The sequence below is a fragment of the Kitasatospora sp. NPDC093550 genome (genome assembly GCF_044764985.1).
Taxonomy (GTDB): Bacteria; Actinomycetota; Actinomycetes; order Streptomycetales; family Streptomycetaceae; genus Kitasatospora.
On record NZ_JBIWJF010000006.1, the window covers coordinates 1 to 54642 of the forward strand.

Here is a 54642-nt window from a genome sequence, read left to right on the forward strand (position 1 = left end):
GGGGGGGGGGGGGGGGGGGGGGGGGGGGGGGGGGGGGGCGGGCGGGGGGGGGGGGGGGGGGGGGGGGGGGGGGGGGGGGGGGGGGGGGGGGGGGGGGGGGGCCCCCCCGCCGGGGGGGGCGGGCGGCGGGCCGTGGTGGTGCGGGCCGTTTCCCTGGGGTGGTGTTGTCCCCCCGTTGCGGCGTGTTGCTGGCGGGGACGGGTCGGGTGCCGGGTGCCGGGGTGTCCCGTGGTGCGGGGTCCGGGTTCTGGCGTCCCCTCGCGCCCCCTGGCGTCCCCTCGTGTTCCCGGGTGTTCCCGGGTGTTCCCTGGTGTTTCCTGGTTGTGGGGGGCGGGCTCTGGGTGTGGTGGCCCTGGTGTCTCCGGGCTGTGCCGGGTGCCGGGTGCCGGGTGGCGGGCCGGGTGGCGGGTGCCGGGGGGTGTCGCGTGGGTGCGCCGGGTGGGGGGTGTTAGGGGGTGGTGGTGGTGTGGTTGGTGTGGGTGGCGGTTTGGTAGTTGGTGATGTCGAGGTGGCGGGTTTGGCGGCGGAAGGTCCAGGTGTAGGTGGGCCAGATGCTGGGGTTGTTGCCTTGGGTGTCGGTGTACCAGCTGGTGCAGCCGCCTTGGTTCCAGACGGTGTTCTTGAGGCGGGTCTGGATGGTGTGGTTGTAGGTTTTCTGGGCTTCTTCGCGGACTTCGAGGGTGGTGAGGTGGTGGGTGTGGAGGGTTTTGAGGGCGGCGAGGATGTAGGTGATCTGGGCTTCGATCATGACGGTCTGGGAGGAGTGGCCGAGGGTGGTGTTGGGGCCGAGGATCATGAAGAGGTTGGGGAAGCCGTGGATGGTGGTGCCGCGGTGGGCGGTCATGCCGGTGGTGTTCCAGGCGGTGGCGAGGGTGGTGCCGCGGGCGTGGATGCGGTGGGCGATGGGGCGGTTGGTGGCGGTGAAGCCGGTGGCGAGGATGATGGTGTCGATGTCGCGTCGGGTGCCGTCGGCGGTGGTGATGTGGGTGGGGCCGATGTGGGTGATGGTGTCGGAGACGATGTCGACGTTGGGTTGCTGGATGGCGGGGTACCAGGTGTTGGAGAACAGGAGGCGTTTGCAGCCGACGGTGTAGTCGGGGGTGAGGCGTGCGCGTAGGGCGGGGTCTTTGACGCTCTTTTTGAGGTGGCCGGCGGCCATGTTCTTCATGCCGGTGGTGCGGGTGGGGCGGGACATGAAGAACGCGACGATTTCGCGGCCGTGTTTGTTGAAGTTGCGGCGGAAGCGCTGGTAGCCGGGGAGGTGGCGCAGCATCCAGGTGTGGCGGGGGGTGTTGGGTTTGTCGGGTTTGGCGGCGACCCATGGGGGGGTGCGCTGGTAGAGGTCGAGGCGGGCGACGTGGGGCTGGATCTCGGGGACGAACTGGATGGCGGAGGCGCCGGTGCCGATGACGGCGACGTTGCGGCCGGTGAGGTCGTGGTCGTGGTTCCAGCGGGAGGAGTGGAAGACGGTGCCGGTGAAGGTGTCGAGGCCGGGCAGGTCGGGGACGGCGGGGTCGGAGAGGTAGCCGGTGCCGGTGACGAGGATCTGGGCGGTGTAGCGGCCCTGGCTGGTGGTGAGGTTCCAGTGGTGGTGGGTGTCGTCCCAGCGGGCTTCGAGGAGTTCGTGGCGGTAGCGCAGGTGGGCGTCGACGCCGTAGCGGGTGGCGGTCTGGCGCAGGTAGGCGTGGACTTCGGCCTGGGTGGCGAAGGTGGATTTCCACTCGGGGTTGCGGGCGAAGGAGAAGGAGTAGAGGTGGGCCTGGACGTCGCAGGCGCAGCCGGGGTAGGTGTTGTCGCGCCAGGTGCCGCCGAGGTCGTCGGCGCGTTCGAAGACGAGGAAGTCGTTCTCGCCAGCGCGTAGGAGGCCGATGGCGGTGCCGAGGCCGGAGATGCCGGCGCCGATGACGGCGACTTTGAGGTGGCGTACGGCGAGGTCGCCGGTGGGGTGGGGGGTGTCGTGGGCGGCGGGGGTGGCCGCCGCGTCGGCGGTGGCGGTGGGGCCGGCGGGCGGGGCGGCCGTGGTGGTGGCGGTGCCGGTGGGGGTGGCGGTGCCGGTGGGGGTGGCCCCCGCCGCCGGGGCGGGGGCGGTGGGGGCCGTGGCACCGGCCGTGGCACCGGTGGCCGGGGTGGCCGGGGTGCCGGTGGTGCCGGTGGTGGTGTGGGTGGTGCGGTCGGGGGCGGGGGTGGTGGTCATGGCGTCGGTGTCCTCTTCTGCGGTGGCTGAGGTGCCGTCAAGGTGGCCTGAGGGGTCAGGCGCGGCGGGTGAGGGTGACGCGGAAGTTGTTGAAGATGTGGTCTTCGAGGGTGTAGGCGAAGATGTCGAGGTAGCGCTCGAAGCGGGCGACGGTGGTCTCGTCGGTCATGGCGACGGCTTCGTCGCGGCGGGCGGCCAGGAGCTGGAGCCAGGCGCGGCAGGCGCGGGCGAAGGACTCGGGCTCGTTGCGGATCTCGGTGACCTCGAAGAGGCCGTCGAGGCCGGCGGCGAGTTCGGGCAGGCGCGGGATGTGGCAGCCCTCGAACTCCTCGCGCTGGAGGAACTTCAGGTCGTCCAGGAGCTGGCGGCGCAGCGGGGGGTTCTCGACGGTCATGGTGTGCAGGACGAAGCGGGCGCCGGGCTTGAGGAGGGAGTGGATCTGCTTGAAGAAGACGCGGTAGCGCTGGGTGCGCTCCTTGGGGGTGAGGGAGGAGAGCACGAAGTGTTCGAGGGCGTTGATGCAGAACGCGGCGTCGTAGGCGTCCTCGCCCTCGGCGAGGCGGTGGTCCTCCCAGCTTTCGACGCGGGCCTCGATGGCGGGGTTGCCCAGGGCGTCGACGAAGTCGGCCTGGGTGCGGGAGAGGGTGACGCCGACGGCGCGCTTGACGCCGTGGACGGTGGTGAGGCGGTTGAGCATGGTGCCCCAGCCGCAGCCGACGTCCAGGACCTTGTTGGTGTGGGCGGCGCGGGCGAGGTCGGTGAAGGCGTCGAGCTTGCGTTCCTGGGCCTCGTCGAGGACGGCGACGAGGTCCTCGCCGTCCTCCCAGTAGCCGCCGGAGTACATCATGGTCGGGCCCAGGATGAGGCGGTAGAGCTCGTTGGGGACCTCGTAGTGGTGGCGGATGGCCTCGACGTCGGGGTTGATGGAACGGGCTTCGACGGTGGTCATGGGATGGGGCCCCTCGGTTGATGGGTTCGCGGGAACGGACGGACGTGCGGTGGGCCGGCTGACCGGCGTGCGGCCGGCGGCCGGTGGCCGGTGACGGCCGGTGGTGCTCTGCCGCGCCGGCGTGCGGCCGGTGGTGCGGCGGGTGCCTGGTCCTGCTCTGCCGGCTGGCGTGCGGACTCGGGCGGGCCGGCGGGTGCCGGTGGGCACTGCCGTGCGGGGTGACGCTGCGGTGGCCGGTGGCCGGGTGGTGCCGTGCGGGGTGGTGCTGCGGTGGCCGTCCTGGCGGACGGCCGGGTGGTGCTGTCTGAACCGGTGTGCGGGTACGGGGTGTTGGTGCCTGCCGTGCCGTGCCGTGCGGTTCGGGTTCGTGCGGGCCTGGTCCTGCTTTGCCGGCTGGCGTGCGGACTCGGGCGGGCCGGCGGGTGCCCGTGGGCACTGCCGTGCGGGGTGACGCTGTGGTGGCCGTGGCCGGTGGCCGGTGGCCGGGTGGTGCCGTGCGGGGTGGTGCTGCGGTGGCCGTCCTGGCGGACGGCCGGGTGGTGCTGTGCTGAACCGGTGTGCGGGTACGGGGTGTTGGTGCCTGCCGTGCCGTGCCGTGCGGTTCGGGTTCGTGCGGGCCTGGTCCTGCTCTGCTGGCTGGCGTGCGGACTCGGGCGGGCCGGCGGGTGCCCGTGGGCACTGCCGTGCGGGGTGACGCTGTGGTGGCCGTGGCCGTGGCCGGTGGCCGGTGGCCGGTGGCCGGGTGGTGCCGTGCGGGGTGGTGCTGCGGTGGCCGTCCTGGCGGACGGCCGGGTGGTGCTGTGCTGAACCGGTGCGCGGGCGTGGGCTGTTGGTGCCTGCCGTGCCGTGCCGTGCGGTTCGGGTTCGTGCGGGCCTGGTCCTGCTCTGCTGGCTGGCGTGCGGACTCGGGCGGGCCGGCGGGTGCCCGTGGGCACTGCCGTACCGGGTGGCGCTGTCGTGACCTACGGCCTACGGCCGGTGGCCGGGTGGTGCCGTGCGGGGTGGTGCTGTGCCGAACCGGCATTCGGGCGCGGGCTGTTGACGTGTTCCCGTGCCGTTCCGGTTCGCGTGCGCCGGCCCGGCCCGGCCCGGTTGGGCTGGGGCTTGTGGGCCGTGGTGCCGTGCGGTGCGTGCCGGGCCGGGTGGTGCTGTGGTGGCCTGGGTGGTGCGGCGGGTGCCTGGTCCTGCTCTGCTGGCTGGCGTGCGGACTCGGGCGGGCCGGCGGGTGCCGGTGGGCACTGCCGTACCGGGTGGTGCTGCCGTACCGGGTGACGCTGCCGGTGGCCGGTGGCCGGTGGCCGGGTGGTGCGGTGCTGAACCGGTGTGCGGGCGTGGGCTGTTGGTGCCTGCCGTGCCGTGTGCTTCGGGTTCGTGCGGTGCCTGGTCCTGCTCTGCCGGCTGGCGTGCGGACGCGGGCGGGCCGGCGGGTGCCCGGGGGCTTGTGCCGTGCGGGGTGGTGCTGTGGTGGCCGGTCGCCCGGTGGGCCGGTTGCCCGGTTGCCCGGTTGCCCGGTTGCCCGGTTGCCCGGTTGCCCGGTTGCCCGGTGGGCTGGTTGCCCGGTTGCCCGGTTGCCCGGTGGGCCGGTGGGCCGTGGGCCGTGGGCTGGTGGGTGGTCGGTGTGTCGGTCTGGTGGTGGTGGGCGTGCGGGTGCGGTGTGTTGTGGGTCAGGTAAGCGTGTGTCTCGCAAGGGGGGCGCAAGGGGGTCGGGGGGTGGGGGGTTGCGGGGCGTTTGCGCGGGCGGGGGTTTCATGCGGTTTCGACAAGACACGCGGCCCCCACGGCCGGGTCGCCTTCCGTCCGGTTCTTTCCTGCTGGTGTGGCCGGGGGTGCTTGTCCGGGTCTGTTCGCCGGTCCTTCGTGTGTGTCGTCCGGGTGTTGCCGGGTGGCGGGCAGGGGGGGGTGGCGGGCGGGTTGCGGGCGTGGCGCTTCCTGTAGTCGGGCCGCGGCCGGCAGGGGCTCGCGGGCGGGTGGCGGTCCTCGGGTGTTGTCCCGGTTCCCCCCCTTTTTTGTCCGTGTGTTGTGCCGGCCGTCTGCGGTGTGCGTGGCGGCCGGGGCGGGCCGGGGGGCCGGTTCCCGGCAGATCTTCTGTGTTCCCCCCTTTATTCGACGCGTTGACAGCCGCCCGTGTCCCGGTGAGCCGGGGCGGGGCGAGGAGAGGAAACGATCACCCATGTCGCAGATCCCCACCATCGAGGACCTGGCGCAGCAGCTGCAGGCGGTGTCCGGTGCGCGTGAGATCGACGCGGACGCGGCGTTGCAGCACATCGCGGACGTGGACTCGCTGGACCTGATGGAGTGGCTGTACGGGTTCCAGAACCAGTACCCGCACATTCCGGCCGACGAGTCGCTGTTCGCGGACATCGACGACACGACGACGCTGCGGGTGGTGCACGAGCGGATCCTGGCGCTCGTTCCCGCCGAGGGCAACTGAGGCCCCGGGGGCGGGGAGAGAGGGGTCGGGTGAGATGAGCGGTTTCGACGTCGCCGGCTGGGGGATGTGGGTCCCGGAGACGGTGGTGACCAGCGAGGAGCTCGCCGAGCGGTTCGGGGTGGACGAGCACTGGATCGTCTCCCGGTGCGGGATCCGTGAGCGCCGGGCGGTGGGTCCGGGCCAGACCACGGCGTCGATGGCGGTCGAGGCCGGGCGCCGGGCGCTGGAGCGGGCGGGGCTGACGGGTGCGGACATCGCGCACCTGATCGTGGCCACGGCCACCCCGGAGCAGCCCTCGCCGGCGACGTCGGCGTTCGTCCACGACGAGCTGGGGATCGCGGGCAGCGCGCACGACGTGAACTCGGAGTGTGCGGGGTTCGTGTACGCGCTGGTGACGGCGGTGGGCCTGATGCGGATGGATCCGCGGCCGGTGCTGGTGATCGGTTCGGACACGCACACGCAGACCGCGAACCCGGCGGACCGGGACCTGTCGATCCTGGTGGGTGACGGGGCGGGCGCGGTGGTGCTGACGCCGGGTGCGGTGGACCGGATCCGGGCGTGGAACCTGGGCGCGGACGGCTCGTGCAAGAACAGCCTGAAGGTCCTGGCGGGCGGTTCGAGGATGCCGACCACCGCGCAGACCGTCGCGCAGGGGCTGCACTACGCGCAGATCAACGGCAACGAGATCTACCTGAACGCGGTGCGGTACACGGTGCGCACGATCCGGGAGACGCTGGAGCAGGCGAAGATCACCGCGGCCGAGGTGGACCACGTGGTGCCGCACCAGGCGAACATCCGGATCATCAACTCGGTGCTCTCGCACACCGGGATCCCGCAGGACAGGCTGGTGACGAACCTGGAGCGGTACGGCAACACCGCGTCGGGCTCGATCCCGATCGCGTTGGCGGAGGCGCTGGACGCCGGGCGGATCAAGGACGGTGACACGGTCCTGCTGGCCGGGTTCGGCGCCGGGATGACCTGGGGTTCGATCCTGCTGACCTGGGGAGGCGCCCGGTGAGCGCGTCCGCGGCGTTCGGGCCGCGTCCCGCCGCGCCGGTGGCGCTGGTCACCGGCGCCTCCGGGGGGCTGGGCAGTGAGCTGGCGGTGGCGCTGGACGCGGCGGGGTGCCGGGTCGCGGTCCACTACAACAGCTCGCGCGCGGGGGCGGAGAAGACCGCGGCGCGGCTGTCCAACGCGCACGTGCTGGTGACCGGGTCGGTCGCGGACTTCGACGCGGTGAGCGCGATGTACGAGGAGATCCGGGCGGCGCTGGGGCCGGTGGACGTGCTGGTCAACAACGGCGCGATCCGCAAGGACGCGCTGATGGCGATGCAGAACCCCGCCGAGTGGCGCCAGGTGATCGACACCAACCTGATCGGCTCGTTCCACACCGCCAGGGTGTGCGTGCCGGCGATGCTGCGCGCGCGGTGGGGGCGGATCGTCAACATCGTGTCGCCGTCGGGCCTGATCGCCACCGCCGGGCAGACGGCGTACTCGGCGTCGAAGGCGGGGCTGATCGGCCTGACCCGCACGCTGGCCGCGGAGTGCGGGCGGCGCGGGGTGACGGTCAACGCCCTGTCACCCGGTTTCATGATCACCGGGATGACGGACACCCTGCCCGAGCACGTCAAGACCGCGATGCTGGAGAAGGTCCCGGTGCCGCGGTTCGTCACCCCGGCCGAGGTCGCGGCGTCCATCGGCCTGTTCCTGGACCAGGACTGCATGACCGGGCAGGTCATCAGCATCGACTCCGGGGCCTCCATCACCTGAGCCCCCGCCCGCCCCTAGCGGCCCGCCCCCGCCCCCGCGCCCGTCCGGGCGCGGGGGCGGGGGCGGCCTGTGACGGGCCGCACGGGGCCGTAGGGGCGGTGCGGCCGGGCCGCCTGGCCGGCCTGGACGGGCCGCGTGGACGGCGCGTCGGTCGGCCGGTGCGTCCCGTGCGCCCGTCCGTTCGCGGGTCGGTGGGCGGTGTCCCCTCTCCGCCACCGACCCGCCCCCTGCGGGGGGCCTCGCCCGCGCCCGCGCCCGTTCCCGCGCCCGCATCCTCCTTCCCGCGCCCGCATCCTCCTTCCCGCGCCCGCATCCTCGTTCCCGCGCCCGTGCCCGCGCCCGCATCCTCGTTCCCGCGCCCGTGCCCGCGCCCGCATCCTCGTTCCCGCGCCCGTGCCCGCGCCCGCATCCTCGTTCCCGCGCCCGCGCCCGCGTCCCCGCGTCCCCGCGTCCCCGTTCCCGCGTTCCCGCGCCCGCGTCCCTGTTCGCGTGCCCCTGGGCCCGGGGCGGGGGCGCACGCGTTGTCCGGGGCCGGCGTGGGGCGGGCGGTGTGGCGCGGGGGCGGGAGGCCGGGGGTGCCGGGTGTCGCGCCCCCGGCGGGCGGGGGCGTGCCGCGGGGCCTGTGCCGCGGGCGGCCTGCCGGGCCGGGGGTGTGGTGCCGGGGCCGGGTGGGTCAGTTCTCGGGGCTGTGGGTGGACTGCCGGGTGTAGGGGGCGGTGGTGCCGGCGGGGCGAAGCCGGGGGTGGCTCTGTCCGCGAGCACCGGCAGCGGACGGTCCACCCTTTCGGGGGTCCTTGCGATCGGCGGCTGTTCGATGGCCTTCTTCCGCTGTGTCGGCCCGAGACGTAGGTGTGCCGGACCGGGCGGCAGTTGCTGACGTCGAGCCGTGACTTCGGGCGTGATGTCCCGGAATCCGTCACGGGAGCACCAGGGGCATGGCACTGTGTCATCGGTTGATCACGCCATGTCCTGGAGGAGTCCTGCCGTGTCGCATGTCCCTGCTGAGCTCAAGTACACCGACGAGCACGAATGGGTGCGCGTCGAAGCCGACGGAACGCTGACGGTGGGCATCACGGATCATGCCCAGAACACGCTCGGGGACATCGTGTTCCTGGAGCTGCCCGCGGTGGGCAAGCAGGTCAAGGCCGGTGACGCCATCGGTGTCGTGGAGTCGGTCAAGGCCGCCAGCGACTTCTACAGTCCGGTGACCGGCGAGGTCGTCGCCGTCAACGCCGACGCCGTCGACACTCCCGAGGAAGTGAACTCCGACGCCTATGACACCTGGCTGTTCAAGATCAAGCTGGCGGACGGCGCCTCTACCGACAATCTGCTCGACGCCGCCGCCTACGCGAAGTTGATCGGCTGACGCCGCGTCGGCGCGGCGCCGCTCGGCACCGCGCCGATTCGCCGAGCTGCTCGCGCAGCGGTGGACGTCTGCTGTCCGTTCTCGGGTTCTGGCCCGACTTCCGTGACCGATGGCGCTGGGTTGTTCGGTGAGAGGTCGAAGACCGGGTCTTGCCGAAGCTCAGGCTCGGGTGTGCGGGGCGATGGCGGCGGTGCGGTCACCGGCTGCGGCGGCGTGCGCTTCGAGCCGGATGCGGGACCGGGCGGAACCTGTCGAAGCGATCAAGGCAGGTGATCGCGTCGAGCCGAGGACGTGCCGATCCCTGCGGATCGGTGAACCAGCGCAGAGGGGGAGGCTTGAGTCTCCCGTAGGGGGAGGCGCGAGAGTGAGGGCATGGACGGCGACACGCTTTTCACGATCGGTGACCTGGCCCGGCGGACCGGGCTGACGGTCAAGACCATCCGGTTCTACTCCGACACCGGGATCGTGCCGCCGACAGAGCGCAGCCCGGCCGGCTACCGGCTCTACGACATCGGCGCGCTGACGCGTCTGGATCTGGTGCGCACCCTGCGTGACCTGGGACTCGACCTTGCCGTCATCCGGCAGGTGCTGGACCGGGAGGTCTCGGTGCCCGAGGTCGCGGCCGCACACGCCGATGCCCTGGAGGTGCGGATCCGCACGCTGCGCCTGCGGCGCGCTGTGTTGCGCGCGGTGGCCGAACGCGGCTCCGGCCCCGAGGAGATGGACCTCATGCACAAGCTCGCCAGGCTTTCCGACGACGAACGCCGGCGCCTGATCACCGATTTCATCGACGATGCGTTCGGCGGACTCGACGCCAACGCCGACTTCGTGGACATGATGCGCTCGGCCGTGCCGGAACTGCCGGACGACCCCGAACCCGAGCAGGTCGACGCCTGGGCGGAACTCGCCGAGCTCACCCGGGATCCCGACTTCCGCGCGGCCGTGCGCCGCATGGCGCGGTACCAGGCCGGCGAGCGCGCCCAGGGCGACCGCACCGGCTTGCACCACGACCTCACCGAGGCCGTCCGGGACAGCGTCGGCCGCGCGATCGATGCCGGCATCGCCCCGGCCTGCGCCGAGGCCGCACCCGTCGTCGACGCTCTCACCGCCCGCTATGCGCAGACCTTCGGCCGTGCCGACGACGCCGACCTGCGCCACTGGCTGCTGAGGCGCCTGGAAATCGCCGGCGACCCTCGTGCGGAACGCTACTGGCACCTGCTCGCGGTGATCAACGGATGGCCCGTCCCGCCCAGCCTGACTCCGGTGTTCGCGTGGTTCACGCAAGCCTTGCGCGCCAGTACCGGGCAGCCGTCCCGCGCGCAGTAGTCCCGCGCGCAGTAGTCCCGCGCCTGGCGCCCGGCCCGTTCCTCGCGGCTTCGACCGGGCCGCGAGGGCCTCGGGGCGTTCGACGAGGCGGCCGCCCTCGAAGCGGGCTCCGGCGCGGACGGGGGCGACGGGGCGGGGCGCGTCCACGGCCCGCCACCGCTGCCCGGCGGACTCGACGAGCGCGAAGACCACGGCCGGGGCGGCGATGCGGGAGCCGGTACCGAAGGTGGCCTTGGTCCGCGGCCGGACGGCGGAGAAGGTCGACTCGACGGGGTGCGTGCGGCAGCCCCGCCGACCGGGGCACCCGGACCATCCACGGTCCCGCGCTGTCAGCCACCACGGCCGGCCGCCGGCGACTGCCGGGCGACCTCCCGCCGCCGGCCGCACCTGCACACCCTCACTCACCGTGCCCAGGTCACGGACGTCGGGCCGGAACCCGTGCTCGTGAACAGTGCCATCGCGGGCCCGGGTGGAGGGAGCCGAAGGCCGTGCCCCGCACGGACGGCCGGGCGCCGCGGAGGCCGGAGGCGACGGTGCGGGCGAGAGGCCCGGCCTCGGGTGTCCGGGCCGCCGGGTTCGGACTCCTCCGCGAGCCGGTTCTCCCCGCTCCGTCAGGTGATCGCCGCACCTGGCCCGCACTCTACGATCGGGGGCGTGACGATCGACGACGAGTGGCGGGGCGACTTCGACGACACCGACCTCGACGCGCTGCACGCCGACGGCTTCGGCCACCCGGTCACCCGGACCCCCTGGCGGGAACGGCTTGAACGCCACAGCCTCGGCTGGCTCTGCGCTCGGGAGGACGGCTCACTGGTCGGCTTCGTCAACGTGGTCTGGGACGGCGCGGTCCACGCCTTCGTCCTGGACACGGTGGTCGCCCGGCATCGCGAGCGCAGCGGCGTCGGGGCCGCGCTGGTCGCAACCGCCGCGCGCGAAGCCCGTGCCGCGAAGTGCGAGTGGCTCCACGTCGACTTCGAGGAGCACCTTCGTCCGTTCTACGTCGGTGCCTGCGGTTTCAAGGAGACGGCGGCCGGACTGCTCGCCCTGTAGCGCGGCGGACCGGGCCCGGGCCCGGTCCCGGGATGCTGGCCAGGGCCGGCAGCGGTAGCGGCACGCCCTCGCCGGGGCCCTGACCCGGTCTCGGACGTCACGGGGACGTCGGGGTGCCCGCGCCGCCCGCGGTCCGTCCGTCCGCTCGTCCGGCCGCGCGGCGCGGGCGGGCCCGGAGTGTGCCCGGCACCCCCGGGCGCCGTGCGGGGCCGGGGACGGCCGGGGTGCCGGGGACGGCCGGGGGGGTGGGGTGGGGGAACGGCGGCGGGGCCCCCGCCCCCCCGCCCCCCCCCGGGGGGGGGGGGGGGGGGGGGGCCGGGGGGGGGGGGGGGGCCGGGGGGGGGGGGGGGGGGGGGGCAACGGCGGCGGCCCGCCGGCCCCTGCTCCCGGCCGTGGTGGCGGGGAGTCGGGGCGGCGGGCCGCCGTTGCGTGCGCTGCGCGTCCGCGCCCGCGTCCGCGCGGGATCGGGGGCGCTGAGGGTGGGTCAGTTCAGGACGGCGAGCGCGGCGTCGTAGTTCGGCTCGTCGGCGATCTCGGCGACCAGCTCGGTGTGCAGGACGGTGTCGTTCTCGTCCAGGACGACCACGGCGCGCGCGGTCAGGCCGGCCAGCGGGCCGGAGTTGATGGCCACGCCGTAGGCGTCGTGGAAGTCGCGTCCGCGCACGGTGGACAGGGTCTTGACGTTGTCCAGGCCCTCGGCGCCGCAGAACCGGGCCTGCGCGAACGGCAGGTCCGCGGAGATGCACAGCACCACGGTGTTGTCGAGGGCGCCGGCCTGGGCGTTGAAGGTGCGCACCGACGTCGCGCAGGTCGGGGTGTCGATGCTGGGGAAGATGTTGAGGACCTTGCGGGCGCCCGCGAAGTCCTTCAGCGAGGTGTCCGCGAGCCCCGCGCCGACCAGCGTGAACGCCGGAGCCTGGCTGCCGGCGGCGGGCAGCGCGCCGCCGACCTCGACCGGGTTCCCCTTCAGCGTGACCTGAGCCATGAAAAGCCTCCTACCAGCGGTGTACGGGTGTGCAACGCCGCCGATCCTACTGCCCGCCCGCGCCCCGCCCACCCCCCGACCACCGACTGGACACCCCGCCCCGCACCGCCCGCACCCCCTCCCGCACCCGCCCCGCACCGGCCTCCGCGCCCGGCCCGTGCGGGGGCCGGCGGGACGGCTGGGCGGCGATGGCGGCGGTGGTGGGGGCCCGGTGCGGCGGGACGGGGAACCGCTCACCGGGCGCTCCCTTCCCGCCCATCCCGCATCGGCCCCCGCACCCCCTCTCGCATCGGCCTCCGCGCCCGGCCCGTGCGGGGGCCGGCGGGCCGGCGATGGCGGTGGTGGTGGGGGCCCGGTGCGGCGGGACGGGGAACCGCACACCGGGCGCTCCCTTCCCGCCCCAGCCCTGCTGCGCCGCGTGCGGGGCCGGGACGGTGTGGGCCGTGGGCGCGAGGGCTCCTGCCCGCGGACGTCCCGTCCGGCGGTGGGGCGCGGGGGGTTCAGAGTGCGGCGGGAGCGGGGCAGTCGCGCGTCGGACGGTTCGTCCGGCCCGCCTGGGCTGCGCCGTCCCCGCCCCGTCCCCGTCCCCGTTCCCGTTCCCGGCCGCGGCCCCGGTTCTGTCCGTGCGGGGGCGGGGCGGTGGGTCCGTCCGTGGGAAGGGGGGAAGCCGTGCGTCGGCCGGTTCTTGCGGCCTGGCGCCTCAGCCCTGGTCCCGCCTCGGCTCCGTGCCGTGCGAAGGCCGGGGTGGTGGGGGCGCTCGCAGGCGGAGGTTCTGCCGGGCCCGGCTCTGGCCTGCGGCCCGGCGCCGGTGGTGGGGCAGGGGGGCGGCGGGGCGGGTGAGAGGGGGGTCGCGCGCCCGCATGTTCTTGTGGCCTGCCCCGTACCCGGCCCGACTCTGCCCCGTGCGGGGGTTCGCGTGGACGGGAGGGCACCCGCCGGATTCGTACGCGGCCCCGGGCGTGCGGGTGGGGTGGTGCGCAGCGGGGCAGTCGCGCGCCGGTCGGTTCTTCCGCCCCGTCTCGTCGGGGTCCTGGCGCCGTCTCGGCTGCGTTGCGTGCGGGGGCCGGTGTGGTGGGGGAGTCCGTCGGGGACTGCCGCCGGGCCCGGACCCGGTCCCGTGCGCGGGTGTGCGGGCACGGGTGGGGTGGGGGCTGGGTGCGGCGGGGCGGGGGAGCGGTGCGTCGGTCGGTCTTTCGGCCGGGCCCGGCCGCGGCCCGGGCGGAGGCCGGGGTCGTGGGTGCCGGGGTGTGTTCGTGGGCGGGAGGGGCACCGGCCACGTGCTCGTCCCGGGCCCGCCGGCCGGGCGTGCGGGCGCAGCGGTGGGGGCGGGGGGCGGCGGGGCGGGTGAGGGGGCAGTCGCGCGCCGGTCGGTTCTTCCGCCCCGTCTCGTCCGGGTCCTGGCGCCGTCCCGGCTGCGTTGCGTGCGGGGGCCGGTGTGGTGGGGGTGTCCGTGGGCGGGAGGGCTGGCGCCGTCCCCGGTCCCGGCCCGGGGCCCGGGCATAGGGGGTGTGGTGGGGGAGGTGCACGGCGGGCGGTTCTTCCGGCCGGCTCCGTCCCGGTCCGGGCTCGGCTGTGCGCGGACGGCGGCGGAGGTTCCCGTCGGGCCCGGGGGGCCGGGCCCGGGTGTGCGGGCGTGGCGGTGATGGGGCGGGGGCCCGTCCAGGGGGCGGTCCTTTCGGCCGCGTCCGGCTGCGCCCCGTGCGGGTGGGGGCGGTGGTGGTCCGTGGGCGGGGGCCGGCGGGGTGGCGGGGGGTCAGGGGGTGGCGGGCAGGGGGAAGGGGACGCCGGTGAGGTCTTCGGACAGGGCCCACAGGCGGGTGGCGGCCTCGGCGTCCCTGGCGCGGGGGCGAGGGGCACGCGGACGGGGGCGCCGCGCAGTTCGCCGGGGCCGCCGGGGCCGTAGAGCTCGCCGCCGAGGGCGTGGGGGTCGGTGGCCGCGTACAGCTGGGGCAGCGCGCCGCGTTCGGGGCTCTGGGCCAGGGGGCGCAGCAGGCGGCCGTAGAGCAGGCGGACGGCGGGGACGGGAGCGCCGTGCTGCAGGCCGGTGGCGGTGTAGCCGGGGTGGGCGAGGACGCTGCGCACGGGGTGGGCGGCGCGGGTGAGGCGGCGGCGCAGTTCGTGGCCGAAGAGGGCGTTGGCGAGTTTGGACTGGTTGTAGCGGTCCATGGGGGAGTAGGCGCGTGCGGCGGCGGGGTCGTCGAAGTCGATGCGGGCGCGGCGGTGGTTGGCGGAGGTGACGGTGACCACGCGCGGGTCGCGGCCGAGGGCGAGGAGGCCGATGAGGCGGGCGGTGAGGGCGAAGCGGCCGAGGTGGTTGGCGGCGAGCTGCAGTTCGTGGCCGTGGGGGGTGAGGGTGCGCGGCGGGGCGAGGACGCCGGCGTTGTCGACCAGGACGTCGGGGTGCGGGCCGTGTTCGTGCAGGCGGTCGGCGAAGGCGCGGACGCAGGCGGGGTCGCCCAGGTCCAGGCGGTGGACCTGCGGGGCCGGGGCGTCGGGGTGACGCCGGGTCAGTTCGGCGGCGGCGTGCCGTCCGCGGTCCTCGTCGCGCACGGCGAGGACGACGAGGGCGCCCTTGGCGGCGAGGGCGAGGGCGAGGGCGAGGGCGAGGGCGTGGGCGCAGGCCAGGCCCAGGCCGCCGGTGGCGCCGGTGACGACGAACACGCGGCCCCGCTGGGCGGGGACGCGGTCGGTGGTCCAGTCGCTCCGGGGCATGCGGCTCACGGTGCCCCACATGTCACCATGTGTCAAGTCTGACGGGTCGTGACATGCGTGGCGCGGGGTCTAGGATGGGCCGGTGACCTCCCCCGCCCCCGCCGCCGTGTCCCTGGCCCAGCGCAAGCGCCAGCTCGTCGCCGACGAACTCACCCGCTCGGCGCTGGAACTGCTGGCCGGCCAGGGCTTCGACGCCGTCACGGTGGACGAGATCGCCGCGGCCGCGGGCGTGTCCAAGCGGACCTTCTTCCGCTACTTCGCCTCCAAGGAGGACGTGGTCGTCCGCTTCCTGGCCGGTCTGGGCGCCGCCATGCGCGAGGAACTGGCCCGCCGCCCGGCGGGCGAGGCGCCCTCGGTGGCGCTGCGGCACGCGGTGGGGTGCTCCCTCGACGCGTGCGCCGGCCACGCCGAGCGCGCCCGGCGCGTGGTGCGGCTGATCCTCACCACGCCCGCCCTGCTCGCCCGCTTCCTGGAACGCCAGGCCCAGTGGCGCGACGCGCTCGCCGCGGAACTGGCCGCCCGCCTGGACCTCGACCCGGACACCGAGCTCTACCCGCAGCTGGCCGCGGACATGGCCCTCGCGGCCTTCCACGCGGTGCTCCAGCGCTGGAGCGGCGCCGACGGCGGGAGCGCCGACGGCGGCGGTGGCGGTGGCGGCGGTGGTGTGGTGGACGCGGCGGTGCTGACCGACCGGTCCTTCGCCGTCATCGCGCCCGCCCTGGACGCCGTCGTGCGCACCGGCGCCCCGCGCCGCGGCCCCGCGACCGCCTGACCCCCGCCCGCCCGCGCCCGCCCGTGCGGGGCCGGCCGCGCCCCAGTGCGCGCGGCCGGCCCCGGCGTGTCCTTCCACGGCCTGACGGGCCGGCTCCCGCGTAGCGGGCGGCCGGCGCGTGGCGCCGTCGTGCCCGGAGGGTGGGGAGGGGGCGCGGCCCCGGGGGCCGGCCGGGCGAAGGCCGCGCCCCGCGGCGCCGCGGGCGAGCGCCGGCTTTCACGGGGCCTTCGCCCCCGGGACGGGCCGCGGTGCTCGGCTGAGGACCGCGCCGCCGGTGCGTACCGGCGGCGCTCTGCTGCGGCCGGGGCCGGTCCCGAAGGCCACCGCGCCGCCGCCCGCTCGGCCGTCCGCTGCTCCGCCGCCCTGCCGCCCGCTGTCCGCTCGGTCGTCCGCTGCTCCGCCGCCCTGCCGCCCGCTGTCCGCTCGGCCGTCCGCTGCCCGGCCGCCTGTCCCGCCGTCCGGGGCCCGGTTTGATAGGCAAGCCACGGCTTGCCTATGGTGGGGTGGTGACGGACGATGTCCTGTGGAAGGCGCTGGCGGACCCCACCCGTCGCCTCATCCTCGACGAACTCGCGCAGCGCGACGGCCAGTCCCTGTTCGAGATCTGCGCCCGCCTGGCCACCCGGCACGCCCTGGGCCTGTCGAGGCAGGCGGTCAGCCAGCACCTGGCGGTCCTGGAACAGGCCCACCTGGTGCGCACGCGCCGCGAGGGCCGCTACAAGTTCCACGACCTGAACACCGGACCGCTCGAGCGCATCGCCACCCGGTGGCTCGGGCCCCGCACGCCCGAGGAGGCCCCGTGAGGATCAACCTGGCCAGCGTCTTCGTCGACGACCAGGACAAGGCCCTGCGCTTCTACACCGAGGTGCTGGGCTTCGTGAAGAAGACCGAGGTCCCCCTCGGCGGGCACAGCTGGCTCACCGTGGTCTCGCCCGAACAGCCCGACGGCACCGAACTGGTCCTGGAACCCGACCAGCACCCCGCCGCCAAGGCCTACGTCGCGGCGCTCGCCGCCGACGGCATCCCGGCGACCTCCTTCGCCGTGGACGACGTGCACGCCGAGTACGAACGGCTGCGCGCCCTGGGGGTGCGCTTCACCCAGGCACCGCTGGACCTCGGGCCGGTGACCACCGCCGTGCTGGACGACACCTGCGGCAACCTCCTGCAGATCGCCCAGTACCACTGACCGTCCGGCAGCCGGGCACCCGGCACCGCCGGGCACCACTGGCCGTCCGGCACCGCCGGGCACCACTGGCCGTCCGGCACCGCCGGGCCCCACTGACCGTCCGGCGCCGTGGGGCGGGTGGCGGCGCGGACGGGCCCGCCGGTGCCGGCGGCGGGGTGTCCGGGGCCGGGACGGGCAGTGGCGCCCCGCCGCCGCACGGACGCCATCCGCTCCGCGCGGGGTGCGGGGCCGACGGCCGGCGGTCCTCGCCGTTCAGGGAAGCGGGGCCGCGGGGCGGCCGGGGCGGCTCACCCGTCCCGGCCGCCGGTGCGGGATGCGGGCAGGGGACAGCGGCCGGTGGGGCAGGAGGTGCCCGTGCGGCCGCGGGTGAGGACGCGCAGCAGTGCCGCGGTCCAGCACAGCGGGCAGCCGCGCAGCGCGTACAGGCCCGCCGGTGCCAGCAGCAGGGCGCCCGCCCCCAGGACCGGCAGCAGCGCCACCGAGGCGGCCAGCGCGCCGAACCCGGCCGCGCCGCGCGCCAGATGACGGGGCAGGGACGGCGTCCCGGCCTCCTGCTCCTGCGCCCGCTTCACCGCGCGTTTCACCGCGACCGCCCCTCCGCCGCGACCGCGACCGTGACCGCGGCCGGGCCGGGGCCGGGGGTTGGGGCGGGGGCGGGGGTGGGGCGCAGGGTGTGGCGCAGGGCGGCGCGGGCGCGGTGCAGGCGGGACTTCATCGCGGCCTGCCCGATCCCGAGTTCCTCGGCCACCGCCCGCCCGCTGCGTCCCTGCACGTCGCGCAGCACCAGCACCCGGCGCTGGTCGGGCGGCAGCGCGGCCACCGCGGCCGCGATCCGGCGCGCCTCCAGGCGCCGCAGCGCCTCCTCCTCCGCCGACGCCAGGCCCGCCCGTCCGCCGCCCCCGCCGACCCCGCCGCCCCCGCCGACCCCGCCGACCCCGCCCCCGCCGCTGCCGCTGCCGGTGGCGGTGGCGTCGTCCGCGGACGCGGCCGGGTGGTGGCGCAGCGCGGCCCGGGCGCGGCGCAGGCACTCGTTGCGCACGATCCGGAACATCCACGACGCCAGCGCCGTGGAGGCCCGCAGCATGCCGACCCTGCGGTACAGCACGATCAGCGCCTCCTGCGCGGCGTCCTCGGCGTCCTCCCGGCTCGCGCACAACGAGCCGGCGAAACGCCGTACATGGGGATGCGAGGCCGTCACCAGCGCGGCCAGCGCCTCGGCGTCCCCGCGCTGCGCGGCCGCCACCAGCACCTCACCGGGCCACCCCGCGCCCTCCACCAGGCCCTCCACCGCGCCCTCAGCCACGCCCGCCACCACGCCCGCGCCGCACGGCGAAGACGCAGGCGCACAGCAGCACCCCGCCCACGAGCACACCGACACCGACCACCACGACGACCTCCCGCAAACGCTTCCGTCACCGGGCCCCCACGGGCCCGCGACCAGGGCCCGCGGTCCGGGCCCGCCCATAAGAGGCACCCGGAGGGCAAAAGGATTCACCCCCGCCCCCGGTGCCGTGAGAGCATCGCCCGGTGCGCCGACTGACAGTCCTGGGAACCAGTGCCGCCCACCCCGAAGCCGGCCGCGCCGCCAGCGGCTTCCTCCTCGAACACGACGGCTACCGCCTCGCCCTCGACCTCGGCTACGCCACCTTCCCCCGCCTGCTCCACCACACCCCCGCCACCGGCCTCGACGCCGTCGTCATCACCCACGAACACCCCGACCACTGCGCCGACCTCAGCGCCCTCGCCCGCGCCCGCTACTTCACCACCCCCCGCCCGGTGCGCCTGCCCCTGTACTGCCCTGCGGGCGTCGTGCGACGCGTCCAGGCGATGGAACCCAGCGAAGACCTCCACGACGTCTTCGACATCCACCCCCTGCCCGCCCACGCCACCGTCCACCGCCTGGGCCCGCTGCGCCTGGAGAGCGCCGCGCTGCCCCACCACGTCCCCCACGCGGGCGTGCGTCTGAGCGCCCCGGGCCTGACCCTCGCCTACAGCGGCGACGCGGGACCGGGCCCCGCCCTCACCCGCCTCGCCGCCGGCGCCGACCTGCTCATCGCCGGCGCCACCCTGTGCGGCACCCAGGCGCACGACCCCCGCCTGCTCAGCGCCGCCCAGGCCGGCACCACCGCCCGCGACGCCGGCGCCGCCCGCCTGCTGCTCACCCACTTCTGGCCCGGCACCGACCGCTCCCTGCCCCTCGCCGAGGCCCGCCGCACCTACGGAGGCGACGTCACCGCCGCCGAGGAGGACATGCACCTGCCCCTGTGACCCCCACCGGCCCCGCCCCGGAGGCCGGGAAAGCCGGCCCGGACGCCCCGCCGCCCGGAGGCCGGGAGGCTGCCCGGGGTACGGGAAGCCGGCCCGGACGCCCCGCCGGCGGGGCAGACGTCCCGCGCAGGGCCGGGCCGAGGAGCCGGGCAGGGCGGGCCGGGGGCAGGGCGGGGCGGGTCGCCGGAGCGGAGGGGATGCCCGCGGCCCGGCCGCGCCGGGGCCGGAACACCGGGCCGGCACACCGGCCGGAGCAGCGGCTCCCCGTGTCGGGCCGGGGCGGCGATACGGGTCCGCCAGGGAGCCGAGCGCGCCGTCCCCGCCACGGCCCCGCTGCCGGGCCGGGGTGGGGGTGGTGGTTCGAGGGGCCGGGGGCGGGACCGTCGTGGTCGTGGGTGTTGTCGGCCTGTGCCGGGCCGGTGGTGGGTGGTCTGGGCCGACACAGGGACGGCGGGCTCGACTTCCGGCGCGGGTGGGGCCCGGGCCGAGCTGGGGGGTGACGGGCCGTGGGCGGTGCTGGTGGTGGGTGCCCCGTGCCGGGCCGGTGGCTGGTGGCGTGGCCCGTGCGGGGTGCGGGGTGCGGGAAGTCGGTGGGGCCGACTTCCTGTACGGGCAGGGGAGTGGGTTCGGGTGCTGGGGTGCCTGGTGGGGTGGAGTCGGGGCTCCGGCTCGTGGGTGGCGGGCCGGTGGTGGGTGGGGAAGCCGGCGGGGCCGGGCTTCCCGGGCTGACGGCGGCCACCGGGGACCACCGCGGACGGCCCGGTTGTGGCGCCGAGTGACGGCCGACGCCCGGCGGGACGGCGGGCCCGAAGCGTGGTCGGGCGCTGCGCCCGTGGTGCAGGGGCCGGTCGACGGTCGCGGTGGCGGGGGTCTTGGGCATGATCTCCTTCGCCCCGGTCCCACCGCGGCCACATCGCCGGCTCGGGTATCCACGGCCGGAAGACCCTGCGGCCCCGGCCCGGGAGAACTCCTTCGCCGCGGCGACGGCCCGGCGGGTGGGCGGTCGGTGCCGGTGAAGCCCGTCGCGGCGATCTTCTTGTGAACAGCGTCGGCGCCGACCCGGCCGCAGGACCGCTCGGCCGGTTCCGCCCGGGGAGATCAGCTGTCCCCCCCCGGGCGGAACAGACGCGCACGGGGGTTGTCTCTCCGACGGGCCGCACCTGGCCCCCGGGGGGGCGGACGGGGCGCCGCGCCCCCGAGCCGCGCGCCGGCGCGGGATCCGCGGGCGGGGCCGCCGTCACGGGTGTGCCGCCGGCGGCCGGATGACTGCCCGTCGGCCGGCCGTGAGCCGGGGGACGCGAACCGGCCGCCGGCCCGGCGCGGCGCACGGGTGCGGGCCGGGTGCGGGGCTCGGCCCGTACGGGGCCGGCCGGGGTGTCAGCGGGGGCGGGTGGCGGGCTGGAGGCGGAAGGAGAGGGCTTCCAGCAGGCGGCGGTGGCGGGTCTTGTGGACCGCGGCGATGCGCCACCGGCCGTCCGCCTCGCGCACCAGGGTGTAGGTGGCGACCTTGCCCAGCCGCCGGGGGCGGCCCTTGTGGACCTCGCCGCGGGCCACCGCCACCGCCGTGTCCGGCCCCGGGAACCGCAGGTCCGTCACCTCGGTGGTGAGCCCGGTGCCCTTGAGGAACCCGTCGAACAGGGCCTGGTGCGCGCGCCCGATCTCCGCTGCGCCCCGGTAGAGGGTGCCGGCGAAGGTGACGTCGGTGGCGTCCGCGGTGAACTGCGCGCCGTACGCGGCGCCGTCGCCGCGCCCCCAGGCCTCGGCGCTGCGCGCCAGCAGGGCGTGGATCGCGGCGGTGTCGGCCTGCCGGGAGGTGCCGGCGACGGCGGGGCGGGAGGTGTCGGGCGCGGGCATGGAGGCCCCCTTCATGGTAGCTTCGTCAGAGAAGAAGCTTCATTGAGGATTTCTCTTCCTTGAGGAAGAGATTAGGGAGGAGGGGGTTCGCGTGTCAACGCCCGAGACGCCGGAGGGCGCCAGTGAGGTCTACCGGCGGTACGTGAGCGCGGTCCTGTTCCACGGCCACGCCGCGGCGCGGGCCTGCGGCCTGGGCGCCACCGACCTGTACGCGCTGAACATCCTGCGGCTGGCCGGTGCCATGACCCCCGGTGAGCTGGCCGCCCGCACCGGGCTGACCACCGGTCCCACCACGCGCCTGATCGACCGTCTGGAACGGGCGGGCCACGTGCGCCGCACCCCCGACGCCTCGGACCGGCGCAAGGTCCTCGTCGAGCCGCTGGCCGTCCCCGCCGCCCTCGACGAGGCGCTGGAGCCGGCCCGCCGCGGTGTCGGCGAGATCATCGCCGACTGCACCCCCGAGGAGCGCGAGGTTCTCTTCGGCTACTTCGCCCGCGCCGCCGACGCCTACCAGCGCGCCGCCGAGCAGCTGCGCGGTGGCGGCGCCTGAACGGACCACGGACCACGGACCGTGGACCGTGGACCGTGGGCCCGGGCCACGGGCCCACGGGGGTGCGGCGGCGGGCCGCGGTCCGCGGGTCAGTCGAGGGCGAGGCGCTTGTTGAGGGCCTCGCCCGAGGGCAGGGGGTCGATGAAGCGGTGGAGGAGGGTGAGCGCCGCGTCGGTGTCCAGGCCCTCGCAGGCGGCGTCCGTCGCGGCGTAGAGGAACTCCTCGATCGCGGCGACCTCGCTGGCCAGGCGTTCGCCCTCGGGGGTGAGGCTGAGCCGCAGGTAGCGGCGGTCGGCCGCGTCGGTACGGCGCTCGACCAGCCCGGCCGCCACGACGCGTTCCACCAGCCGGCTCGGGTTGGTGCCGCTCTCGCACACCAGCAGCTGGCCGAGCCCGCTCAGGCTCAGGGTGCCGTGCTGCTGGAGCAGGCGCAGCACCTCGGCCTGGGAGGGGGTGATGCCGTGGGGCTTGAGGGCCTGGATCAGCAGCCGGTTGCCCTCGCGCTGGGCCGCCAGGATCGCGAACCGCAGGTGTTCGGCCTTACGCACCGGCGGCCTGCCCGGTGGCCTGCCCGGCGGCGGGGAGGGCGGCGAGGAAGTCGGTGACCGCGGCGGCGTAGGCGCCGGGGTGGGAGAAGCGGAACATGTGGCCGGTGCGCGCGAGCACGACCTCCCGGGCGTCGGGGATGCCCGCGAGCATGACCTTGGAGGCCTTCTCGCCGATCAGCACGTCGTGCGCGGGGGTCAGGATCAGGGTCGGGACCCGGACGCGGCCCAGCGCGCCGGTGTAGTCGGCGCCGAGAACGGCCCGCACCCGGGCGTCGAAGGACGCGGCCGGGGTGTTGGCCAGGAACAGCTCGCGGCTGCGCGCCTCGTTCCAGGGCACCTGCCCCTCGCCGTCGAACGGGGAGGCGAGGCGGCGGGCGTGCACGCGCAGCGTCAGCTGCCGGTAGAGCGGGCCGCGGGCCTTTCCGGCCGCCCGCATCAGGGCCTTCCACGCCTTCGAGTCGACCGGGTCGGCCGCGAACCCGCCGGACAGGACCAGGGCGCGCAGGCCGGGCGGGCGGCGGGTGGCGAGCGCGAGCGCGATGTTCGCGCCGAACGAGTCGCCGACCAGCACGTAGTCCTCCAGGTCCGCGACCGCGTCCCGGACGTGGTCGGCGTAGCCCTCGATGTCGCCGACCCCCTCGGGCAGGCGCAGCGTGCGCCGGGGTGCCTGCCCGTAGGGGGCGAGCTGCTCGGCGCTCCACGGGGCGCCCGACAGGCACGGGACGAAGACGAGGGTCGGATTCTTCTCTGAGGTGCTCATAACGGACACGTTACACGACACATGTGTTGTGTCATATGTAGGCGGATGGGGGTCCACACCCGGGTAGGGGCGGGGAGGGGTGATCGGGGGCGCCGGAGGGAGCTGGGGCGGCTGGTGGAGGCGGTTGGTGGAGGTGGCGCGGGCGCAGGCACCCCGGCGCGACGCGGCCTGCCCGGACGGGGCCGGCGCCGGACCTGCGCGGGCGTCCCCGTCCAGGCCGACGGGAGGGCCGCCGCCCGGCGTCGGGTGGCGGCCGGGGCCCCGGGGCCGGTGGCGGGGTCCCGAGGGGAGGGCCGGGGGCGGCCCGGGGCGGTCAGGCGTAGCGGTCGAACAGGGCCTGCAGGTAGTCCTCCAGACGGTCGGTCAGGACGGCCGGGGTCAGGTCGGTGCGGCCCAGCTCGCGCCAGGGGACGGCGACCTTCTCGGCGTCCGGGGCGAAGGCGAGGGCGTCCAGCAGCCGCCAGTACAGGTGGTCGCGGCCCTCGGCGAGGGTGCCGCCGGCCTCCCGGTAGCGGTCGGCGAAGGCCAGGCCGGCGGCGGGGCCGTGGAGCAGGGCCAGGGCGGTCGAGCAGTGGGCGACGTCCAGGTCGGCCGGGCCCCAGGAGGTCTCCACCCAGTCGACCACCCCGCTGACCGCCAGGTCCGCGCCGCTGCCGGTGAACAGCACGTTGCCGGGGTGGAAGTCGCGGTGCAGGAAGCACGGGCGCAGCGCCGGCGCCTCGCGGTCGATCTCCGCCACCGCCCGCGCCCACAGGGCCGGGCGGGCCGTGGCCCCGGGCACGCGCACGAGGCCGGGGGCCGTCCACGCCTGCCAGGCGCGCGGGCGCTGCTGCTCGCCGACGCTGAGCGCGTGGACGGCGGCGAGCTGGGCGGCCAGCAGGCCCGCGCGCCGCCCGGTGTCCGCGTCCTGTTCCAGGCGCACCCGCCCGGGCAGGTGCGTCATCACCAGCGACGGGTGGTCGCAGGCCGCGCCCCGCCCGTCCAGCGCGCGCAGCCGCGCCGCCGGGACGGCCCCCGTCTCCAGCAGGCGCAGCACCCCGGCCTCGCGCTCCAGCAGGCCCGGGGCGTGCCGGCGGTAGAACGGCTTGACGAAGGACCGCAGCACCAGCGCGTGCCCGCCGCCCCCGCCGGGGCCCTCGACGTCCAGACGGCGCATCCGCGAGGTCCACCCGCCCTTGAGCTCCGCCACCCCCGTGATCCGCTCACCGGGCCGCAGCGCGCCCTGCGCCCACCGCAGGGTGTCCGCGAAGGTCCGCCCCCCGGCCGCGCCGCCGCCGTCACCGTCACCGTCGCCGTCACCGTTTCCGATCATGGACCGGCAGCCTACGCCCCGCCCGGCGCCCCACGCCGGACCGGGGGCGGGTAGGGGGAGAGGCCCAACTGCCCTCTCAGGACGGCGCGGTGTCCCGCACCTCCGCGTCCGCGGCCGCCACCACCGCCGACAGCAGGCCCGGGAAACGGCGCTCCAGCTCCTCGCTGCGCAGCGCGTTCATCTTGGTCGTGCCCACGTAGTACTGGCGCAGCAGTCCCGCCTCGCGCAGCACGCTGAAGTGGTGGCTGGAGGTCGAACGCCCCACCGGCAGCTCGAAGGAACCGCAGCTGAGATCGGCCCCCGAATGCGCGAGCGTGCGCACCACCGACCTGCGGGCCGGATCAGCGAGCGCCTCCAGCACCTGCTGGACGCTCACGTCCTCCACACCAGGGTGCACGATCACCCGCGCCACGACGCGTGCCCGTCCCACACCCACCACCCCTTCCCACCGCTCGACCCCCGTCCGTCCCATGGTCAAAAACCGCGCCGTGCGCGCGACTTCACGCCCAGACGCTACTACGCCCGGTCCATCTGCCACGCCCACCGCAACACCTCCGCAACACGTCCGGCCAAGCCCGGACCCGGACCTGAGAGGGAGGGGGAGCGGCGGGCGGGCCGTGGGCAACGGGCCTGGGTGGGCGGGTGGTTGCGGGACGGGAGAGGCGGGGGTGGCGGGGGTGGAGGGGGAGCGGCGGGCGGGCCGTGGGCAACGGGCCCGGGTGGACGGGTGGTTGCGGGACGGGAGAGGCGGGGGTGGCGGGGGTGGAGGGGGAGCGGCGGGCGGGCCGTGGGCAACGGGCCGGGGTGGACGGGTGGTTGCGGGACGGGAGAGGCGGGGGTGGCGGGGGTGGAGGGGGAGCGGCGCGCGGGCCGTGGGCAACGGGCCCGGGTGGACGGGCGGTTGCGGGGGCGGGCGGGGTGTGGGGGTGGTCCCGCCCGCCCCCGGGTCAGGCGGCGCGCACCGGGTTGGGAGCGGGGCGGGGCAGGCGGGTGAGGGCCAGCGGCTCGAAGATGCCCATCAGGACCGGGTCCACCGCCCGTACCGCCGCCGGGGCGGGCGGCGCGGGGGTGGGGGTGCGCAGCAGGGCGAGGTAGAGCTCCTGGGTCTCGGCGGCCGGGTCGATGCCCAGTTCCTCCGCCAGCACCTGGCGCAGCTGCTGGTAGCAGCGCAGCGCCTCGGCGCGGTTGCCGGAGGCGGCCAGGGCCTCCATGCGGCAGCGGTAGGCGCTCTCGCGGAACGGGGCGCGCCGCACCGCCTCGTCGGCCCAGCGCAGCGCGTGGTGCTCCTCGCCGAGCGCGGAGGCCGCCAGGCTCGCGGTCTCCAGCGCGCTGATCCGCAGTTCCTCCACGTGCTCGCGCACGCCCTGCGCCCACTCGCCCTCGTGGTCGGGCAGGAACGCCCCGCGCAGGTTGGCCAGCGCCCCCGCGGCCAGCTGCTGGGCCACCGCGTGGCTGCCCGCGGCCAGCGCCTCGCCGGCCTCCCCGACGGCCGAGGCGGCGGCCTCCAGGTCCACCGCCGCGTCCGCCGGCAGCCGCAGCACGTAGCGCCCGCCCTGGGCGATCAGCGGGGTCGCGCCGGGCCCCTGGGCGGGGTCGGTGACGAACGCCCGCACCCGGCTGACCACGCTGCGCAGCGCCGAGGCCCACGTGTCGGGCAGGCCGTCGGGCCAGATGGTGTCGGCCAGTTGGTCGCGGCTGGTGCCGCTGGAGCGCTCCAGGACCAGGCGGGCGAACGCCACCTGGGCCTGCGCGCTGGACAGGTGCTGCGGGGCACCGTCCTCGTGCTCGATCGCCACCAGACCGGTGAGGCGGATCAGCATCGCCGCACCCCCGATCTGCCGGACGGACTGTCTTCCCTGAAGCCGTTCAACGTAGCTCCAACCCCCCTTGAGTCAAAGCGGAAGTGACGGCCCGTGCCGGGCCGTCGGCATGGGAAACCCGGAACAGAACAAAAACCGCCGACCAGCCGTTCGGTTTCGGCGGATTTCGACCATACATTCGCCGCGAGGCGCGATGTCAACACCGGCCGCGAAAACATACCCGCCGGCCGGTCGATGCGTCGTGGACGCAAGGTTTCCGCACGTCAGAGCGTTCCCGCAGGCCGGGAAAGCGGCTATTGCGGACGCCTTGCGCATCCTGCCGTAGAAATGTAGCCATCCTTGAGCACCCCGCGTGAAGGCTTCGAGAAATACCGCCCGGAGCCACCCCGCACCCCCAAGCCCTACCGCACCCGCGCCGCCCCGCACCGCGCAATACCGGGAAACAGCCGCAAGAAAACCGGAAGAGAACCGGAAGAAAACCGGACCGAAGCCGGACCGAAGCCGGACCGGAACCGGAAATCCGCGAACACCCGGCAACACCGGGAACACCCGGGATCGCCCGGAACACCCGCGGACCCCCCGGGACACGCGCGCAAGCCCCGCACCCCCCCTGTGAAGCCGAGAAGTCCGTGACGCCGTGAAGGAGAAACGCCCGTGAACGCCACCGGAGCATGGGACCGCCTGGAGCCGAAGCTGGCCGCAACGAACGCCCGGGTGGCCGCACTGGAGTCCGACCCCTCCCGGCGCAACAGCTTCGTCGCCTACACCATGGAACGCGACAGCGCCTACTGCGACCTCGACGGCGAGCGCCTGCTCATGATGTCCGGCTACTCCTACCTCGGCCTGGCCGGCGACGAGCGCGTGGTGGCCGCCGCCAAGGCCGCCGTCGACGTCTACGGCACCGGCAACCACGGCGTGCGCGCCCTGGCCGGCACCATCCCGCTGCACGAGGAACTCGAGGCCGAGGTCGCCCGCTACGCCGGCCGCGAGCGCGCCCTGGTCTTCGGCTCCGGCTACGCCGCCAACGTCGGCACCGTCGGCGCCCTGGTCGGCCAGGGCGACACCGTCCTGATCGACAAGTACGACCACGCCTCCATCGTCGACGGCTGCCGCCTGTCGGGCGCCACCGTGACCCGCTTCCGCCACAACGACGTCGAGCACCTGGAGCGCCGCCTGAAGGCCGCCTCCCCCACCGGGGTGCGCCTGGTCATCGTCGACAGCGTCTACTCCATGGACGGCGACATCGCCCCGCTGCCCGAGCTGCGCGAGGTCTGCGACCGCTACGACGCCCTGCTCATGGTCGACGAGGCCCACGCGCTGGGCGTCATCGGACGCACCGGCGGCGGCATCGAGGAGCACTTCGACCACAAGGTCCGCGTCGACATCAAGCTCGGCACCCTCTCCAAGGCCATCCCCTCCATGGGCGGCTGGGTCGCCGGCAGCCACGACCTCATCGGCCACCTGCGCTACGCCGCCCGCCCGTTCCTGTTCTCCGCCGCCCTCGGCCCCGCCCAGACCGGCGCCGCCCTGGAGTGCCTGCGCATCCTGCGCCGCGAGCCCGAGCGCGTCACCCACATCCAGGTCCAGGCCGAGCGCCTGCGCAAGCGCCTGAACGAGGCCGGCATCTCCACCATGGACTCCACCACCGCCGTGCTGCCCGTCATCGCCGGCTCCGACGACGCCGCCTACGACTACGCCACCGCCTGCCGCAAGGCCGGCGTCATCGGCCTGCCCGTCGTCACCCCCGCCGTGCCCAACGACCTCGCCCGGCTGCGCATCGCGGTCACCGCCCGCCACACCGCCGCCGACATCGACTTCGCCGCCGAGGCGTTCCTGACCGCGGCCGCCCAGACCGGCCTGATCTGACCGCCCCCCGACCCCAGCCCCGGAAAGGAGACGCAGCCATGGCTCCCCGCACCCGCCCGCCGATCGCCGTCACCGGCCTCGGCGTGGTCAGCCCCGCCGGCCACACCGTCGACGCCCTGTGGCGCACCGTCGCCTCCGGGCGCTCCACCGCCACCGCCCTCACCGACCCGGCCCTCGCCCGCCACCGGGTGCGCCTGGGCTGCCGGGTCGCCGCCCTGCCCGAGGACGGGCCCCTGCCGGCCAAGGACGCCCGCCGCCTGGACCCGTTCGCCCACTACGGCACCCTCGCCGCGCTCGCCGCCCACCAGGACGCCGGGCGCCCCGAACCCGGGCCCGGACGCGCCGCGATCGTGGTCGGCACCGCGGTGGGCGGACGCACCACCAGCGACCGCGAGTCCGCCCTGTACACCGAGCACGGGCCGCTGCGGGTCTCCCCGCTGATGCCGCTGGTGACCATGCCGAACGCGGCCGCCTCGCAGATCGCGATCCGCCTGGCCTGGAGCGGGCCGGCCCTGACCATCGCCACCACCTGCGCCTCCAGCGCGGACGCGATCGGCCACGGCGCGCTGCTGCTGGAGAGCGGACGCGCGGACGTCGTCATCGCCGGCGGCTGCGAGGCCACCCTCACCCCGGTCACCCTCGCCGCGTTCGGCAACCTCGGCGCGCACTCGCTGCGCAACGACGACCCCGCCGCCGCCTCCCGCCCCTTCGACACCGACCGCGACGGCTTCGTGATGGGCGAGGGCGCCGGCTTCCTCGTCCTGGAGCGCCTGGAGGACGCCGCCGCCCGCGGCCGCACCCCCTACGCGCTGCTCGCCGGGTACGGCTCCAGCGCGGACGCCTACCACCTGTCCAACCCGCGCCCCGACGGCGCCGGCGCGGTCGCCGCGATGCGCGCCGCCCTCGCCGACGCCGGCCTGGGACCGGGCGACATCGCCCACGTCAACGCGCACGGCACCTCCACCGTGCACAACGACCGCGCCGAAGCCGCCGCCCTGCGCACCGTGTTCGGCCCGCACGGCGTGCCGGTCACCTCCACCAAGGGCGCCATCGGCCACCTGATCGGCGCCGCCGGCGCCGTCGAGCTGATCACCGCCATCGAGGCCATGAACACCCGCACCGTCCCTCCCACCGCCAACCACGAGAAGACCGAAGAGGGCCTGGACCTCGACGTCGTCCACACCGCCGCCCGCCCCATCCGAAGCGGCGCGGCCCTGTCCAACTCGTTCGGCTTCGGCGGCCACAACGCGACCCTGGTGGTGACCCCCGCATGACCACGACCACACCCGCACACACCCCGGCCCCGGCCGCACACTCCCCGGCCCCGGCCCCGGCCCCGGCCGCGGACGCCCCGGCGCCGGCCGTGCCCGTGCAGCGCACCCGGCTGACCGTCACCGCCGCCGACCTGGCCGCCTACCGCGCCGCCGCCCGCGCCGGCCTCACCGCCCCCGCCGGCCCCGGCGCCGCCCCCGCGCACCCCTTCGTCGCCGCCCACGCCCTGGCCCAGCACACCGTCGCCGCCCTGACCGCCGGCGACGACGGCTTCACCGGCGTGGTCCACCTCGCCCAGGAGATCCACACCCGCAACCCCCTGGCCCCCGGTGAGCTGGACGTCACCGTCGAGGTCACCGCCGTGCGCCGCGAGGCCCGCGGCACCCGCCTGGCCCTCACCACCCGCCTCACCGACGCCGCCACCGGCGCCCCGGTCGCCGAACTCGCCACCGCCGCCCTGCTGGTGGGCGCCACCCGCGTGCAGCCGTACGGCGCCGTCCCTCCCGCCGCCCACCCCGGCACCACCCCCGACAGCGGCCCGCTCACCCTCACCCACACCCTCACCGCCGCCGACACCACCGCCTACGCCCACGCCTCCGGCGACCTCAACCCCATCCACCTCGACGACGCCGCCGCCCGCGCGGCCGGCTTCCCCGGCACCATCGCCCACGGCATGCACCTGGTCGCCCTGGCCGCCGAGGAGATCACCGACCGCCACGCCGGCGGCGACCCCTCCCGCGTCACCGCCCTCGGCGCCCGCTTCGCCGCCCCCACCCGCCCCGGCACCGACCTGCGCCTGACCCTGCAGCCCCACGACGCGGGCACCGTGGTGCGCTTCACCGTCGCCACCGACGCCGGCACCGCGCTCAAGGCCGGCTGGGCGCGCATCGCCCCGGCGGGGGAGTGAGCACCATGACCACCCTGGAGACGGACGTGGCGCCCCTGCCGCTGCCCGACGCGTTCACCGCCCACGCCCGCACCCGGCCGCACGCGCCCGCCCTGCTGTGGCACGAACGCACCGTCGGCTACGGCGAACTCGCCGCCCTCGCCGAGACCGAACGCGAGCGCCTGCAGGCCCTGGACCTCGCCCCGGGCGAGCCGGTGGGCCTGCTCGCCGTCAAGTCCCCCGAGGCGATCGCCCTGGTCCTGGCCTGCCTGCAGGAACGCCGCCCCTTCCTGCTGCCCTCCCCGCAGCTCGCCCCGGCCCTGCTCGCCGCCCTGTTCGCCCAGGCCGGCGCCCGCCACGTGCTCGCCCCCACCGGACAGGACACCCCCCGCCTGCCCCGCCCGGCCCAGCCCGCGCCGGTGCCCACCCTCGCGGCCGGCACCTCCTTCATGCTCACCACCTCCGGCTCCACCGACCTGCCCAAGATCGTGCCGCTGGCCCAGAGCGCCGTCGACCGCTTCACCGCCTGGGCCCACGACACCTTCGACCTCGGACCGGGCCGCACGGTGGCGAACTACGCCCCGCTGAACTTCGACCTCGCCCTGCTCGACGTGTGGGCCACCCTCGCCGCCGGCGGCACCTGCCTGCTCATCGACCCCGCCCACGCCCTGAACGCCCGCCACCTGCTCGCCCAGCTCACCCGCCACCGCCCGCACGTCCTGCAGGCCGTCCCCCTCGCCTACGCCCTGCTCGCCCAGGCCGCCGGAACACAGGCCGCCGGGACACAGGCCACCGGGACACAGACCGCCCTGGACAGCGTCGAGCACGCCGCGTTCACCGGCGACGCCATCGACGCCCGCACCCTGGCCGCCCTGCCCGCCCTGCTGCCCAACGCCCGCCTCTACAACATCTACGGCTGCACCGAGACCAACGACAGCTTCCTGCACCGCCTGGACCGCCTGGACGCCGCCGCCGCCCTGCCCGTGCCCATCGGACAGCCCCTGCCCGGCGTGCGCACCCTCATCGCCACCCCCGACGGCACCCCCCTGGAGGGCCCCGGCAGCGGCGAACTCTACGTCTCCACCCCCTTCCAGGCCGCCGGCTACCTGGACCGCTCCCGCGACACCGGCCGCTTCACCACCCAGCCCGACGGCGCCGGACCCGGCCGGCGCTGGTTCCGCACCGGCGACCTCGTCACCCGCGACGACCACGGCCGCGTCCACCTCACCGGCCGCGCCGACTTCCAGGTCAAGGTCCGCGGCGTGGCCGTCAACACCGCCGAAGTCGAACGCGTCCTGCTCGCCCACCCCGACGTCCGCGAAGCCGCCGTCGCCGCCGCCCCCGACCCGCTCACCGGCAAACGCCTGCACGCCGCCGTCCAGCGCGCCCCCGGCTCCACCCTCAACACCCTCACCCTGCGCGAGCACCTGGCCCGCAACCTGCCACGCGCCGCCGTCCCCGAGAAACTCGCCATCCACGACGAGCCGCTCGCCAAGACCGCCACCGGCAAGGTCGACCGCAAAGCCGTCCTGCCCGCCGCCACCTGAACCCCCCCGCATCCGCACCACGAATCACCAATCCCGTACTCACGCAAGGGAGTTGCCACCATGAGCAACATCACCCAGATCAAGCGGTTCCTGATCGAGGAATTCCTGCCCGACGTCACCCCCGAGCAGCTCGCCGACGACCACGACCTGCTCTCCGACGGCGTCATCGACAGCCTCGGCGTCCTCAAACTCATCGCCTGGGTCGAGGACCACTTCTCCCTGCCCGTCGACGACACCGACCTGGACCCCAACAACTTCCGCTCCGTCGCCGCCATCGACGCCTTCATCACCGCCCGCCGCACCGCGGCCACCGCCACGGTGGGCGGCTGATCCCATGCACCCGGCCCTCACCGCACTCCTCGCCGGCCGCCCGGTACCCCTGGACGCCTGGCGCACGTGGTGGGACCAGCTGGAACACCGCACCCTGGGCCCGGCCCGCGACAGCGACCGGGCCCAGGCGGCGGCCCTGCTGGCCAGCCTCACCACCCGCCTGCCCGACACCGCCACCCTCGCCGCCCTCACCACCTCCCTCACCGAACGCGCCCCCGACCCCGGCCCCGCCCACCCCGCCAGCGTCAACATCGTCGGCACCGGCGGCGGCCCCGCCACCTTCAACCTCTCCACCGCCGCCGCCCTGACCGCCGCCGCCATGGGCATCCCCGTCGTCAAGACCGGATCCCGCGCCTACACCAGCGCCGCCGGCTCCGTCGACCTCCTCGAACGCCTCGGCATCACCCTCACCTCCGGCCACACCCACACCGCCGACCACCTCGCCCGCCACGGCATCGCCTTCGCCGGCCCCCACGTCTACCCGCCGGCCCTCACCCGCCTGGCCCGCACCCTCTACCCCCTCACCCTCAAACCCTTCGGCGCCTTCCTCAACACCCTCGGCCCGCTGCTCGCCACCGTCCCCGTCACCGCCCAGCTCACCGGCGCCAGCGCCGCCGCACCCCTGGACGCCCTGCGCCACCTCGCCGCCAAGGACACCCGCCGCACCGTGTGGATCGCCCACAACAGCGCCGGCGCCGACGAGCTCCTGCCCTTCGCCGACAACACCCTGCACACCCCCACCGGCGCCATCCACCTGCCCGCCGGAGCCGTCGCCCCCGCCACCGGCACCCTCGCCGACCTCGCCCCGCACCCCGACGACCTCACCGGCCACTTCCTGCGCGCCCTCACCGGCCGCGCCGGCGAGACCGCCACCCGCACCATCGCCCTCAACGCCGCCGCCCTCGCCCTCGCCTCCGGCCGCCACACCCGCTGGGCCACCGCCTACACCACCGCCCTGGACGCGCTCGCCGACGGCGCCCCCCGCTCCCTCGCCGAACGCCTCGGCGCCCGCCACCAGGAGACCGCCGGTGTCTGACCCCCACCCCCCGCTCTTCCCCCACGACGAGCTGGGCCTCGCGGTCTTCCTCAACGCCGGCGACCCCCCGGGCCGCCTCACCGACCTCGCCCGCATGCTCGACACCCACGGCGTCGACGTCCTCGAACTCGCCGTCCCCTTCCCCAACTCACCCACCGACGGCCCCGTCATCCGCCGCTCCGCCACCCGCGCCCTCCAGGCCGGCACCACCCTGGACACCGTCCTCGCCGAACTCGCCGACCTCACCCCCCACCTCACCCGCCTCAAGGTCGCCCTGCTCGCCGACTGGAGCCACAGCCTGCGCCACCGCGACCCCGCCGCCACCGCCCGCGCCGTCGCCGACGCCGGAGCCCACGCCCTGCTCGTCCACGCCCTGCCCCCACGCCTGCGCCCCGCCTGGCACCACGCCCTGCGCACCCAGCACCTGCCCCAGGTCACCACCTGCTACCCCGCCTCCACCCCCGAGGTCCTCACCGCCGCCGCCCGCGACGCCGAAGGCGCCTACGTCTACCTCGTCGCCCACTACGGCCGCTCCGGCACCACCCCCGCCACCGGCCACCACGCCCTCACCGACACCGTCACCGCGCTGCGCACCGCCGCCCCCGCGACCCCCGTCGCCGTCGGCTTCGGCGTCAAGACCGCCGCCGACCTCAAGGCCGTCGCCGCATCCGGCGCCGACGCCGCCATCGTCGGCTCCGCCGCCGTGGCCCGCATCGAACACGCCCACACCGAAGGCCTCGACCCCGTCGAGGAACTGAGCGCCTTCCTCACCGACCTCCGCCCCGACCGTCCCCCGCACCCGGACGCCGCCGGCGGACGCACCACCCTCACCCCCGCACGCACCACCGACCGAGAGGAACAACCGGCATGCTGATCCGCGACATCGCCGACGTGAAGACCGTCCAGTGGGGCAACGGCCTGTCCCGCCGCTTCCTCCTGGAGAGCGACGGCCTCGGCTACAGCCTCACCGACACCGTCGTCAACGCCGGCACCAAGTCCCGCCTGGAGTACCGCAACCACCTCGAGGCCTGCTACTGCATCGCCGGCTCCGGCGAGGTCATCGACATGGACGGCAACTCCCACCCCATCACCCCCGGGCGCATGTACGCCCTCGACCAGCACGACGCCCACTACCTGGTCGCCAGCCCCCACGAGGACCTGCGCCTGGTCTGCGTCTTCTCCCCGGCCCTGCGCGGCGACGAGGTCCACCAGCTCGACGCCCACTCCTCCTCCGCCTACTAAGGCGAGACCTTCTGTTCAGACGAGCGCCGGCGACCCACCCGTCGCCGGCCCTGCCACCCCGGGCCCCCGCCGCCGGCGGGCCCCGGGAGGAAGGCGGCAACACCGTGATCCGCTGGAACGCCGACCAGAAGGCCCTGCGCGAGGGCCTGGCCCGCTTCGGCGACGACCTGAGCGCCGGCCACATCGAAGGCGACGAACAGGCCGCCTTCTCCCACGACAAGTGGCGCCTGATCCAGAAGACCGGCATCCTCTCCCTGCCCTTCGACGAACGCTACGGCGGCCTGGGCCAGTCCCTGCTCACCACCATGTACGTCCTCGAAGGCCTCGGACAGACCTGCCGCGACGGCGGCCTCAACTTCTCCGTCACCACCTCCATCGCCTCCACCGGCGTCCCCCTGCAGGCCTTCGGCTCACCCGCCCTCAAAGAGGCCTACCTGCCGCGCATCGCCTCCGGCGACGCCATCGGCGCCCACGCCATCACCGAGACCGACAGCGGCTCCGACGCCATGCAGATGCGCACCCGCGCCGTGCGCGACGGCGACGACTTCATCCTCACCGGCGCCAAGACCTTCGTCTCCAACGGCCCCGTCGCCGACGTCATCGTCGTCTACGCCCGCACCCACCCCCAGGGCGGCGCCCTCGGCGTCACCGCCTTCCTCCTGGACGCCGACATGCCCGGCCTGACCTGCGGCAACCCCATCAAGAAGATGGGCCTGCGCACCTCCCCGCTGTCCGAACTCTTCCTCGACGGCGTCCGCGTCCCCAAGGACCGCGTCCTGGGCCGCGTCGGCGGCGGCTTCATGGTCCTCGACCACGTCATGAAACGCGAGATCCTCTACTCCTTCATCGTCAACACCGGCGAGATGCAGCACCGCCTGGCCCGCTGCCTGGACTACGCCAAGACCCGCATGTCCTTCGGCAAGCCCATCGGCTCCTACCAGTCCGTCGCCAACAAGATCGTCGACACCAAGATCCGCCTCGAAACCGCCCGCAAGTGGCTCTACGACACCGCCCAGCGCCTCGAAGCCGGCGACAACGTCACCGTCGACATGGCCATCGCCAAACTCCTCACCAGCGAATCCAACCTCGCCACCTCCCTGGCCGCCGTCCAGGTCTTCGGCGGCAACGGCTACATGTCCGAATACGGACTGGAGAAGGACGTCCGCAACGCCGTCGCCGGCACCATCTACTCCGGCAGCAACGAGATCCAGTACAACCGCATCGCCGCCATGCTGGGACTGGGCAAATGACCGCCCCCGCCCTCGCCCCCGCCCCCGTGCGCCCCGGCCACCTCAAAGTCTGCGGCGCCCGCACCCGCGCCGACCTCGCCCTGCTCGCCGACACCGGCCCCACCCTGGTCGGCCTGTGGCACGGCGTGCCCGGCGGCCCCGCCGACCTCGACGCCGCCCACCTCGCCGACCTCGCCGCCACCGCCATCCGCCTGGGCCTGGAACCCGTCCTCGTCACCTTCCTCGACGACGCCGAACACCTCGCCCGCCTCGCCCGCGCCACCGGCATCCGCTGGATCCAGCTCCACGCCTACCAGAGCCCCGCCCTCGTCGCCGACCTGCGCACCCGCCTGCCCTACGCCGTCCTCGTCAAAGTCCTCCACCTCTCCCGCGGACGCTGCCTCGAACGCGCCTTCACCCCCGCCTTCGAACGCGCCGGCACCGACCTGTTCCTCCTGGACACCGTCACCGACGACGGCCGCGTCGGCTCCACCGGCCAGAGCCTGGACCCCGCCCACGTCCACGCCCTCCTGCCACGCCTGCGCACCCCCTTCCTCCTCGCCGGCGGCCTCAACACCGCCAACCGCGACACCTACCGCACCGTCACCGACCACCCCCTGTACGCCGGCGCCGACATCGACACCGCCGCCCGCGACCGCACCGGCCGCCTCACCCGCGACGCCGTCACCGCCCTCACCCGCGCCTGGCACCCGCGCCTGCAGGAGGCCGCCCTATGAGCACCCCCACCCCCGCCGCCGACGTGCCCGCCGCCGCGCCCGCCGACACCCGCGCACCCGGCGGCTTCGTCGACGCCCTCCTCGCCGCCCGCCGCCCCCTGGTCATGGAAGTCAAACTCCGCGACCCCCACGGCAACGACCTGATCGGCGAACGCACCGTCACCGACCTCGTCACCCGCTACGAACACGCCGGCGCCCCCTGCCTGTCCGTCGTCACCGGCCGCTGGTTCGGCGGCACCACCCGCCTGCTGCGCGACGTCACCGCCGCCACCACCCTGCCCGTCCTCCAAAAAGACTTCCTCACCCGCCCCGCCCAGCTCGAAGCAGCCCGCGCCATGGGCGCCTCCGCCGTCCTGCTCACCGCCGCCCTGCTCCCCGCCACCTCCCTCAAACGCCTGGTCACCTGCGCCCACGACCTCGCCCTCACCCCCTTCGTCGAAATCACCGACGAACGCGAACTCGACCACCTGCCCCACCCCGAGAACTGCGTCATCGCCGTCAACAACAAAGACATCCGCACCCGCGAACGCGACCGGGGCGACCTCGAACGCAGCCTGCGCCTGCTGCCCGCCGTCCGCGCCACCGGCTGCCGCGCCCCCGTCTCCGCCTCCGCCATCACCGACCCCCACACCGCCGCCCGCCTCCTGGACGCCGGCTACGCCGCACTCCTCGTCGGCACCGCCCTCATGCGCACCACCGACCTCACCGGCTGGCTCGCCGCCCTCGACACCGCCCGCACCGGAGCCGCCGCATGACCACCGACCCGCTGCGCACCCGCTCCCTGGTCCTGGACGCCGCCGGCATCCCCCTCTCCGCCCTCGTCGCCGAACCCGAACACGGCGAACCCAAAGCCGTCCTGCTGGCCATCCACGGCCGCGGCATGCGCGCCGCCTACTTCGCCGGCCCCGCCCACCCCGACACCAGCCTGCTCACCCTCGCCGCCGACCTCGGCTACACCGTCCTGGCCGTCGACCGCCCCGGCCACGGCGCCTCCGCCCACCGCCTGCCCCACGGCCAGCTCATCGCCGACCAGGCCGCCACCCTCCACGCCGCCCTCACCGACTACGCCCGCGCCCACCCCACCGGCGCCGGCGTCCAGCTCCTCGCCCACTCCTTCGGCGGCAAGATCGCCCTCCACCTCGCCGCCCACTGGCCCGCCGACCCCCGCCTGCCCCTGCTCGGCGCCGACATCAACGGCCTCGCCCAGCACTACGCCCCCGGCGCCTGGGACCGCCCCGACGACCTCGCCGGCGGCGGCCGCCTCAACTGGGGCCCCCTCGGCCTCTACCCGCCCGGCACCTTCCACGCCGCCCGCACCCTGCTCACCCCCGTCCCCGCCCTCGAATCCCGCGAACTGGCCACCTGGCCCGCCCGCTACACCGCCCTCGCCGCCCGCGTCCGCGTCCCGGTGCGCCTGACCATCGCCGAACACGAGCACTGGTGGCGCCTGGACGCCCCCCACCGCGCCGCCCTGACCGCCGCCTTCCCCCCGGGCCTGGCCCACCTCGTCACCGCCCACGGCGCCGGCCACAACCTCTCCCTGGGCCACGCCGCCCGCCCCTACCACCTGCGCGCCCTCGCCTTCACCGACGACTGCCGCACCCGCCCCGCCCCCACCCCGGCCACCACCGGGGCATCGGTGCTCGCCGCCGTCTGACCCCCGCCGCCTCCGGGGCCACCCGCCCCCTCCGGGCCCCGGAGACGGCGGAAACCCGGACGGGTACGGGTACGTACCCGTATGCTGTGGATGAACGGAAGGAGCCGACATGGCCGACGCGAACATCCGCATTCCCGCCGAGGCGCGCGACCGCCTGGCCGAGATCGCCGCCGGTGAGCACCTGTCCCTGCGGGCCTACCTCTCTCGCCTGGCCGAGGACCTGCTGACACCGGACGAACGGGCCGAACGGGCGGAGCAGGCCCGTCGCCTGCTGAAGGGGTGGAACGGTTACGACCCCGACGCCGCCCACACCGCCGCACTGGACGCCGAACTGGACCGCCGCCTGTCCGAGGCGGCCGGGCGGTGAACGCTCTGCACGTCGTCCTGGACGCCACCGCGATGGTCGCGGCGGGCCGCGGCAACCTCCTCGCCTCCCGCCTCATCCACCGCGCACACGCCGAGCAGGGCTGGTATCTCCACGCGCCGGCCTGCGCCCTGGTGGAAGCGGACCGCGAGCGTCCCGGGACGGCCGAGCACCTGGCCGCCCTGCCGGCCGTCACCGTGCTGGACCTGGACCTCGCCGCCGCTCTCGCCGTGGCCTCCGACTCCACCTGGGCGCAGGCTCACGTCCGCCACGCGGCGGCCCCCACGCCCGAGCGTCCTGACGGGGCGTTCGTCGCGACCGCGGACCCCCTGCGCTGGAAGGGCGAGCCGGTACGCATCCTGGAACTCGGTCCCTGAGCACCACGGCCCCGCACGCGGGAAGGCCCCGGCGCCCGCAGTGGCCGGGCGGCGGGGCCTTGCTCGCGGGGTGGGGCTACCGGTCGGCGGTGAGCTTGCCGGCCGTGCCCCAGTTCTCGGCCGGGTACTCCTGGATCCACACCGACACGCTCTCGGCCGGAACCCCCAGCGCCTCGACGAAGGCCCCGGTGACCTTCTCGACCAGCGCGCGCTTCTGCCCCGCCTCGCGCGGGCCCTGCTGGATGGTGACGATCGGCATGCTCGGCTCCTGACCGGTGGTCCTGCGGTGATCCCGGCGGTCCCGGCGATCCCCGGGCCGGGTGGTTCCCCGGCCTGCGACCAGTCCACCCGATCCGGGCCCCCGCACCCAGACCCGATCCGCACCGGCAGCGATCACGAATCGTGATCGCCGGCGGCCGCGGCGCCCCGGCGGCAGGCCTGCAGCAGCAGCCGGGGCGGCGGCGCGCCGCGCCGCACCGCCAGCCAGGTCGCCAGCGCCAGCGGCGTGCGGCACGGCCGGAAGGCGATCCGGCGGGCATTGGTCATCCGCGCGTTCGCGCCGTACACCACCGTCCACATCGGCTCTCCGGTGCCGATCGAGGCCAGGGTGTCCTGCAGGGTGCCGTGCGGCGGCCCGGCGACGGGGGTGAAACCGGCCCGCGCGCAGGCGGCGGCGACCAGGTCCACCAGCGCCGGGTGGTTGCGGCGCTCGGTCATCCGCAGCGGCAGCGCGGCGAGGTCCGCGAGATCGACCTCGGCCCGCTCGGCCAGGGCGTGCCGGGCCGGCAGCGCGATCACCAGCTCCTCCTGCCACACCGGCAGGAACCGCAGCCCCCCGCCGCCGTCCGCGCCCTCGGGGGCGGCGCCGCGGACGAACGCGGCGTCCAGGCGGCCGTCGGCCAGCCGGGCCAGGCGCTCGCGCACCGGGACGGCGTGCAGCTCCACCCGCACGCCCGGGGCCCCGCGCTCGTAGGCGTCCAGGATCACCTCCAGGCGCTCGCCGAGCCCGGTGACGGTGCCCAGCCGCAGCACGCCGGGCGCGGCCAGACCGGCGGCCAGCGCGCGCGCCGCGTCCTCGGCCGCCAACACGTCCCGGGCGGCCGGCAGGAATCGCTGCCCGGCCGCGGTCAGCCGCACGTGCCGCGGCGAGCGGTCGAACAGCTCGACCTTCAACTCCCGCTCCAGACGCCGCACCTGCTGGCTCACCGCGGGCTGCCCCAGCAGCAGCCGCTCGGCCGCCCGCCCGAAGTGCAGCTCCTCGGCGACGGCGACGAAGCAGCGCAGCTGCCTCAGCTCCATGCAGGCCCCCCTCCTCCGGTGAAAAGCCCATCGTCGCAGCCCCGGACGGCGCAGCCCGCGCCGACGCCCGCGCCGGACAGCCCACGGGCCGCCGGCACCGCCAGGTGCCGTGGGGCGGGTGAGGGCGAGGGAAGAACAGGGCCGGCCCCCTCGGGGTCACGGGAGCCCCCGGGCAGGGCAGGGCCCCTGCTTCGGCCGGGTGGAGGGAGACGTCGGCGGGGCCCACTGCCCGTGCGCGGTCCGGGCCGGTACGGATGCCGCCGCCCCGGGACCCGGGTTCCTCGCCGAGCTCGGCGAAGCGGTCGAACACGCCGCCCTCCTCGCTGCGCCGCGGGCGCGGCAGTGGCGCGTCGTGACCGGCGGCGCGGGCCGGGTGGGGTGAGGGTGTGCCCCTCGAAGCGGACAGCCCGAGGTGGCGGGGGGCCGTCCCGCGGGGCGCTGAAGCGCGCCTGCCCGCCCGCGGCGTCGGCGGGTTCGGCGACGCTCTCCACGGCGACCCGGACCCGGCAGCCGCTCCCGGTCTCGCGCCGCACGGTCCGCAGGAGGGCGGGCCGCTCCACCCTCCAGCCGGGCCTCCAGCTGGACGAAGCAGGGGGGTGTACCCGGCGAGGAAGACCCCGGACAGCGCCCGGCGACCGGCTGCCCCCGCCGCGCGGGGGCAGGCCGACCGCCGTCGACCGGGCCCGCCTGGCCGGCGCCGCCGCTGCGCCGGCCAGGCGGGCCCGGTCGGCGAGCCGTGCGTCGAGCCCGGACCCGTCCTCGCCCGGTGCCGTGACCGCCCCGCCCGCCGGCCGGGCCGGTCACCTGCCGAGGACGGCTCTCACCAGGTCACCGGCAGGGTCTCGGGCCCTCGGTTGACGGTGCCGCGGTGCCAGCTCACCCGCTCCGGCGGCACGGCGAGCCGCAGGCCCGGCAACTCCCGCAGCAGGGTGCCGAGAACGACCTGCGCCTGCATCCGGGTGAGCGCCGCCCCGACGCAGTAGTGCGCGCCGTGTCCGAAGGCCAGGTGCGGTGCCTCGTCGCGGGTGAGGTCGAGGCGGTCCGGGTCGGTGAAGACGCGCGGATCCCGGTTGGCGGCGAGGTACGAGACGTACACCGCCTCGCCGGCCCGGATCAGGGCGCCGGCGACGGCGACGTCCTCGGTGGCGATCCGGGGCAGGCCGACACCGTTGCGCTGCGGGATGAACCGCAGCAGCTCCTCGACGGCGGCCGGCAGCAGGGCCGGTTCGGCCCGCAGCCGCTCCAGCTGCCCGGGGTGGGTGAGCAGCGTGTAGACCATGGTCGAGGTCTGGTTGCGGACCTGGTCCAGGGCGTTGAGCACGACCATCACCGACAGCGAGACCAGCTCCGGGCGGCTCAGCGCGCCGTCCGCGTGGGCGGCGACCAGTTCGCTGAACAGGTCGTCGCCCCGGTGGCGCAGCCGGTGGTCGGCCAACTCCCCGAAGTACCGGGCGATCTCGGCCTTGACCGCGTTGCCCTCGTCCGGGGAACGGCTGCTGGAGAGGATCACGGCGCGCCACTGCTGCAGCCGGGGCAGATCGGCCGGCGGCAGGCCCAGCAGCGTGCCGACGACCCGTTCCGGCAGCGGGCCGGTCAGGCTCCCGGTCAGCTCGGCGGGCGGTCCCTGGCGCACCATCGCGCCCACCAGCCGGTCGGCGCTCGCCTGCGCCCCGATCCGCAGTTCGGCCACGCGCTTGCGGTGGAAGGCCTGGGCGACGAGCCGGCGCAGCCGGGTGTGGTCGGGCGGGTCGGTGCGTCCGATGCCGCCGGCCGGGGCCAGGCGGTGCGGGGTCATGCTGGTCACCGGACGGTCGACGGTCAGCGCCCGGCTGAACCGCGGGTCGGCGGTGACCGCCTTGACGTCCTCGTACCCGGTCAGCAGCCAGGCGTGGCCCTCGCCGAACCGCAGCCGGATCCTCGCGGCCGGCTCCTCGCGCAGCAGCCGGTGCAGCAGCGGGTCGAACTCCAGGGCGTCCAGGTGGTCCACCGGCCAGTCGTGGACGCCCGCGCCGGCCGTCGCCGGCGCGGGCCCGTGCGCACGGCTCGGCGTCATCGGGCGTCCCCCGTCCCGCGGCCGGCGGCCGGCGGCGTGTGCCGCAGGGGAGTGAGCTGCTCGATCCCGTAGCGGCGGCGCAGCTCGGCCACGGTGTGCCGGTCGATCCCGCCGTCGGCGTCGAGCAGTTCCAGCAGTTCCTCGAAGTAGCGTTCGTGACCGGGTGGCGGCGCGGCCTGGAACAGCATCCGGGCCGGGCGCCCGGTGGGGTTGGCGAAGGCGTGCGGGCAGCCGGCCGGCACCAGGATCAGGGTGCCGGCGGTGGCCCGCACCGGGCGCTGCCCGGTGTGCGACTCCCAGCCGTGCCAGTCGTCGCGGGTGCGCAGCTTCGGCTCGAAGGCGAGCACGTCGAGCTCGCCCTCGAGCACGTAGAACAACTCCTCGCTGTGGCGGTGGGTGTGGGCGCCGACGTCGAACCCCGGCGGCACCACGACCTCGAACGTGGACGCGGTGCGCGAGTGCGCCCCGGTGACCTTGAAGGTGACCTGCTGGGCGGCGGTTTCGATGGTGCGTCCGCCACCGGGCGGGACCACCAGGCCCTCGGCCCGGTACGGCCGGCCCGGGGCCTGCTCCCGCGCGGACCGGTGCGCGGTCACCATGCGACCGGCAGGGCTTCGGGCCCGCGGATCAGCGCGCCGCGCTGCCAGCGCAGCTGCTCCTCGGGTACGGCCAGCCGCAGCCGCGGGAAGCGGCGCCACAGCGAGCCGAGGATGATCTCGGACTCCATCCGGGCGAGCGCCGCGCCCGGGCAGTAGTGCGGGCCGTGGCCGAAGGCGAGGTGCGGGTTGTCGGTGCGGTCGAAGTCCAGCTCCTCGGGGTCGGCGAAGACCTGCGGATCCCGGTTGGCGGTCAGGTACGACACGTACACCGCCTCGCCCGCGGGGATCAGCACGCCGCCGACCTCGACGTCCTCCAGGGCGATCCGGGACAGGCCGACGGCGTTGCGGTGCGGGATGTAGCGCAGCAACTCCTCGACGGCCTGCGGGAGGAGGGCCGGTTCGGCGCGCAGCCGGGCCAGGTGGGCGGGCCGGGTCAGCAGGGCGTAGACCATGTTGGCGCTGTTGTTGCGCACGGCGTGGGCGCCGCTGATCTGGACCAGCCCGGCGAGTGCGACGGCCTCGTGCTCGGCGAGCACGCCGGCGTCGGTGGCCTCGGCCAGCACGCTGGTGAGGTCCTCGCGGGGGTCGGTGCGGCGGCGGGCGAGCAGGGCGGTGAAGTACGCGGCCAGTTCGGCCTTGGCGCGTTCGCTGGCCTCGCGGCCGTGGGCGGCGGAGATGACGGTCTCCGACCAGGCGGCCATCTCGTCCCGGTCCTCGGCCGGCACGCCCATCAGCTCGCTGACCATGGCCAGGGGGAACGGGCGGTGGAGGTGGGCCACCAGGTCGGCCGGCGGCCCGTGCCGTTCGAGGGTGTCGAGCAGGCCCTCGACCAGGTCCTGCGCCCGGTCGTGCAGTCGGCGCATGCTGCGGGCGGTGAACGCCTTGGCGACCACCCGCCGCATCCGGGTGTGGTCCGGCGGGTCGGCGAACCCGACCGCGCCGTCGAGCGGGATGAAGTGCGGGGCCAGCCTGGTCACCGGTCGGCCGACGACGGCCTGCCGGCTGAACCGGGGGTCGACGGAGACGAACTTGACGTCCTCGTGGCGGGTCACCAGCCAGGCGTGGCCCTCGCCGTTGGGCAGGCGGATCCGGGAGACCGGTTCCTCGTGCAGCAGGCGGGCGAGCATCGGGTCGAAGGTGAGGCCGGGCAGGTCGGGCGGGGCCCAGAAGTGGACGGGGGGCGGGGGGACGACGGTCATCGGGGTCTTCCGGGGTCGGGGAGGCGGCGGTGGGGCGGCTCAGCGCGCGAGGTCGAGCGCGGCGGCGGCCACCGGCCGGTCGCGCACGCGCTGGGTGGTCCACCGGCCGAGGGCGATCTCGGCGGTGATGCCGGGGCCGAAGCCGGCGATCAGGCCCTTGGCACCTTCCGGGGCCCCGCCCTCGTCGAACAGCCGGCCGAGCGCGTCCAGTACGACGGCGCTGGCGATGTTCCCGTACTCGGTGAGGGTGGCCCGGCTGAAGCGGAAGGCCTGCGGTGGGACGCCGAGGTAGGTGCCCAGGTCGTCCAGGATGCGCGGGCCGCCGGCGTGGACGATGTAGAAGTCCAGCGCCGAGGCGTCCCAGCGGTGCCGGCCGGCCAGCTCGGTCAGGACCGGTGCGAGCGGCTCCATGGTGCCCGGGACGCGCCGGTCCAGGAGGAAGTGGAAGCCGGTGGAGCGGACGCTGTAGGCGATCCAGTCCTCGGTGTCGGGCACCAGGTGGGAACCGTTGCGCTCCAGCCGGATGCCGGTGCCCCCGTGGCCGCGGACGACGGTGGCCGCCACCGCGTCGCCGAACAGTCCGTTGGACAGCAGGGTGCCCACGGACAGGTCGGTCGGCTGGTAGCAGAGCGAGCAGAACTCGCAGGCGACGATCAGCGCGTTGGCGCCGGGGTAGGCGGTGCAGAAGTCGTGGGCCCGGTTGATCGCCGCACCGCCGGCGGCGCAGCCGAGTTGGGCGATCGGCAGCTGCCGGGTGTCGGAGCGGAATCCCAGGGTGTTGATCATCCAGGCGGTCATGGAGGGCATCATGAAGCCGGTGCAGGACACGTAGACGATCAGGTCGATGTCCCGGGCCGTCAGGCCGGCGTGGGCCAGGGCCCGGTGGACCACCGGTGGCACCCGCTCCTTCGCCTCCGCCTCGTAGCGCCGGTTGCGGGCCTCGAACCCGCGGTGGCGCAGCGTCTCGTCGATCGGTTGGACGAGATGGCGGGTGCGGACGCCGGTGTTCTCGATCAGGCGTAGGGCGAGGGGGAGTTGGGGGTGGTCGGCATGGACGGACCGGGTGAGGTCGAGGGTCTGCTGCAGCGTGATCACGTGCTCGGGCACGTCGACCGCCGGTCGGCATAAGGTAGGCACGGGTCCCGATGATCGTTCCTGTCCGGCGCGGAACGGGGATGATCCGGATGAATCCAACTCGAAGGTGTCATCGCGGCGATGCCGGTTGACCGGTGTCCGTCGGTCCCGCGCCGGCGGCGCGGTGCGGTGCGGTGCGGTGCGGGCCGCGCCGTGGACGCCGTCGGTGCGGGCCCGCCCGGTGAGCCGCCCCACCACGCCGGGCACCGCCGCGCCCGCCTCCGCGCCGGCCGGGAGGCCCGGGCCGAACCCGCTCTCGCCGCTCATCGCCCCGGTTGCGGCCGGGCCGCGAGGACGCGCTCGGCGGGGCCGCCCGGGCCGGGAGGGCTGACGCGCTCCCGGGCGGCCGGGCGGCCCCGCCGTTCCCGCCGTCCGGTGAGCCGGGCGGCGTCAGGCCTTGCGGATGGAGTAGGCGACGCCGCTGCCGTAGCAGTTGCTGCTGGGGTAGTAGCTGCTGACCACCCAGCCGGCGGGCAGCGGGGAGAAGGAGCAGACCACGGCGGAGGTCTGCGTGGTGATCTTGACGAGGGTGTAGGCGACGCCGGTGCCCGCGCAGTTGCCGCTGCTGTACGAGCTGGTGACGACCCATCCGGCGGGCACCGGGGTCATCGAGCAGGCGCCGGCGCTGGTGTCGTTGACGGTGTTGTGCAGGCTGTAGGCGACGCCGGTGCCCGCGCAGTTGCTGCTGCTGTACGAGCTGGTGATGATCCAGCCCGCCGGGATCGGGGTCATCGAGCACGCGCCGACGTTGAGGTCGTTGGCCACGTTGTGGAAGCCGTAGGCGACGCCGCTGCCCGCGCAGTTGCTCGTGGTGTACGAGCTGGTCACCACCCACCCGGCCGGCTTGGGGGAGAAGGAGCAGATGGTGAGGTTGGTCTGCCCGGCGGTGTCGGTGATCGTGTACGAGACGCCGGAGCCGGGACAGCCCCAGCTGCTGTACGAGCTGGTGACGACCCACCCGGCGGGTATGGGGGAGAAGGAGCAGATCGTGGTGCTGCCGGTGGCCCGCTGCGGGGCCGCCTGCGCCTGCGCGCTCGCGGCGGTCATCATGCCCAGGAGCAGCAGCACGACCGTCACCAGGTGCGAGGTGTGGGTCCGTAAGGTCTTCATGGCAGGCCTCAGATCGTCTCGGCGACTCGGGAATTGTGCAGGCTGCGTGAACGGTAGGTGCACGTTCGTTCACGTCGGCTGAGATGGTGTCAGAGATCGTTCAGCGGCGCCAGAGGGACCCCGGCGGAGCTCCCGGGCGGTCCTCCTCGTACGGACGGGAACGGGACGCCGGCGAGGCCGACACCCCCGGCCGCCACCCCACGGGGTGCCGTACGAACTCAACACCGTCCTCGGGGACTTCGGCCTGCTCAGGAGCCGCACCGGCGTCACCCCGCAGACCGCCGCCGCCCCGCTGCGCCGGCGCTGGAGCGGGCGCTGGCCGACTGGTCCCGGGGCGTTCCGCTCGCCCCCGTGGAGGCGGACTTCCACGCGGGCGGCGCGTGGCGGGCCGCGTCCGTGCGGCGGGGCGGGGGCCGGTGCGCACCCGGGACCTCACCACCGGCCCGGGGCACGGGTGGCCGCTCAACGCCGCGCTCGCGCTGCTCGGCGCCGTCCCGGACGGCGGCGATCACGCGCAGCGCCACGACCTGTTCCTGGCGGTGGGACTGGGCTGGGGGCAGGACACCGGGGGCCGGCTGGCGGCCGCCCGGGACGCGTGGCACGAGGAGCGGCGGAGGCAGGAGCGGGCCGCCGAGCGGTTCGAGCGCGGCAGGAGGCTCCAGGGCCTCCCGGCGGCCCTGGACGGCAGGGCGATCACGGACCTGCCCGCCCTGCCGGCGGGCCCGCCGGCCGGCGCCGCCACCCGCCACCTGCGGGACCTGCGCCTCGCACACGGCCCGCTGCCACGGCAGGAGGCCGCCGCCCGCCTGCGGGCCGGGGGCGGCGCGGCAAGGCCCCGGGCGGGGGAGTGGGACGTCGGCGGAGCCGACTTCCTGAGCGGCACGGGGCGGCAAGCGCGAAAGGGGGGCGGCTGCTTCGCGGGCGGTGTGCCGGAGCGGGCCAGGGCTCCTTCCGACGTGGACCCTTCCGACGTGGACCCTTGGTTCACGGGTTTCCGGCGGCAGAGGTTCCCGGTTGCGACGGCACCGCCCGGTCGAACGGGGCGGGCCGGCGTTGCCGACGGGTGGTCACGCGTCCCCGCGGCGGGTGGGCGCCGCGCGGTCGGAGTCGGCGGCCCGGAGGACCTCCCCAAGGAGCAGGTCGAGCTCGCTCTCGCCGGTGGTGTAGTTGCACAGGCAGGCGCGCAGGACGGTGCGGTCGTGGACGGTGACGGTGGCGAGGTAGGCGCGTCCGGCGGTCTGGACGCGGCGGGCGACGCGGGTGTGGAGGGCGTCGGCGTCCGGTGCGACGGTACCGGTGAGGCGGAAGCAGGCGACGGGCCAGGGGCCGCCGGCCACGAGTTCCAGGCGGGGGCTGGCGGTGATCTTCTCGCGCAGGCGCTCGGCGAGGGTCAGGTAGTGCTGGAGCAGGGCGGTGACGCCGTCGCGTCCGAGGTGGTGCAGGGTGGCCCACAGGGCGAGGGCGCGGGTGCCGGGGCGGGTGAGTTCGATGGTGGCGTGGGAGAGCCAGGGGAGGGTGTCGGGTTCGCCCGGGGTCAGGTAGGAGGCGCGGTGGGCGAAGGCGGTGTGCAGGTGCTCGGGGTCGGTGACCAGGAGTGCACCGCAGCCGACCGGCACGCTGAGGGTCTTGTGCGGGTCCACGGTCATCGAGTCCAGCGCGGCGACGCCCCGGTAGAGGTGGGCCAGGGCGGGCACCACGGCGCCCAGTCCGCCCCAGGCTCCGTCGGCGTGGTGCCACATCCCGGTGCTCCGGCACAGGGCGGTGACGGGTTCGAGGGGGTCGACGGCGCCGGTGGCGGTGGTGCCCAGCGTGGTGACGGTGCAGAACGGCAGGAGCCCGGCGGCCTGGTCCGCGGTCACGGCCGCGCGTAGGGCGGCGGGGTCCAGGCGGTGCTGCGCGTCGCCGGGGACGGGGCGCAGGCGGTGGGCGGGGATGCCGATGCAGGCCGCGGCCTTGGCGACGGACATGTGGGCCTGGGCGTTGTAGTAGAGGGTCAGGCGGGCGTGGTCGCGGTCGTAGGCGGGGCCGTCCGCGGAGCCGCGCCGGGTGAGGAACCAGGTGCGGGCGGTGGCCAGGGCGAGCAGGTTGGCCATGGAGCCGCCACTGGTGAGGACGCCTCCGCTGGTGGCGGGCAGTCCCGCGAGGTCGGCGAGGGTGCGCACGGTGCCGCGTTCCAGGTCCATGAGGGCGTTGTCGCCCATGCCGCAGGTCGCGTTGACGGCGGCTGCGAGGAGTTCGGCGATCAGGCCGGCCGGGGCGGGCGGAGAGTTGACCCAGGCGAAGAACGCCGGGTGTCCGTTGCCGGTGGGGAAGGGGGCGATCTCCTCGCGCACGAAGTCCAGGATCCGGCTCAGCTCGCCCCCGGACCGGTCGAGCGAGCCGGCACGCAGGCGGGCGCGCAGCTCGGCGGGCATCGGACGGCTCACCGGGGCGTCCGCAAGCCGGTCCAGGTACTCGCCGACCCACTCCGCCGCCGCGATCAGCTCGTCCCGCAGCACCTTCGGATGCGCCGCCGGAGGCGTCTCGCCCACTGACGGCGGACGTTCGCCGGAACGGACCGGGGTGTGGTGGGGCGCGAAGCGGTTCACGGCGGCGTGCGGGCCTTTCCTCGGCAGAAGGCCCGGGTCGGCGCACCAGGGCCGTGGTCTTAACGAGCACCACGGGCCGCCGTCACGGGGTGACGGCGCGGTGGAGCGGTGTCAGCGGGTGTCGAACTCGCCGGTGCGGACGGCGGTGACGAAGGACTGCCAGGCGGTGGAGGGGAAGAGGAGGGCGGGGCCGTCGGGGTCTTTGGAGTCGCGGACGGGGATGAGGCCGGGGACGCCGTCGGCGACTTCGACGCACTCGCCGCCTTGCCCACTGTGGGTGCTCTTGCGCCAGGTGGTGGGGGAGTTGGTGTCCATCGCGGAGGTCCCTCCTGATCGGGTGGGTGGAGTGGGAAGTCGGCGGGGCCGACTTCCTGTGCGGGCGGGTGGGTGCGGATGCCGCCGCCCCAAGCGGGGTGACGAGGGCAGCAGGCCGGGCATCCGAGAGGTCGTTTGCGCCGTCGCCCCGGGATGAGGGGTGACGGCGCGGTGGAGCGGGGTCAGCGGGCGTCGAACTCGCCGGTGCGGACGGCGGTGACGAAGGACTGCCAGGCGGCGGAGGGGAAGAGGAGGGCGGGGCCGTCGGGGTCTTTGGAGTCGCGGACGGGGATGAGGCCGGGGACGCCGTCGGCGACTTCGACGCACTGGCCGCCGCCACCGCTGTGGGTGCTCTTGCGCCAGGTGGTGAGGTGGGCGGGGTCCATGGCGGTCCTCCTGGTTGGGGATATGCGAACGGAGTGGGAAGTCGATGGGGACGACTTCCCACTCCGGTGCGAAGTAGGCCTACTGGGCGTCGAACTCGCCGGTGCGGACGGCGGTGACGAAGGACTGCCAGGCGGAGGAGGAGAAGACGAGGGCTGGGCCGGCGGGGTCCTTGGAGTCGCGGACGGGCGTGAGGTTCGGGAAACCGGGAGCGACCTCGACGCACTGACCCCCGTCGGTGCTGTGGGAGGACTTGACCCAGCGGGCAGAGGACAGATCGAGGCTGGAGCTCATGGTGCCAGTTCCTTCCGGATGCTTCTGATCACGGCCAGGGAGTCGGCCCTGGTCGGTGCGTCTACCTGGAGACGATCGTATCTCCTACGCCACGCCACGACAGTGGCTCGATCGCGTTCGAGGAAGCCCCGGTGCAGTGTCTCGGTGTATCCGAGCTGGGTGTTGTCTCCGATGGTCAGCAATGTGACGGCTGAGCGGAACGACCGGTGGACGCCCATGGTGAAGGGGACGACCTGGATCAGGATGTTCGGCAGCGACTCGGCCAGGTCTTCGAGCCGCTGGAGCTGCTCCACCATGACGCGGGGACCGCCGAGTTGCCACCGCAGGGCGCTCTCGTCGAGGGCGACGAAGACGAGGGGCGGCGGCGTGCGTTCCAGGAACTTCTGCCTCGTCATCCGGAAGTCGAGACGTTCCTCGGCCTGATCGCTGGTGACCTCGCCCAGATCCACGGCACCGGCCAACTCCGCCTCGGCATAGGCCCGGGTCTGGAGCAAGCCAGGAATGGCGCCGATTTCAAACAGCCTTATCTCCGTGGCCTGGGACTCGTGCTTGGTGAACTCGGCGAACCCCTCGGCGAGGCCGGCGCTGTTGGAGGCCTGCAGCCACATCAGCGTCAGGGAGCCGTTGGTGCCGAGGACTTCATCGGCCTTCTCAGCGAATCGTCTCGACACCTGCTTCGTGGCAGTTTCAGCGACGGAGACCGTGGAGGGGTGGCATCCGATGCGCTTCGCGAGCTGGCCCTGGGTGAGGCCCCGCGCCAGGCGTGACCTGCGGAGCAGTACCCCGAAGGGCCCCCAACGGCTTGACTCCGGATCAATTTCCTTGATGTTCACCATGGGTGCTCCAACGTGGATGCCCTGGAAGACAAGTCCAATTTCGCTTCCGATGCTAGGGGATGCCGGGCCACCATGAGCACAGAACGTGAAACATCGATCGCGGAGGGTTTCCCCCATGGCCCAAGACCAGGTTCCCCGTTCCCACGGGTACGGGGTTCGGTTCGACCCGGACGTCCAGCGCTACCGGGTGCGTAACGAGATCACGGGGGAGTGGCTGTGCACCGACGCGACGGGTGAGTTGGCCTCGTTCACCTTCTTCTCGGATGCGTACACGGCCTGGCGCCTCTTCGAGGTGCACCCGCGGCCGGGGGAGCAGGTGCGATGACCTCGGCTCTCTCGCGGGCGACCGCCGAGCAGCGTCGGCAGGCGGCCGCCGTCCTGGACGACCTGATCACCGTCCTCACGCTCGGTGGTGCCAAGTTGCCCTCCCTTGAGGTCGATTGGGAGTACGGGCGGATCACGGGCAACTACCTGATCGACCTCGGCTCGGCCCGCCCCCTCGATCTCCTGCGGATCGTCGACCTGCTGTGCAAGGGTCTGCGGTACGAGCGCCTCACGCATGACGACTGAACTCCACGCGCTGGCCCGGCTCTTGTGGTGGGCCTGTTTCGCCGTCGTCCTCTTCCTCGCTCTCAGAAAGTGAACCCTGCCCCCATGCGCGATCCCCGTCTCCTCGCGAAGCCGCCGGTGTGCCGGCTGGGCTGTCTCGCCCTCGTCCGCAACCGGCGCGGGGACGTCCTGCTCGTGGACCCGGACTACATGGACGGGCTGCTCCTGCCCGGCGGCGCCGCCAAGCCCAACGAGCCCCCGCACCTCGCGGCCGCCCGCCACCTGCACGCGAGCACCGGTCTGCACCTGCCGATGACCGCCTACTCGGCCGTCGACTTCACCCCCGCCGACCGCTACCTGGAGCGCCTCAACCTGGTCTTCCACGCCGGCACGGTCCGCGACGAGACCCGCCTCACCGTCCCGCCGCAGAAGGTGAGCGGCCTGCTCGGCGCCCGCTTCGTCCCCGAGCGCGAGATCCCGAACGTGATGTCCCCCGCCCAGGCCGCCCGCGTCCTCGAAGCCCTGGCCGGCCGCACCCTGCCGATCCTCCTGCACGGCCAGCGCACGCCGCCCCTCGGCCCTCCGGCAGACAACTCCCACTGAGATCCCAACGGGCGGGCGTGACCACGACCGAGCCCGGCGCGCAGGTCCGCACATCGGCGCCCGCGCGCACCGGCCGCTCACCGGAGGCCTGGTGCGGGTCGGCGGCTCAGCGGGCGAACTTGGCGATGGCCGCCTCCGTGACGGGAGTGAAGAAGTTGACCAGGTTGCCGTCGGGGTCGCGCAGCAGCAGGGAGCGGTTGCCCCAGGGCATCGTGGTGGGCCCGGCGACGAACTCGGGCACCACGCCGGCCAGGTCCCGGTGCACGCGGTCCACGTCGTCGACGAGGAACTCGGTGATCACGGAGTGGTTGTCCGCCGCACGGGCCGAGCCCGGGGCGAACAGCGGCACGGTGCGGGTGCCGGCGATCGCCAGGGTCGCGCCGGCGGTCCGGAGCTCGGCGAAGTCCTCGGTGGCCCACGCCGCGCGGGCCCCGGTGGCCCGCTCGTAGAAGGCGACCAGACGCGCGACGTCGCCGGTGATGATGCGGATCGAGACGAACTCCACGGAAAGCTCCTGAGTCGAAGGGAAGGGCGCGCCGGAAGGGGCGCACTTCGCAGGCTAGGAGCAATAGGGGACAGAACCGGTCCGGTATCCGCCGTAGGCTTGCCGACGTGCCCCGACCCGCCGCCCGCGTGCTGACCCTGCTGGAACTGCTGCAGGGCGGCGGCACCCGCACGGTCGCCGAACTCGCCGACCGGCTCGGCGTCGACGGGCGCACCGTGCGCCGCTACGTCGGCCAGCTCCTCGACCTGGACGTGCCGGTGGAATCGGTGCGCGGCCGCTACGGCGGCTACCGCCTCGCCCCCACCTACCGCCTGCCCCCGCTGATGCTCGGCGACGACGAGGCGCTGGCCGTGCTGCTCGGCCTGGCCGCCGGGCGCCGCACCGGCCTCGCCCCGGCGCAGCGCACGGCGGCCGAGACGGCCTCGGCGAAGATCCGGCGGGTCCTGCCCCCGCACCTGGCCCGCCGCCTCGACGCCCTCCTGGACGCCCTCGCCTTCACCCCCGAACCCGGCGAACCCGGCGAACCCGGAGCGCCCCACGAGTCCGGCGAACCCGGCGGGCCGGGCGGGTCCGGGGCGCCGGACGCGGCCGTGCTGCTCACCCTCGCCGACGCGGTGCGCCACCGGCGGCCCGTCCACCTGCGCTACACCGACCGCGAGCAGCGGCGCAGCGAGCGCACCCTGCACCCGGACGGGATCGTCGCGCACGCGGGCCGCTGGTACGTCACCGGCCGGGACGCCGGCTGCGGGCAGGAGCGGACCTTCCGGCTCGACCGGATCGCCGACGCCAGGGCCCTGCCCGGCTCCTTCGAGGCGCCGCCCGGGGAGGCGGCGGATCCGGCCGAGCGCCTGCTGGCGCGTTTCGCCGCGGCCGAGTACCGCCACGAGGTGGTCCTGCGCGTCCACGGCACGCCCGGGCGCATCCGCGCCCGCCTGCCCGCCAGCGTCGCGACCCTGGAGGAGTGCGAACCCGAGGACACCGCGCCCGAAGAGACCGCCCCCGGGGACACCGCCCCCGGGGACGGCGGGCAGGGGAAGGGCGGGCGCTGGTGGCGGGTGCGGCTGCGCGCGCAGCGGCTGGACTGGCTGCCGCCCGTCCTCGCCGCGCTCGACGCCCCGTTCGTCATCGAGCGCCCCGACGAACTGCGCGCCCTCGTCCTGGCGTTCGCCGACCGCCTCGCCGCCCGCGCTGCCGCAGCGCCGCCGGCACCCGCGCCCGCGCCCGAACCGCGGGACCGTCCGTAGCGCGCCCCGCGGCCCGCGGCCCTGGCGGCCCGTCAGAGCCGGGACTGGGAGCCGTTGAGCTCGACGAACCCGAGGGCGGCCGCCAGTTCGGTCAGCGTCCACACGATGTGGCCCAGGACCGTGATCTGCCGGCGCTCGCCCCGCACGCCCACCGGGTTCGCGAAGTCCGAGATCCGCCCCCACTGGTTCTCCAGGTCGGCGTTGGCGCCGCCCAGCGGGTTGTGCGTCCGGTCGCGGATGTCGCTGCGGATGTCGTCGAAGGCCGGGGCGAAGCGCGAGGCCTCGGAGAACACCTGGATCGCCACCAGCAGGGCCCGCCCACCCCGCACGCCGCGCATGTCCGTTCGCGGACGTCGAGGGGGTTGGGGGCCGTCCTTGACACCGCATGCGGAGCAGACCTGAGAGGCGGGCTCGAAGCGGCCTACCTTGTGGAAGGCGCGCCCGGACCGGGCGGCCTTGTACTCCAGCCATGGCCGCGAACTGCGACCATCCCGCGTCGTGCACCGGCTTCGCCAGACGAGTGCGGGCGATCCCCTGGACTGCCAGATCCTCAACGGCGACCGCTTGGTTCTCGCGGACGATCCTGGTTGAGCCTGCGATTTGACGCCCAGGTTCGAACAGGCGAGCCTGGCGATCACCGATCCGGCGCACCTGAGGCGGTGGCACGGCCACTGCGTTCGACTGACACCAGATCGTTGCCGCGATCTGCCCCTCACCAGCAAGAACGCGCTCAGGCTCTGCATACGATCACTCCCGTGGATGAAACGCACGGCATAGTTCAGTGGATGATCAACCTGCTCTGGGAAGACACGGTCACGCAACTCGGGGTCGTTGCACTCACCGTCGTTGGCATCGGTTCCCTCGCTCGAATCGAGCGGTCACGACGGGCGGCGGGACGTTGATCGCCTGAGGCCCCGTCAGGCCCAACCTCCAGCTCCGAACACGTGGGCACCGCGACCACTCGTCCGGGCGCTGTTCGAGCTCGCCGACGCGGTGCTGTGCACGGACGGCCCGGTGAAGACCTTGGTCGGCCTGGCGCTGGCGCTGGCGCCCGAGCACCGGCGCGGGCACGGAGCCCGGTACGGCGCGCTGAACCGGGGCCGCCTGGACGTCGAGCGGCTGCGGGCCGAGCTGGTGGGCCTGCCGCTGCCCCGCGCCGCCGACGGCCGGCCGGTGTTGGCGGTGGACGTCTCGCCGTGGCTTCGGCCCGACGACGACCTCGCCGCGGTCACCGCCGCACAGCTGCGGGACCTGGCCGAACGCCTGGTCGCCGCCGGCCGGCATGTCACCGCGCTGGAACCCGAATCCCGATGTACGAACCGGTCGCCACGTCGTCGACCACCTGCGCGTCCGCTTGGTATTCGTCACCGAGTACCGGTGCGGAGTCCTGGACGACGCCATGCTCAAGCGGTGCGAGGAGGTCGAGGCCGAGTTGAAGCAGTTCAACGGCTGCAACGTCGTCCCCGGACGCATGCCGGGCCACGACAGGGGGGCGCGCGCGGAGCCGGGCGCCGACCGGGCTCCGCGCGCGCGT

54 protein-coding genes and 5 pseudogenes are annotated in these 54642 nt (G+C 75.2%); 31 read left to right on the plus strand and 28 right to left on the minus strand.

The annotated features are described in order from the left end of the window. Positions 1-448: 448 nt before the first annotated feature. Together ACIRD3_RS10695 and ACIRD3_RS10700 are read right to left on the minus strand one after the other, a co-directional pair. Positions 449-2194: a flavin-containing monooxygenase gene (locus tag ACIRD3_RS10695; protein WP_402214058.1), complete on the minus strand. Its 1746-nt coding sequence runs from the start codon at positions 2192-2194 to the stop codon at positions 449-451. Positions 2195-2249: 55 nt separating this feature from the next. Beyond that, positions 2250-3143 carry a class I SAM-dependent methyltransferase gene (locus tag ACIRD3_RS10700; protein WP_402214060.1) on the minus strand — a complete coding sequence of 298 codons (894 nt, stop codon included), beginning with the start codon at positions 3141-3143 and terminating at the stop codon, positions 2250-2252. Positions 3144-5313: 2170 nt separating this feature from the next. Between ACIRD3_RS10700 and ACIRD3_RS10705 the strand changes: the two genes are divergently transcribed. The 6 genes from ACIRD3_RS10705 (at position 5314) to ACIRD3_RS10730 (ending at position 11086) form a co-directional block, all read left to right on the plus strand. Continuing rightward, positions 5314-5574, plus strand: a complete 261-nt coding sequence (locus ACIRD3_RS10705; protein WP_402214061.1) for a hypothetical protein — start codon at positions 5314-5316, stop codon at positions 5572-5574. 34 nt (positions 5575-5608) lie between these two features. Continuing rightward, positions 5609-6592 carry a 3-oxoacyl-ACP synthase III family protein gene (locus tag ACIRD3_RS10710; RefSeq protein WP_402214063.1) on the plus strand — a complete coding sequence of 328 codons (984 nt, stop codon included), beginning with the start codon at positions 5609-5611 and terminating at the stop codon, positions 6590-6592. Then, positions 6589-7344 carry an SDR family NAD(P)-dependent oxidoreductase gene (locus ACIRD3_RS10715; protein WP_402214065.1) on the plus strand — a complete coding sequence of 252 codons (756 nt, stop codon included), beginning with the start codon at positions 6589-6591 and terminating at the stop codon, positions 7342-7344. The genes ACIRD3_RS10710 and ACIRD3_RS10715 overlap by 4 nt, the downstream gene beginning before the upstream one ends. A 964-nt stretch (positions 7345-8308) precedes the next feature. Then, entirely contained in the window at positions 8309-8710 is a 402-nt protein-coding gene (gene gcvH / locus ACIRD3_RS10720; RefSeq protein ID WP_402214067.1) for a glycine cleavage system protein GcvH, read from the plus strand. A gap of 372 nt (positions 8711-9082) precedes the next feature. Next, complete coding sequence (locus ACIRD3_RS10725; RefSeq protein ID WP_402214069.1) at positions 9083-10036, plus strand: MerR family transcriptional regulator; 954 nt, start codon at positions 9083-9085, stop codon at positions 10034-10036. Positions 10037-10690: 654 nt separating this feature from the next. Then, positions 10691-11086, plus strand: a complete 396-nt coding sequence (locus tag ACIRD3_RS10730; protein ID WP_402214071.1) for a GNAT family N-acetyltransferase — start codon at positions 10691-10693, stop codon at positions 11084-11086. A gap of 484 nt (positions 11087-11570) precedes the next feature. Here the strand turns inward: ACIRD3_RS10730 and tpx are convergent, their stop codons facing one another. Further along, positions 11571-12071: a thiol peroxidase gene (gene tpx, locus ACIRD3_RS10735; protein ID WP_402214073.1), complete on the minus strand. Its 501-nt coding sequence runs from the start codon at positions 12069-12071 to the stop codon at positions 11571-11573. A 1753-nt stretch (positions 12072-13824) separates the two neighbouring features. Then, positions 13825-14783: pseudogene (locus ACIRD3_RS10740) on the minus strand (oxidoreductase). A gap of 106 nt (positions 14784-14889) precedes the next feature. Between ACIRD3_RS10740 and ACIRD3_RS10745 the strand changes: the two are divergent. From ACIRD3_RS10745 to ACIRD3_RS10755, 3 genes are all read left to right on the plus strand, one after another. Then, positions 14890-15555 carry a TetR family transcriptional regulator gene (locus ACIRD3_RS10745; protein ID WP_402214733.1) on the plus strand — a complete coding sequence of 222 codons (666 nt, stop codon included), beginning with the start codon at positions 14890-14892 and terminating at the stop codon, positions 15553-15555. A 506-nt stretch (positions 15556-16061) separates the two neighbouring features. Beyond that, positions 16062-16358, plus strand: a complete 297-nt coding sequence (locus ACIRD3_RS10750; protein WP_402214074.1) for an ArsR/SmtB family transcription factor — start codon at positions 16062-16064, stop codon at positions 16356-16358. Next, the gene (locus tag ACIRD3_RS10755) at positions 16355-16741 is read left to right on the plus strand and encodes a VOC family protein (RefSeq protein WP_402214076.1); all 387 of its coding nucleotides are present in this window, start codon (positions 16355-16357) and stop codon (positions 16739-16741) included. Before ACIRD3_RS10750 ends, ACIRD3_RS10755 begins: the two co-directional genes overlap by 4 nt. Before the next feature lie 287 nt (positions 16742-17028). Here ACIRD3_RS10755 and ACIRD3_RS10760 read toward each other — a convergent pair whose 3' ends face one another. Both ACIRD3_RS10760 and ACIRD3_RS10765 read right to left on the minus strand, forming a co-directional pair. Further along, on the minus strand, positions 17029-17325 hold the full coding sequence (locus tag ACIRD3_RS10760) for a hypothetical protein (RefSeq protein ID WP_402214078.1): 297 nt from the start codon (positions 17323-17325) through the stop codon (positions 17029-17031). Beyond that, complete coding sequence (locus ACIRD3_RS10765) at positions 17322-18044, minus strand: RNA polymerase sigma factor (RefSeq protein WP_402214080.1); 723 nt, start codon at positions 18042-18044, stop codon at positions 17322-17324. The genes ACIRD3_RS10760 and ACIRD3_RS10765 overlap by 4 nt, the downstream gene beginning before the upstream one ends. A gap of 224 nt (positions 18045-18268) precedes the next feature. On the opposite strand from ACIRD3_RS10765, the gene ACIRD3_RS10770 reads away from it, so the two are divergent. Further along, complete coding sequence (locus ACIRD3_RS10770) at positions 18269-19009, plus strand: MBL fold metallo-hydrolase (protein WP_402214082.1); 741 nt, start codon at positions 18269-18271, stop codon at positions 19007-19009. 1377 nt (positions 19010-20386) lie between these two features. On the opposite strand, the gene ACIRD3_RS10775 is transcribed toward ACIRD3_RS10770, so the two are convergent. After that, positions 20387-20863 carry a YybH family protein gene (locus ACIRD3_RS10775; protein ID WP_402214084.1) on the minus strand — a complete coding sequence of 159 codons (477 nt, stop codon included), beginning with the start codon at positions 20861-20863 and terminating at the stop codon, positions 20387-20389. 91 nt (positions 20864-20954) lie between these two features. On the opposite strand from ACIRD3_RS10775, the gene ACIRD3_RS10780 reads away from it, so the two are divergent. After that, complete coding sequence (locus ACIRD3_RS10780) at positions 20955-21413, plus strand: MarR family winged helix-turn-helix transcriptional regulator (protein ID WP_402214086.1); 459 nt, start codon at positions 20955-20957, stop codon at positions 21411-21413. Positions 21414-21502: 89 nt separating this feature from the next. Here the strand turns inward: ACIRD3_RS10780 and ACIRD3_RS10785 are convergent, their stop codons facing one another. From ACIRD3_RS10785 to ACIRD3_RS10805, 5 genes are all read right to left on the minus strand, one after another. Further along, positions 21503-21961 (minus strand): MarR family winged helix-turn-helix transcriptional regulator, encoded by a 459-nt coding sequence (locus tag ACIRD3_RS10785; protein ID WP_402214088.1) that lies wholly within the window; start codon positions 21959-21961, stop codon positions 21503-21505. Next, a complete protein-coding gene (locus ACIRD3_RS10790; RefSeq protein ID WP_402214090.1) occupies positions 21954-22721 on the minus strand; it encodes an alpha/beta fold hydrolase in 768 nt (255 codons plus the stop codon). Before ACIRD3_RS10790 ends, ACIRD3_RS10785 begins: the two co-directional genes overlap by 8 nt. Positions 22722-23034: 313 nt before the next feature. After that, positions 23035-24033: a phosphotransferase family protein gene (locus ACIRD3_RS10795; RefSeq protein ID WP_402214092.1), complete on the minus strand. Its 999-nt coding sequence runs from the start codon at positions 24031-24033 to the stop codon at positions 23035-23037. A gap of 76 nt (positions 24034-24109) precedes the next feature. Further along, positions 24110-24463, minus strand: coding sequence for an ArsR/SmtB family transcription factor (locus tag ACIRD3_RS10800; protein WP_402214093.1), 354 nt, complete (start codon positions 24461-24463; stop codon positions 24110-24112). Positions 24464-24980: 517 nt separating this feature from the next. Continuing rightward, positions 24981-25853 carry a BTAD domain-containing putative transcriptional regulator gene (locus ACIRD3_RS10805; protein ID WP_402214095.1) on the minus strand — a complete coding sequence of 291 codons (873 nt, stop codon included), beginning with the start codon at positions 25851-25853 and terminating at the stop codon, positions 24981-24983. Between the two features lie 654 nt (positions 25854-26507). On the opposite strand from ACIRD3_RS10805, the gene ACIRD3_RS10810 reads away from it, so the two are divergent. The 14 genes from ACIRD3_RS10810 (at position 26508) to ACIRD3_RS10875 (ending at position 38396) form a co-directional block, all read left to right on the plus strand. Then, positions 26508-27719, plus strand: coding sequence for an aminotransferase class I/II-fold pyridoxal phosphate-dependent enzyme (locus ACIRD3_RS10810; protein ID WP_402214097.1), 1212 nt, complete (start codon positions 26508-26510; stop codon positions 27717-27719). A 38-nt stretch (positions 27720-27757) separates the two neighbouring features. Next, the gene (locus tag ACIRD3_RS10815; protein WP_402214099.1) at positions 27758-28993 is read left to right on the plus strand and encodes a beta-ketoacyl-[acyl-carrier-protein] synthase family protein; all 1236 of its coding nucleotides are present in this window, start codon (positions 27758-27760) and stop codon (positions 28991-28993) included. Beyond that, positions 28990-29898 carry a MaoC/PaaZ C-terminal domain-containing protein gene (locus tag ACIRD3_RS10820; protein ID WP_402214101.1) on the plus strand — a complete coding sequence of 303 codons (909 nt, stop codon included), beginning with the start codon at positions 28990-28992 and terminating at the stop codon, positions 29896-29898. The genes ACIRD3_RS10815 and ACIRD3_RS10820 overlap by 4 nt, the downstream gene beginning before the upstream one ends. Before the next feature lie 5 nt (positions 29899-29903). Next, on the plus strand, positions 29904-31424 hold the full coding sequence (locus ACIRD3_RS10825; protein WP_402214103.1) for an AMP-binding protein: 1521 nt from the start codon (positions 29904-29906) through the stop codon (positions 31422-31424). A 60-nt stretch (positions 31425-31484) separates the two neighbouring features. After that, a complete protein-coding gene (locus tag ACIRD3_RS10830) occupies positions 31485-31754 on the plus strand; it encodes an acyl carrier protein (RefSeq protein ID WP_402214105.1) in 270 nt (89 codons plus the stop codon). Positions 31755-31758: 4 nt separating this feature from the next. After that, the gene (locus ACIRD3_RS10835) at positions 31759-32790 is read left to right on the plus strand and encodes a hypothetical protein (protein ID WP_402214107.1); all 1032 of its coding nucleotides are present in this window, start codon (positions 31759-31761) and stop codon (positions 32788-32790) included. After that, entirely contained in the window at positions 32783-33664 is an 882-nt protein-coding gene (gene trpA / locus ACIRD3_RS10840) for a tryptophan synthase subunit alpha (protein ID WP_402214109.1), read from the plus strand. The genes ACIRD3_RS10835 and trpA overlap by 8 nt, the downstream gene beginning before the upstream one ends. Then, the gene (locus ACIRD3_RS10845) at positions 33658-34032 is read left to right on the plus strand and encodes an ectoine synthase (protein WP_402214111.1); all 375 of its coding nucleotides are present in this window, start codon (positions 33658-33660) and stop codon (positions 34030-34032) included. Before trpA ends, ACIRD3_RS10845 begins: the two co-directional genes overlap by 7 nt. 104 nt (positions 34033-34136) lie before the next feature. Further along, positions 34137-35282 carry an acyl-CoA dehydrogenase family protein gene (locus ACIRD3_RS10850; RefSeq protein WP_402214113.1) on the plus strand — a complete coding sequence of 382 codons (1146 nt, stop codon included), beginning with the start codon at positions 34137-34139 and terminating at the stop codon, positions 35280-35282. Then, a complete protein-coding gene (locus tag ACIRD3_RS10855) occupies positions 35279-35998 on the plus strand; it encodes an N-(5'-phosphoribosyl)anthranilate isomerase (RefSeq protein ID WP_402214115.1) in 720 nt (239 codons plus the stop codon). Before ACIRD3_RS10850 ends, ACIRD3_RS10855 begins: the two co-directional genes overlap by 4 nt. Continuing rightward, positions 35995-36753 (plus strand): indole-3-glycerol-phosphate synthase, encoded by a 759-nt coding sequence (locus tag ACIRD3_RS10860; protein ID WP_402214117.1) that lies wholly within the window; start codon positions 35995-35997, stop codon positions 36751-36753. Before ACIRD3_RS10855 ends, ACIRD3_RS10860 begins: the two co-directional genes overlap by 4 nt. Next, complete coding sequence (locus tag ACIRD3_RS10865; RefSeq protein WP_402214119.1) at positions 36750-37655, plus strand: alpha/beta hydrolase; 906 nt, start codon at positions 36750-36752, stop codon at positions 37653-37655. Before ACIRD3_RS10860 ends, ACIRD3_RS10865 begins: the two co-directional genes overlap by 4 nt. Before the next feature lie 109 nt (positions 37656-37764). After that, positions 37765-38022 carry a hypothetical protein gene (locus tag ACIRD3_RS10870; protein WP_402214121.1) on the plus strand — a complete coding sequence of 86 codons (258 nt, stop codon included), beginning with the start codon at positions 37765-37767 and terminating at the stop codon, positions 38020-38022. Positions 38023-38027: 5 nt separating this feature from the next. Beyond that, positions 38028-38396, plus strand: a complete 369-nt coding sequence (locus ACIRD3_RS10875; RefSeq protein WP_402214735.1) for a hypothetical protein — start codon at positions 38028-38030, stop codon at positions 38394-38396. 76 nt (positions 38397-38472) lie between these two features. Here the strand turns inward: ACIRD3_RS10875 and dmpI are convergent, their stop codons facing one another. The 12 genes from dmpI to ACIRD3_RS10935 all read right to left on the minus strand — a co-directional run bounded on the left by dmpI (position 38473) and on the right by ACIRD3_RS10935 (position 50207). Further along, the gene (gene dmpI / locus ACIRD3_RS10880) at positions 38473-38655 is read right to left on the minus strand and encodes a 4-oxalocrotonate tautomerase DmpI (protein WP_402214123.1); all 183 of its coding nucleotides are present in this window, start codon (positions 38653-38655) and stop codon (positions 38473-38475) included. Positions 38656-38789: 134 nt separating this feature from the next. Further along, entirely contained in the window at positions 38790-39695 is a 906-nt protein-coding gene (locus ACIRD3_RS10885; RefSeq protein WP_402214125.1) for a LysR family transcriptional regulator, read from the minus strand. A gap of 820 nt (positions 39696-40515) precedes the next feature. Next, complete coding sequence (locus ACIRD3_RS10890) at positions 40516-41748, minus strand: cytochrome P450 (RefSeq protein ID WP_402214127.1); 1233 nt, start codon at positions 41746-41748, stop codon at positions 40516-40518. Then, on the minus strand, positions 41745-42347 hold the full coding sequence (locus ACIRD3_RS10895; protein ID WP_402214129.1) for a cupin domain-containing protein: 603 nt from the start codon (positions 42345-42347) through the stop codon (positions 41745-41747). Before ACIRD3_RS10895 ends, ACIRD3_RS10890 begins: the two co-directional genes overlap by 4 nt. Next, on the minus strand, positions 42341-43546 hold the full coding sequence (locus ACIRD3_RS10900; protein ID WP_402214131.1) for a cytochrome P450: 1206 nt from the start codon (positions 43544-43546) through the stop codon (positions 42341-42343). The genes ACIRD3_RS10895 and ACIRD3_RS10900 overlap by 7 nt, the downstream gene beginning before the upstream one ends. A gap of 39 nt (positions 43547-43585) precedes the next feature. Beyond that, entirely contained in the window at positions 43586-44683 is a 1098-nt protein-coding gene (locus ACIRD3_RS10905; RefSeq protein ID WP_402214133.1) for a type III polyketide synthase, read from the minus strand. A gap of 387 nt (positions 44684-45070) precedes the next feature. Then, the gene (locus ACIRD3_RS10910) at positions 45071-45790 is read right to left on the minus strand and encodes a hypothetical protein (RefSeq protein ID WP_402214135.1); all 720 of its coding nucleotides are present in this window, start codon (positions 45788-45790) and stop codon (positions 45071-45073) included. Between the two features lie 1067 nt (positions 45791-46857). After that, the gene (locus tag ACIRD3_RS10915) at positions 46858-48321 is read right to left on the minus strand and encodes a pyridoxal phosphate-dependent decarboxylase family protein (protein WP_402214137.1); all 1464 of its coding nucleotides are present in this window, start codon (positions 48319-48321) and stop codon (positions 46858-46860) included. A gap of 168 nt (positions 48322-48489) precedes the next feature. After that, complete coding sequence (locus tag ACIRD3_RS10920; protein WP_402214139.1) at positions 48490-48693, minus strand: DUF397 domain-containing protein; 204 nt, start codon at positions 48691-48693, stop codon at positions 48490-48492. A gap of 182 nt (positions 48694-48875) precedes the next feature. Beyond that, positions 48876-49079 (minus strand): DUF397 domain-containing protein, encoded by a 204-nt coding sequence (locus tag ACIRD3_RS10925; protein WP_402214140.1) that lies wholly within the window; start codon positions 49077-49079, stop codon positions 48876-48878. A gap of 79 nt (positions 49080-49158) precedes the next feature. Continuing rightward, positions 49159-49371 carry a DUF397 domain-containing protein gene (locus tag ACIRD3_RS10930; RefSeq protein WP_402214141.1) on the minus strand — a complete coding sequence of 71 codons (213 nt, stop codon included), beginning with the start codon at positions 49369-49371 and terminating at the stop codon, positions 49159-49161. Next, positions 49368-50207 carry a helix-turn-helix transcriptional regulator gene (locus ACIRD3_RS10935; protein WP_402214143.1) on the minus strand — a complete coding sequence of 280 codons (840 nt, stop codon included), beginning with the start codon at positions 50205-50207 and terminating at the stop codon, positions 49368-49370. Before ACIRD3_RS10935 ends, ACIRD3_RS10930 begins: the two co-directional genes overlap by 4 nt. 115 nt (positions 50208-50322) lie before the next feature. Here ACIRD3_RS10935 and ACIRD3_RS10940 point away from each other — a divergent pair, with 115 nt between their 5' ends. Further along, positions 50323-50532 (plus strand): hypothetical protein, encoded by a 210-nt coding sequence (locus tag ACIRD3_RS10940; RefSeq protein ID WP_402214757.1) that lies wholly within the window; start codon positions 50323-50325, stop codon positions 50530-50532. Beyond that, positions 50529-50777: a hypothetical protein gene (locus ACIRD3_RS10945; protein WP_402214759.1), complete on the plus strand. Its 249-nt coding sequence runs from the start codon at positions 50529-50531 to the stop codon at positions 50775-50777. Before ACIRD3_RS10940 ends, ACIRD3_RS10945 begins: the two co-directional genes overlap by 4 nt. On the opposite strand, the pseudogene ACIRD3_RS10950 reads toward ACIRD3_RS10945, so the two are convergent. After that, positions 50736-51020, minus strand: a pseudogene (locus ACIRD3_RS10950) (NUDIX domain-containing protein); the annotation flags it as partial. The gene ACIRD3_RS10945 and the pseudogene ACIRD3_RS10950 overlap by 42 nt on opposite strands. Here ACIRD3_RS10950 and ACIRD3_RS10955 point away from each other — a divergent pair. After that, positions 50904-51359 (plus strand): NUDIX domain-containing protein, encoded by a 456-nt coding sequence (locus tag ACIRD3_RS10955; protein WP_402214737.1) that lies wholly within the window; start codon positions 50904-50906, stop codon positions 51357-51359. The pseudogene ACIRD3_RS10950 and the gene ACIRD3_RS10955 overlap by 117 nt on opposite strands. Before the next feature lie 106 nt (positions 51360-51465). Here ACIRD3_RS10955 and ACIRD3_RS10960 read toward each other — a convergent pair whose 3' ends face one another. Beyond that, positions 51466-51864: a VOC family protein gene (locus ACIRD3_RS10960; protein WP_402214145.1), complete on the minus strand. Its 399-nt coding sequence runs from the start codon at positions 51862-51864 to the stop codon at positions 51466-51468. A gap of 107 nt (positions 51865-51971) precedes the next feature. On the opposite strand from ACIRD3_RS10960, the gene ACIRD3_RS10965 reads away from it, so the two are divergent. Next, positions 51972-53108: a helix-turn-helix transcriptional regulator gene (locus ACIRD3_RS10965; protein ID WP_402214147.1), complete on the plus strand. Its 1137-nt coding sequence runs from the start codon at positions 51972-51974 to the stop codon at positions 53106-53108. A gap of 32 nt (positions 53109-53140) precedes the next feature. Here ACIRD3_RS10965 and ACIRD3_RS10970 read toward each other — a convergent pair whose 3' ends face one another. Both ACIRD3_RS10970 and ACIRD3_RS10975 read right to left on the minus strand, forming a co-directional pair. After that, complete coding sequence (locus ACIRD3_RS10970) at positions 53141-53446, minus strand: ribosome-inactivating family protein (protein WP_402214149.1); 306 nt, start codon at positions 53444-53446, stop codon at positions 53141-53143. Continuing rightward, positions 53431-53699 (minus strand): annotated as a pseudogene (locus tag ACIRD3_RS10975) (zinc ribbon domain-containing protein); the annotation flags it as partial. The gene ACIRD3_RS10970 and the pseudogene ACIRD3_RS10975, both read right to left, overlap by 16 nt. Before the next feature lie 381 nt (positions 53700-54080). Here ACIRD3_RS10975 and ACIRD3_RS10980 point away from each other — a divergent pair. Both ACIRD3_RS10980 and ACIRD3_RS10985 read left to right on the plus strand, forming a co-directional pair. Next, positions 54081-54389 (plus strand): annotated as a pseudogene (locus tag ACIRD3_RS10980) (transposase); the annotation flags it as partial. Position 54390: 1 nt separating this feature from the next. Continuing rightward, a pseudogene (locus tag ACIRD3_RS10985) lies at positions 54391-54558 on the plus strand (IS200/IS605 family transposase); the annotation flags it as partial. Between the last annotated feature and the right edge of the window lie 84 nt (positions 54559-54642).

Bases quoted from the DNA above. Each gene is read 5' to 3' on its own strand.
- ACIRD3_RS10910 (WP_402214135.1), bottom strand. From the start codon at position 45,790: ATGAAGACCTTACGGACCCACACCTCGCACCTGGTGACGGTCGTGCTG.
- ACIRD3_RS10900 (WP_402214131.1), bottom strand. From the start codon at position 43,546: ATGACCGTCGTCCCCCCGCCCCCCGTCCACTTCTGGGCCCCGCCCGAC.
- ACIRD3_RS10790 (WP_402214090.1), bottom strand. From the start codon at position 22,721: ATGAGCACCTCAGAGAAGAATCCGACCCTCGTCTTCGTCCCGTGCCTG.
- ACIRD3_RS10885 (WP_402214125.1), bottom strand. From the start codon at position 39,695: ATGGAGCTGAGGCAGCTGCGCTGCTTCGTCGCCGTCGCCGAGGAGCTG.
- ACIRD3_RS10945 (WP_402214759.1), top strand. From the start codon at position 50,529: ATGACCTCGGCTCTCTCGCGGGCGACCGCCGAGCAGCGTCGGCAGGCG.
- ACIRD3_RS10695 (WP_402214058.1), bottom strand. From the start codon at position 2,194: ATGACCACCACCCCCGCCCCCGACCGCACCACCCACACCACCACCGGC.
- ACIRD3_RS10700 (WP_402214060.1), bottom strand. From the start codon at position 3,143: ATGACCACCGTCGAAGCCCGTTCCATCAACCCCGACGTCGAGGCCATC.
- dmpI (WP_402214123.1), bottom strand. From the start codon at position 38,655: ATGCCGATCGTCACCATCCAGCAGGGCCCGCGCGAGGCGGGGCAGAAG.
- ACIRD3_RS10870 (WP_402214121.1), top strand. From the start codon at position 37,765: ATGGCCGACGCGAACATCCGCATTCCCGCCGAGGCGCGCGACCGCCTG.
- ACIRD3_RS10860 (WP_402214117.1), top strand. From the start codon at position 35,995: ATGAGCACCCCCACCCCCGCCGCCGACGTGCCCGCCGCCGCGCCCGCC.
- ACIRD3_RS10775 (WP_402214084.1), bottom strand. From the start codon at position 20,863: ATGCCCGCGCCCGACACCTCCCGCCCCGCCGTCGCCGGCACCTCCCGG.
- ACIRD3_RS10820 (WP_402214101.1), top strand. From the start codon at position 28,990: ATGACCACGACCACACCCGCACACACCCCGGCCCCGGCCGCACACTCC.
- ACIRD3_RS10825 (WP_402214103.1), top strand. From the start codon at position 29,904: ATGACCACCCTGGAGACGGACGTGGCGCCCCTGCCGCTGCCCGACGCG.
- ACIRD3_RS10890 (WP_402214127.1), bottom strand. From the start codon at position 41,748: ATGACGCCGAGCCGTGCGCACGGGCCCGCGCCGGCGACGGCCGGCGCG.
- ACIRD3_RS10710 (WP_402214063.1), top strand. From the start codon at position 5,609: ATGAGCGGTTTCGACGTCGCCGGCTGGGGGATGTGGGTCCCGGAGACG.
- ACIRD3_RS10795 (WP_402214092.1), bottom strand. From the start codon at position 24,033: ATGATCGGAAACGGTGACGGCGACGGTGACGGTGACGGCGGCGGCGCG.
- ACIRD3_RS10835 (WP_402214107.1), top strand. From the start codon at position 31,759: ATGCACCCGGCCCTCACCGCACTCCTCGCCGGCCGCCCGGTACCCCTG.
- ACIRD3_RS10970 (WP_402214149.1), bottom strand. From the start codon at position 53,446: ATGCGCGGCGTGCGGGGTGGGCGGGCCCTGCTGGTGGCGATCCAGGTG.
- ACIRD3_RS10930 (WP_402214141.1), bottom strand. From the start codon at position 49,371: ATGAGCTCCAGCCTCGATCTGTCCTCTGCCCGCTGGGTCAAGTCCTCC.
- ACIRD3_RS10935 (WP_402214143.1), bottom strand. From the start codon at position 50,207: ATGGTGAACATCAAGGAAATTGATCCGGAGTCAAGCCGTTGGGGGCCC.
- ACIRD3_RS10705 (WP_402214061.1), top strand. From the start codon at position 5,314: ATGTCGCAGATCCCCACCATCGAGGACCTGGCGCAGCAGCTGCAGGCG.
- gcvH (WP_402214067.1), top strand. From the start codon at position 8,309: ATGTCCTGGAGGAGTCCTGCCGTGTCGCATGTCCCTGCTGAGCTCAAG.
- ACIRD3_RS10895 (WP_402214129.1), bottom strand. From the start codon at position 42,347: ATGGTGACCGCGCACCGGTCCGCGCGGGAGCAGGCCCCGGGCCGGCCG.
- tpx (WP_402214073.1), bottom strand. From the start codon at position 12,071: ATGGCTCAGGTCACGCTGAAGGGGAACCCGGTCGAGGTCGGCGGCGCG.
- ACIRD3_RS10865 (WP_402214119.1), top strand. From the start codon at position 36,750: ATGACCACCGACCCGCTGCGCACCCGCTCCCTGGTCCTGGACGCCGCC.
- ACIRD3_RS10845 (WP_402214111.1), top strand. From the start codon at position 33,658: ATGCTGATCCGCGACATCGCCGACGTGAAGACCGTCCAGTGGGGCAAC.
- ACIRD3_RS10830 (WP_402214105.1), top strand. From the start codon at position 31,485: ATGAGCAACATCACCCAGATCAAGCGGTTCCTGATCGAGGAATTCCTG.
- ACIRD3_RS10815 (WP_402214099.1), top strand. From the start codon at position 27,758: ATGGCTCCCCGCACCCGCCCGCCGATCGCCGTCACCGGCCTCGGCGTG.
- ACIRD3_RS10920 (WP_402214139.1), bottom strand. From the start codon at position 48,693: ATGGACACCAACTCCCCCACCACCTGGCGCAAGAGCACCCACAGTGGG.
- ACIRD3_RS10805 (WP_402214095.1), bottom strand. From the start codon at position 25,853: ATGCTGATCCGCCTCACCGGTCTGGTGGCGATCGAGCACGAGGACGGT.
- ACIRD3_RS10855 (WP_402214115.1), top strand. From the start codon at position 35,279: ATGACCGCCCCCGCCCTCGCCCCCGCCCCCGTGCGCCCCGGCCACCTC.
- ACIRD3_RS10925 (WP_402214140.1), bottom strand. From the start codon at position 49,079: ATGGACCCCGCCCACCTCACCACCTGGCGCAAGAGCACCCACAGCGGT.
- ACIRD3_RS10725 (WP_402214069.1), top strand. From the start codon at position 9,083: ATGGACGGCGACACGCTTTTCACGATCGGTGACCTGGCCCGGCGGACC.
- ACIRD3_RS10940 (WP_402214757.1), top strand. From the start codon at position 50,323: ATGGCCCAAGACCAGGTTCCCCGTTCCCACGGGTACGGGGTTCGGTTC.